General features: G+C 41.9%; 49 protein-coding genes and 1 pseudogene (1 of these 50 cut by a window edge). 19 read left to right on the forward strand and 31 right to left on the reverse strand.

Annotated elements, in window-relative coordinates:
* Together FTV41_RS00910 and lgt are read right to left on the reverse strand one after the other, a co-directional pair.
* On the reverse strand, positions 1-34 hold the start of the coding sequence (locus FTV41_RS00910) for a hypothetical protein (RefSeq protein ID WP_179995932.1). The gene continues 989 nt to the left of window position 1, outside the view; the window shows 34 of its 1,023 coding nt (coding positions 1-34); the start codon lies at positions 32-34; its stop codon lies beyond the left edge, outside the window.
* Positions 35-173: 139 nt separating this feature from the next.
* A complete protein-coding gene (gene lgt, locus FTV41_RS00915; RefSeq protein ID WP_179995933.1) occupies positions 174-983 on the reverse strand; it encodes a prolipoprotein diacylglyceryl transferase in 810 nt (269 codons plus the stop codon).
* Between the two features lie 93 nt (positions 984-1,076).
* On the opposite strand from lgt, the gene FTV41_RS00920 reads away from it, so the two are divergent.
* Positions 1,077-1,859, forward strand: a complete 783-nt coding sequence (locus tag FTV41_RS00920; RefSeq protein ID WP_179995934.1) for an NRDE family protein — start codon at positions 1,077-1,079, stop codon at positions 1,857-1,859.
* Between the two features lie 40 nt (positions 1,860-1,899).
* On the opposite strand, the gene FTV41_RS00925 is transcribed toward FTV41_RS00920, so the two are convergent.
* From FTV41_RS00925 to rdgB, 5 genes are all read right to left on the reverse strand, one after another.
* Positions 1,900-4,215: a PhoX family phosphatase gene (locus FTV41_RS00925; protein ID WP_179995935.1), complete on the reverse strand. Its 2,316-nt coding sequence runs from the start codon at positions 4,213-4,215 to the stop codon at positions 1,900-1,902.
* Between the two features lie 173 nt (positions 4,216-4,388).
* Positions 4,389-5,174, reverse strand: coding sequence for a twin-arginine translocase subunit TatC (gene tatC / locus FTV41_RS00930; protein ID WP_004974811.1), 786 nt, complete (start codon positions 5,172-5,174; stop codon positions 4,389-4,391).
* Positions 5,171-5,641 carry a Sec-independent protein translocase protein TatB gene (gene tatB / locus FTV41_RS00935; RefSeq protein WP_167846331.1) on the reverse strand — a complete coding sequence of 157 codons (471 nt, stop codon included), beginning with the start codon at positions 5,639-5,641 and terminating at the stop codon, positions 5,171-5,173. Before tatB ends, tatC begins: the two co-directional genes overlap by 4 nt.
* Before the next feature lie 18 nt (positions 5,642-5,659).
* Entirely contained in the window at positions 5,660-5,884 is a 225-nt protein-coding gene (tatA, locus tag FTV41_RS00940) for a Sec-independent protein translocase subunit TatA (protein ID WP_004974820.1), read from the reverse strand.
* Positions 5,885-6,053: 169 nt separating this feature from the next.
* Positions 6,054-6,680 carry an RdgB/HAM1 family non-canonical purine NTP pyrophosphatase gene (gene rdgB, locus FTV41_RS00945; protein ID WP_004974822.1) on the reverse strand — a complete coding sequence of 209 codons (627 nt, stop codon included), beginning with the start codon at positions 6,678-6,680 and terminating at the stop codon, positions 6,054-6,056.
* A gap of 131 nt (positions 6,681-6,811) precedes the next feature.
* On the opposite strand from rdgB, the gene FTV41_RS00950 reads away from it, so the two are divergent.
* Positions 6,812-7,057, forward strand: coding sequence for a cytoplasmic protein (locus FTV41_RS00950; RefSeq protein ID WP_257221887.1), 246 nt, complete (start codon positions 6,812-6,814; stop codon positions 7,055-7,057).
* Between the two features lie 50 nt (positions 7,058-7,107).
* Here FTV41_RS00950 and FTV41_RS00955 read toward each other — a convergent pair whose 3' ends face one another.
* The 8 genes from FTV41_RS00955 to FTV41_RS00990 form a co-directional block, all read right to left on the reverse strand.
* Complete coding sequence (locus tag FTV41_RS00955) at positions 7,108-7,695, reverse strand: tetratricopeptide repeat protein (protein ID WP_104852563.1); 588 nt, start codon at positions 7,693-7,695, stop codon at positions 7,108-7,110.
* Complete coding sequence (gene metW, locus FTV41_RS00960; RefSeq protein WP_004974832.1) at positions 7,692-8,285, reverse strand: methionine biosynthesis protein MetW; 594 nt, start codon at positions 8,283-8,285, stop codon at positions 7,692-7,694. Before metW ends, FTV41_RS00955 begins: the two co-directional genes overlap by 4 nt.
* The gene (locus tag FTV41_RS00965) at positions 8,285-9,445 is read right to left on the reverse strand and encodes a homoserine O-acetyltransferase (protein ID WP_019836832.1); all 1,161 of its coding nucleotides are present in this window, start codon (positions 9,443-9,445) and stop codon (positions 8,285-8,287) included. The genes metW and FTV41_RS00965 overlap by 1 nt, the downstream gene beginning before the upstream one ends.
* A gap of 93 nt (positions 9,446-9,538) precedes the next feature.
* Positions 9,539-11,236: a 2-isopropylmalate synthase gene (gene leuA / locus FTV41_RS00970; RefSeq protein ID WP_179995937.1), complete on the reverse strand. Its 1,698-nt coding sequence runs from the start codon at positions 11,234-11,236 to the stop codon at positions 9,539-9,541.
* A 235-nt stretch (positions 11,237-11,471) separates the two neighbouring features.
* Positions 11,472-12,572: an alpha-hydroxy acid oxidase gene (locus FTV41_RS00975; protein ID WP_179995938.1), complete on the reverse strand. Its 1,101-nt coding sequence runs from the start codon at positions 12,570-12,572 to the stop codon at positions 11,472-11,474.
* Complete coding sequence (locus tag FTV41_RS00980) at positions 12,569-13,252, reverse strand: Fe2+-dependent dioxygenase (protein WP_179995939.1); 684 nt, start codon at positions 13,250-13,252, stop codon at positions 12,569-12,571. Before FTV41_RS00980 ends, FTV41_RS00975 begins: the two co-directional genes overlap by 4 nt.
* Before the next feature lie 159 nt (positions 13,253-13,411).
* Positions 13,412-15,646, reverse strand: a complete 2,235-nt coding sequence (locus FTV41_RS00985) for a catecholate siderophore receptor Fiu (RefSeq protein ID WP_179995940.1) — start codon at positions 15,644-15,646, stop codon at positions 13,412-13,414.
* 293 nt (positions 15,647-15,939) lie between these two features.
* Positions 15,940-18,078, reverse strand: a complete 2,139-nt coding sequence (locus FTV41_RS00990) for a TonB-dependent receptor domain-containing protein (protein ID WP_179995941.1) — start codon at positions 18,076-18,078, stop codon at positions 15,940-15,942.
* Positions 18,079-18,343: 265 nt separating this feature from the next.
* Here FTV41_RS00990 and tig point away from each other — a divergent pair, with 265 nt between their 5' ends.
* From tig to FTV41_RS01010, 4 genes are all read left to right on the forward strand, one after another.
* Complete coding sequence (gene tig, locus FTV41_RS00995; RefSeq protein ID WP_179995942.1) at positions 18,344-19,675, forward strand: trigger factor; 1,332 nt, start codon at positions 18,344-18,346, stop codon at positions 19,673-19,675.
* A 190-nt stretch (positions 19,676-19,865) separates the two neighbouring features.
* Positions 19,866-20,471: an ATP-dependent Clp endopeptidase proteolytic subunit ClpP gene (gene clpP / locus FTV41_RS01000; protein WP_004974855.1), complete on the forward strand. Its 606-nt coding sequence runs from the start codon at positions 19,866-19,868 to the stop codon at positions 20,469-20,471.
* A gap of 29 nt (positions 20,472-20,500) precedes the next feature.
* Positions 20,501-21,811: an ATP-dependent protease ATP-binding subunit ClpX gene (clpX, locus tag FTV41_RS01005; RefSeq protein ID WP_004974856.1), complete on the forward strand. Its 1,311-nt coding sequence runs from the start codon at positions 20,501-20,503 to the stop codon at positions 21,809-21,811.
* A gap of 192 nt (positions 21,812-22,003) precedes the next feature.
* Entirely contained in the window at positions 22,004-22,720 is a 717-nt protein-coding gene (locus tag FTV41_RS01010; RefSeq protein WP_096901390.1) for a DUF2846 domain-containing protein, read from the forward strand.
* 101 nt (positions 22,721-22,821) lie between these two features.
* Here the strand turns inward: FTV41_RS01010 and FTV41_RS01015 are convergent, their stop codons facing one another.
* From FTV41_RS01015 to FTV41_RS01050, 8 genes are all read right to left on the reverse strand, one after another.
* On the reverse strand, positions 22,822-24,348 hold the full coding sequence (locus FTV41_RS01015) for a fumarate hydratase (RefSeq protein ID WP_168417897.1): 1,527 nt from the start codon (positions 24,346-24,348) through the stop codon (positions 22,822-22,824).
* A 489-nt stretch (positions 24,349-24,837) separates the two neighbouring features.
* Complete coding sequence (locus FTV41_RS01020) at positions 24,838-25,215, reverse strand: surface-adhesin E family protein (protein ID WP_067763650.1); 378 nt, start codon at positions 25,213-25,215, stop codon at positions 24,838-24,840.
* Between the two features lie 13 nt (positions 25,216-25,228).
* Positions 25,229-26,095 carry a hypothetical protein gene (locus FTV41_RS01025; protein WP_067763647.1) on the reverse strand — a complete coding sequence of 289 codons (867 nt, stop codon included), beginning with the start codon at positions 26,093-26,095 and terminating at the stop codon, positions 25,229-25,231.
* A gap of 5 nt (positions 26,096-26,100) precedes the next feature.
* On the reverse strand, positions 26,101-26,574 hold the full coding sequence (locus FTV41_RS01030) for a hypothetical protein (RefSeq protein ID WP_067763644.1): 474 nt from the start codon (positions 26,572-26,574) through the stop codon (positions 26,101-26,103).
* A gap of 197 nt (positions 26,575-26,771) precedes the next feature.
* On the reverse strand, positions 26,772-28,910 hold the full coding sequence (pta, locus tag FTV41_RS01035) for a phosphate acetyltransferase (RefSeq protein WP_179995943.1): 2,139 nt from the start codon (positions 28,908-28,910) through the stop codon (positions 26,772-26,774).
* Between the two features lie 55 nt (positions 28,911-28,965).
* Positions 28,966-30,183, reverse strand: coding sequence for an acetate/propionate family kinase (locus FTV41_RS01040; RefSeq protein WP_096901391.1), 1,218 nt, complete (start codon positions 30,181-30,183; stop codon positions 28,966-28,968).
* 340 nt (positions 30,184-30,523) lie between these two features.
* Positions 30,524-30,934 (reverse strand): hypothetical protein, encoded by a 411-nt coding sequence (locus FTV41_RS01045; protein WP_026438428.1) that lies wholly within the window; start codon positions 30,932-30,934, stop codon positions 30,524-30,526.
* Between the two features lie 186 nt (positions 30,935-31,120).
* Entirely contained in the window at positions 31,121-32,386 is a 1,266-nt protein-coding gene (locus FTV41_RS01050; RefSeq protein ID WP_179996009.1) for a glutamate-5-semialdehyde dehydrogenase, read from the reverse strand.
* Positions 32,387-32,727: 341 nt separating this feature from the next.
* Here FTV41_RS01050 and FTV41_RS01055 point away from each other — a divergent pair, with 341 nt between their 5' ends.
* Complete coding sequence (locus tag FTV41_RS01055; RefSeq protein WP_004974874.1) at positions 32,728-34,062, forward strand: alpha/beta fold hydrolase; 1,335 nt, start codon at positions 32,728-32,730, stop codon at positions 34,060-34,062.
* A gap of 59 nt (positions 34,063-34,121) precedes the next feature.
* On the opposite strand, the gene FTV41_RS01060 is transcribed toward FTV41_RS01055, so the two are convergent.
* Both FTV41_RS01060 and nagZ read right to left on the reverse strand, forming a co-directional pair.
* Positions 34,122-35,012, reverse strand: a complete 891-nt coding sequence (locus tag FTV41_RS01060) for a class I SAM-dependent methyltransferase (protein ID WP_004974878.1) — start codon at positions 35,010-35,012, stop codon at positions 34,122-34,124.
* Between the two features lie 543 nt (positions 35,013-35,555).
* Complete coding sequence (gene nagZ, locus FTV41_RS01065) at positions 35,556-36,659, reverse strand: beta-N-acetylhexosaminidase (protein WP_096901392.1); 1,104 nt, start codon at positions 36,657-36,659, stop codon at positions 35,556-35,558.
* 194 nt (positions 36,660-36,853) lie between these two features.
* Between nagZ and FTV41_RS01070 the strand changes: the two genes are divergently transcribed.
* From FTV41_RS01070 to FTV41_RS01105, 8 genes and pseudogenes are all read left to right on the forward strand, one after another.
* Positions 36,854-39,058: a carboxy terminal-processing peptidase gene (locus FTV41_RS01070; RefSeq protein ID WP_179995944.1), complete on the forward strand. Its 2,205-nt coding sequence runs from the start codon at positions 36,854-36,856 to the stop codon at positions 39,056-39,058.
* A 323-nt stretch (positions 39,059-39,381) separates the two neighbouring features.
* Complete coding sequence (locus tag FTV41_RS01075) at positions 39,382-41,448, forward strand: bifunctional diguanylate cyclase/phosphodiesterase (protein WP_096901394.1); 2,067 nt, start codon at positions 39,382-39,384, stop codon at positions 41,446-41,448.
* A 3-nt stretch (positions 41,449-41,451) separates the two neighbouring features.
* Positions 41,452-41,688, forward strand: a pseudogene (locus FTV41_RS01080) (Fic family protein); the annotation flags it as partial.
* Between the two features lie 136 nt (positions 41,689-41,824).
* Positions 41,825-43,417 carry a peptide chain release factor 3 gene (locus FTV41_RS01085; RefSeq protein ID WP_004974887.1) on the forward strand — a complete coding sequence of 531 codons (1,593 nt, stop codon included), beginning with the start codon at positions 41,825-41,827 and terminating at the stop codon, positions 43,415-43,417.
* Between the two features lie 167 nt (positions 43,418-43,584).
* A complete protein-coding gene (locus FTV41_RS01090; RefSeq protein WP_004974888.1) occupies positions 43,585-44,400 on the forward strand; it encodes a hypothetical protein in 816 nt (271 codons plus the stop codon).
* Positions 44,401-44,449: 49 nt separating this feature from the next.
* Positions 44,450-45,466, forward strand: coding sequence for an RsiV family protein (locus FTV41_RS01095; RefSeq protein ID WP_179995945.1), 1,017 nt, complete (start codon positions 44,450-44,452; stop codon positions 45,464-45,466).
* Position 45,467: 1 nt separating this feature from the next.
* Positions 45,468-46,292 (forward strand): TatD family hydrolase, encoded by an 825-nt coding sequence (locus FTV41_RS01100; protein ID WP_167846304.1) that lies wholly within the window; start codon positions 45,468-45,470, stop codon positions 46,290-46,292.
* Between the two features lie 68 nt (positions 46,293-46,360).
* On the forward strand, positions 46,361-47,134 hold the full coding sequence (locus FTV41_RS01105) for a ThiF family adenylyltransferase (protein ID WP_096901398.1): 774 nt from the start codon (positions 46,361-46,363) through the stop codon (positions 47,132-47,134).
* 63 nt (positions 47,135-47,197) lie between these two features.
* Here FTV41_RS01105 and dusA read toward each other — a convergent pair whose 3' ends face one another.
* Positions 47,198-48,220: a tRNA dihydrouridine(20/20a) synthase DusA gene (gene dusA / locus FTV41_RS01110; protein WP_004974902.1), complete on the reverse strand. Its 1,023-nt coding sequence runs from the start codon at positions 48,218-48,220 to the stop codon at positions 47,198-47,200.
* A 230-nt stretch (positions 48,221-48,450) separates the two neighbouring features.
* Here dusA and FTV41_RS01115 point away from each other — a divergent pair, with 230 nt between their 5' ends.
* Positions 48,451-49,095, forward strand: coding sequence for a hypothetical protein (locus FTV41_RS01115; RefSeq protein ID WP_004974903.1), 645 nt, complete (start codon positions 48,451-48,453; stop codon positions 49,093-49,095).
* A 28-nt stretch (positions 49,096-49,123) separates the two neighbouring features.
* On the opposite strand, the gene FTV41_RS01120 is transcribed toward FTV41_RS01115, so the two are convergent.
* Positions 49,124-50,314, reverse strand: coding sequence for an MFS transporter (locus FTV41_RS01120; protein ID WP_179995946.1), 1,191 nt, complete (start codon positions 50,312-50,314; stop codon positions 49,124-49,126).
* Positions 50,315-50,408: 94 nt separating this feature from the next.
* Complete coding sequence (locus FTV41_RS01125) at positions 50,409-51,332, reverse strand: DMT family transporter (RefSeq protein WP_179995947.1); 924 nt, start codon at positions 51,330-51,332, stop codon at positions 50,409-50,411.
* Between the two features lie 882 nt (positions 51,333-52,214).
* Here FTV41_RS01125 and FTV41_RS01130 point away from each other — a divergent pair.
* The 3 genes from FTV41_RS01130 to FTV41_RS01140 are packed head-to-tail and all read left to right on the forward strand — an operon-like array spanning position 52,215 to position 55,126.
* On the forward strand, positions 52,215-53,342 hold the full coding sequence (locus FTV41_RS01130) for a Re/Si-specific NAD(P)(+) transhydrogenase subunit alpha (RefSeq protein WP_004974923.1): 1,128 nt from the start codon (positions 52,215-52,217) through the stop codon (positions 53,340-53,342).
* An 11-nt stretch (positions 53,343-53,353) separates the two neighbouring features.
* A complete protein-coding gene (locus FTV41_RS01135) occupies positions 53,354-53,677 on the forward strand; it encodes a proton-translocating transhydrogenase family protein (RefSeq protein WP_004974924.1) in 324 nt (107 codons plus the stop codon).
* A 3-nt stretch (positions 53,678-53,680) separates the two neighbouring features.
* Positions 53,681-55,126, forward strand: coding sequence for an NAD(P)(+) transhydrogenase (Re/Si-specific) subunit beta (locus tag FTV41_RS01140; RefSeq protein ID WP_004974925.1), 1,446 nt, complete (start codon positions 53,681-53,683; stop codon positions 55,124-55,126).
* 281 nt (positions 55,127-55,407) lie between these two features.
* On the opposite strand, the gene rsfS is transcribed toward FTV41_RS01140, so the two are convergent.
* The 3 genes from rsfS to FTV41_RS01155 all read right to left on the reverse strand — a co-directional run bounded on the left by rsfS (position 55,408) and on the right by FTV41_RS01155 (position 57,591).
* A complete protein-coding gene (gene rsfS, locus FTV41_RS01145) occupies positions 55,408-55,809 on the reverse strand; it encodes a ribosome silencing factor (protein ID WP_004974926.1) in 402 nt (133 codons plus the stop codon).
* 75 nt (positions 55,810-55,884) lie between these two features.
* Complete coding sequence (locus FTV41_RS01150; RefSeq protein ID WP_096901402.1) at positions 55,885-56,679, reverse strand: hydroxypyruvate isomerase family protein; 795 nt, start codon at positions 56,677-56,679, stop codon at positions 55,885-55,887.
* 45 nt (positions 56,680-56,724) lie between these two features.
* Positions 56,725-57,591, reverse strand: coding sequence for an NAD(P)-dependent oxidoreductase (locus FTV41_RS01155; RefSeq protein WP_179995948.1), 867 nt, complete (start codon positions 57,589-57,591; stop codon positions 56,725-56,727).
* Positions 57,592-57,671: the final 80 nt, after the last annotated feature.

Here is a 57,671-nt window from a genome sequence, read left to right on the forward strand (position 1 = left end):
TTAAGCTTAAATGTTTAAAAGATTTTTTGTTCATGGATTCCATACCGTTTAGTAAAAAATAAAATATTTTATAAGACTGTGATCTTAGCAGTTTGTTTTATTGACTGGTATTTTTTTAGCCAATAGTACCCCAAATTTATTGGGGTACTATTTACTTAATGACTGTCTCCATCTCAATGAGTTTTCTTTGGTCCCCAATCATAAATTTTCTTTTGATAGGCATACCACATCATCCAGAAACCCACCAAAATCATTGGCAAGCTCAGGAATTGTCCCTTACTCATCCATGCAATAAAGAGCTGACCATGATCGGGTTCGCGGAAAAATTCGACAACAAAGCGCGCTAAACCATAACCAATCAGGAATAGGGCTGATACTGCCATGCGTGGACGTGGCTTTGAACTAAACCACCACAGCACAACAAACAGGATTAAACCTTCGCATAAGGCTTGATAAAGCTGCGATGGATGACGTACCAATTGCAAAGGATCGGTTGGGAAAATCATCCCCAATGCAAAGTTTGGATCGGTCACAGGGCGACCATATAATTCACCGCCAATAAAGTTACCAATACGACCAAACATCAGACCTGTAGGTACACACGGGGCAATAAAATCCAGAGTTTGAAACCACGTCATTTTGTATTTTTTACACCAGAACAGCATGGCTAAAATCACGCCCAGAAAGCCACCGTGGAAACTCATGCCGCCTGTCCAAACTTGGAATAACCACAGCGGATTTGCCAAAAATTGTTCAAAGCCATAAAAGAAGACATAACCGACACGCCCGCCGATCACCACGCCTAAAGCGCCGTAAAAGATCAGGTCGGACACCATGTCGGAAGTCCAGCCACGTTGTTTGGCACGATAAGTTGCCAAACCCCAAGCAAATAAAAATGCCAGTAAATACATCAAGCCATACCAATGGACTTGCAAAGGCCCGAGCGAAATAGCAACGGGGTCAATATTTGGATAGGTGAGCATTCCTGTTCCTTGTGATTCTGTTTTGCACAGATTTTAGCTGAATGTGATGAAAAATGTTGTACATTCAATGTGTAAAGATCAAGAGTTTAAATTATGTGTATTGTGGCATTGGCTTGGCAGGTCTTGGCAGACACACCACTGTGTTTGATTTCAAATCGGGATGAGTTTTATCGGCGTCCGACAGCAGCACTGGCAGCATGGCTTCATAGTCCAATTGTTGCAGGGCAGGATTTAGAATCGGGCGGTACGTGGATGGGCATTACTCAGTCGGGTCGTTGGGCAGTGATTACCAATTATCGTGATGCGAATGATGTTCGTGAATATCCAACCTCACGCGGGCATATTATTCAGGCTTTTTTAGAATCTGAGCAAACACCTATCCGTTTTGCGCAAGCCTTAGAAAAACAGCAATGTGAATATGCAGGTTTTAATTTATTTGTGGGCGATACCACTCAAGCGGTGTATATGAGTAACCGTGGAGAAGCGCCGCAGGTTTTAGCCAAAGGCGTTTATGTGGTGTCGAATGGATTGATGAGTGACCCTTGGGAGAAAACTGCACGCTTACGCAAACGCTTTACGCAGGAGTTTTTACCGATGCTGCAATTGCCTGATCTTGCAACGGCAGAGCTAAATGCTGCGGCGTGGGATATTTTGCAAGATGAACGCAAAGTTGCATCTGAATTGTTACCGCAAACAGGGATTTCATTGGAGATGGAAGCGTTGTTGTCATCGACTTTTATTCAAAGTCCACTTTACGGTACACGTTGTTCCAATTTTTTACGTATGCAGGCGCAGCAATTTACATGGCTGGAAAAAACACAATATGGTGAGCAAAAGGGAGATATTGTGCAGCAACAGTTGAACATTGAGGCATAAAAAATGCCGACGTGATGTCGGCATTTTTAATTTATGGATGTTATCCAGCAATTGCTTTGCCGTCTTTACGGGTGATGACAACCGTTGCTGAACGAGGACGTGCAGTTTTATTGTTCATGTCAGTTTGTGTTGCAGGCCAATGGCTGCTTGGCGCATCAAAACTCTTTGAATCTTCACCTGGGTGCTGAACGTTAATAAAGATTGCTTTGTAGTCAGGTGTCATGGTTACACCTGTAATTTCACATTCTTTTGGCCCAACAAGGAAGCGACGTAAGTTTTTATCGGTGACTTGAGCACCAGCAATTGTACTTTGATCACCAACAGTTTTTACAACACCGCCATCACCAACTTGACCAGGTAGTGCTGCTAACATCATACAGTTTGTAACATCTGTATATGCGCCATCATCTGTTTGAATCCAAAGAACACCACGTGGGTCAAACCACATACCATCTGGACTTGAGAAGTCGTTTGCATCGCTTAAATTAGAAAGGTTAATTGTCGGATCCATACTTGCTTCAGCACCAAATAGATAGATATCCCATTCAAATGATGTTGCTGCAGTATTCTCTTCTTTAAAGCGGATAATATGACCATTGACGTTACCTTTACCACCTTCAGGATCGGTGTAGTTACGTGGGTTTGCAGGATCTGTTGCATAGCTTGAACCACGGTTCGAGTTATTGGTTAAAGTCACGTACACTTCACCATTTTCAGGGTTTACAGCAACCCATTCTGGACGATCCATTTTTGTAGCTCCTACAGCATCTGCTGCAAGACGAGCAAAAGTAAGGACATCCGCTTGTGAGCTAAATGGGTAAATAGCGTTTGTTTCGGTTAAGCCATTTTTACCATAAGCCAGTTCAATCCACTCTCCTGTGCCTGATGCATTAAATTTAGCGACATAGAATTTCCCTGAATTCATATATTTGTCGCCAGCTCGATAGCCACCATTCACATCTTTAGGATCCCATGTTGCATCTGATACAAATTTGTAGATGTACTCACCGCGCGAGTCATCGCCCATATAGAATGCAAATTTTTGCCCTTCAATTGCGCGGCTGGCGCGACAGTCTTCGTGAGCAAAACGACCTAATGCAGTACGTTTTACTGGGTTTGAGCGGCTATCGAATGGATCAATTTCTACAATCCAGCCAAATGTATTTGGCGCATTACGATAGTCTTGAGTTGCAGACTCTTTGGTTACGTTAGCAGCCCAACGATCATACATGTCTTGAGATTCAAAACCAGCTTCTGCTGTTTCCCAACCATAGCGTGAAGATTTATTCAAATACACGATGCGATCTTGCTCATCGCGTTCTGGAATTTTTTTACCATCAGCATCTAAAATATAAATGATGTTGTTTTTCGCATCACGTTTAACACTACCGTCTGCATTTTTTTCAGTTTGATAAGAGATCTCTAAGCCTAAACCATAGCGTTTAAGTGCTATTTTTTCAGCTTCACTACGGGCTGAGTATTGGTCTGTACCTGAGCGTTGGAAATAACCAATAAAATTTTCTTCAGCAGTTAAATAAGTGCCCCATGGTGTATAACCATTACCACAGTTATTTTGTGTGCCTCGAGTTTGACGACCAGCGGGAGAGAATGCTGTGTGCAGTAATGGAGAACCAGCTACAGGCCCTGCAAAATCCATGACAGTCGAAGCTGTAATACGACGGTTAAATGGTGATGACTTCACAATCTCTACAGCTTGAGTTTCAGCATTTTTCTTAATATGAACGACTGAAACACCGTGTGCATTTACTTCACGAATCACTTCATCTTCTGGGCGACGTCCATCCTTTTTAGTTGCGCCTTTTGGATGTAAGAAGGTTTGGTTGATATATTCGTGGTTCAAAACCAATAAGCCATGATCTGATGCATTTTCATCATAACGACCAGTTTTAGTACTTAAGCCAAAATAGCTCATGCCATCGTGACAGTCACCAGAGCGGAATTGGAAACTTGGGCCAGATGGAACATCTGCATCTGCATTCCAATTGCTATAAGAAGGATTGATTGAGTCACCTAAAGCATATAATACAGTTGCTTGGTAACCTTCAGGAACAGTAACAATATCATTTAAATTTTTATCTACAGCTTTAAATGTTAATGTTTCAGGCTTGGTATTGGGTTCTTCTTTACTTGTTGGTGGTGTTGCATTTGTATCTTCATCATCATCACTACATGCAGATAAAGAAGAAGCTAAAGCTAAAGCTGCTGCACCGCTTGCAGTTTTTTTAATTAAACTGCGACGGCTCATGCGTTGTTCTAGAATGTCACGAAAGTGCGTATTGTCTGAAGTGTTATTATCTAACTCTTGATCTTCATTGTAAGGCATAAAATCAGTCATTTTTTTTCCTAGCAAATTGCTTAGTCGTTTGAAAGTTATATGTAAATTAGTGGCTAAACATGACATGCGGGTTAAGCTTATGTGTCAAACTGATTAAATCCGTTCAGTTGTGATCTACACGCACAAAAAAAAGAAGCAACTATGTGCTTCTTTTTAAAATTCAATATTTTAGATTAGCTGTGACTGACTCGGCGCTTCTCAATTAATTTGCCAAAAAACAAACCAATTTCAAACAGCATCCACATCGGAATGGCAAGCATGATCATCGATAAAGCGTCTGGCGGTGTGACAAACATGGCCACAAAAAAACAGCCAACAATAATAAAGCGACGTTTTTCAACCAAAGTTTGCGTAGACACGACACCAATCATAATCAGCAAAAGTGTGACAATTGGAATCTCAAAGGTAAAACCAAAAACCAAAAACAGCTTCAAACAAAACGTAAGATAGCTATTAATGTCGGTCATCGGGGCGACTGTTTCAGGGGAAACGCTAATGAAAAAGTGCAGAATGGATGGCAAGGCGACAAAGTAAGCAAAGCTAATTCCGATATAGAACAAGCAAATACTGCCGATCAGCAAAGGCAGCGCCAAACTTTTTTCTTTTTCATATAACGCTGGTTTTACGAATGCCCAAATCTGATACAAAATAAATGGCATCGCAATGAACAGCGCGACAAAAAAGTTTAGTTTAAACGGCGCCATAAAGGTTGCGGTAACATCAGTCGCAATCATGGTTGATGTATGTGGCAACTGTGCACGTAATGGTTCCGACAATACTTGATAAGTTTTATTGGCAAAGGGCAATAAACAGAAGAATAAGGCAAGAATAAGCCCTACAATTTTAAAAAGATGATTACGCAGCACCATCAAGTGCTTGGTAATTGGCATTTCTTCTAATGCGGCTTGCTCTGCCTTCACAGGCAAATGTGAAAGCTCAGAAGCGTTTGATTGGCTCATACTGCAACCTTCATTTCAGTATAGGGCGCTGTAGTATGTTGTAGCGCAGATAAATTTGAATGTGATGTCATTTTAGTTTTAGGGAGTAACACCGCAGAGGTTTTTTCAGTATTTAAAACCAAGGTGTAATGATGCTGTTGTAAGGTATTTTTTGATACGGCATGCGGGGAATGTGTGCTTTTTGCAGTTATATCTTCAAATATTTTTTCTTGCTGCATTTCATGCATTTGTGCTTGCATCTTTGCTTCAAGTTCCTGAATACGCGCCATTTCTTGCTGCATTTGCTCGCGTAATTCAGATAAACGCAATTCGCGGTCAATGTCATTTTGAACATTACTGACCATACGTTTAATTTTAGCGTACCACTTGCCGACAAAACGCGCTGCTTCAGGGAGTTTTTCAGGACCCAGCACCAATAATGCAATGATGCCGAAAATCAGCAGTTCCGTCATTCCAATATTGAGCATAATCTCAAACCCTCAGCCTTAATGCTTTACAGTCGAATTTACATCACTGCTATTGGCTTGATGTTCAATCGTACGAGGTTCTTTCAGTTGCGCCGCTTCTGCCTCATCATCTTTTATTGATTTTTTAAAATCTTTGACCGCGCCACCTACATCTTTACCTAAGTTTTTAAGCTTAGATGTACCAAATAATAAAATGACCACAATTGCAAAAATCAGCACGTGCCAAATAGATAATCCTGCCATGATTTAGACCTCTCAATAGTTGAGCCTATCTCAACAGGTCTGTATGACAATGCGGTGACGAATGTGTTGCGATTTGACGACAAGGGATGTTTGACCTGATTTGTAAAGCTTGAAAATAAAACAGCCCGTGTTTGAAAACGGGCTGTAAGATCAATCACATCTGTTAAATCTAAGCTTGTAAACTTGCTTTAAACAGTTGCATCGCCTGACCACGGTGACTGATTTTATTCTTTTCTGCTTTCGACATTTCTGCGCTCGACACTCCCAATTCAGGCAACCAAAAGAGCGGGTCATAGCCAAAACCATTTTCACCACGAGCTTCTGCTAAAATCTCGCCTTTCCAAATACCTTGGAAAATTTGTGGTAATGGATCATCGGCATGTTCAACCAAAGCCAAAACACAAACAAACATACCTTCAATTGCTGCGCCGTCTTGACGTAGTGGTTTGAGTTTATTCAAAAGTTTTTCATTGTTGGCTGCATCATTGCCATGTTCGCCTGCAAAACGTGCAGAATAAATCCCCGGTGCGCCGCCTAAAATAGGCACACATAAACCAGAGTCATCTGCAATGGCAGGCTTTCCTGAAATTTTTGCGGCATGGCGTGCTTTTAAAATGGCATTTTCAACAAAGCTCAAACCATCTTCAACAGCATCTTCAATATTTAGTTGACCTTGCGGAATCACTTGCACAGGCAAGTCTAATTGCGCAAACAGGGTTTCAAATTCTGCAATTTTTCCCTTGTTATTGCTTGCTAAAACCAAAGTACCTTGAGCACGCCAATCAGTTGCAGCCATAATTCAGATCTTAATTCAAAATAATCTTGGATATTTTAACGGATTTTGCAGACTTAAAAGTTTAATCTTAGATAGATTTGTTTTAATACATACCAATTATGCTGAGTTATAAAAAAAATAGGGGAATCATGATGAGCAAAATTTCAGAGATCTACCGTTATTCGAGTCAGCACCGTACATTATTGCAGCAAAGTGAGCGTTCTGGCTGTTTTTACTGTCTGGAAACTTTTGCTTATAGCGAAATTGAAGATTGGTGTGATGATGAGCAAACCGCAATTTGTCCGCATTGTGGTATAGATGCGGTATTAGGTTCTGCTGCAGTAGAAGAATTCAGCCCTGAACTGCTACAGGCCATGCATCAGGCTTATTTTGAATAAAATATAAAAGCACCCGAAGGTGCATGAAGTTAATTTAAGCGAGATTAAATTTATTGTGCTTGAATCCACTTGTCAGCACGGTCACGTGCTTGACGAATTTGTTCTTGAGTCAAGTTCGCTGCCAATGCAGTTTTCTTACCTTCAGACAGAGAAATCACTTTGTTATCGAGCATGCCATCACGGGTAGATAATTCATACCACTGATATGCACCCATATAGTTTTTCTTTTGCTCTTCCATCATGGCAAGGTTAAAGCTTGCGCGGTTGTCGCCACGACTGGCTGCTTTTTCAAAATATTGACGCGCCAAGACTTCGTCTTTTTTCGTGCCAATGCCATCTGCCAACATACGGCCTACATTCAATTGTGCTGCAGATAAACCTTGATCTGCCGCAGCTTTGTACCAAGCAAACGCTTGACGGCTGTCTTGCTGTACGTCTTTACCTTGTTGATATTTAGTCGCTAAGTAAAATTGTGCGCCTGCTTGACCTGCTTTGGCTGCTTTCGTTAAGCCGTTAATATCCATCACAGAATATTGTGCTGCTTGGCTTGCTACAGAAGATGGTGGAACATAATCTGCATGGGCTTGAATGCTCAACAGTCCAACCAATAGCGTGGTGCTTAATAATAGTTTTTTCATAGAGCGCTCACTCGATAAATTGCGACTTCACCAAACAAATTAGGCAGATGCTTACTGAGTAAGCTATCTTGTTGATTCCCATTCACGGCAAGTCGGTTAATGATGCGAATATTATTTTCGGCACAAAGTGCCTCAAAATCACGAAACGTACATAAATGAATATTTGGGGTGTTGTACCACATATAAGGTAATGCGTCTGAAACAGGCATTTTTCCTTTTAAGGCAAGAAAAGAGCGAGTCTTCCAATGCGCAAAGTTTGGAAAGGTAATAATTGCCTGTTTACCCACACGGACCATATCTCTTAATAATACGTCAGGTGCATCTACTGCTTGCAAGGCTTGTGCCATGACCACATAGTCAAAAGACTGGTCGGCAAAACGGCTAAGCCCCAAATTCAAGTCTTGTTGGATGATATTTAACCCGCGACTGATCGCAATTGCAATCTTTTCTTGATCAATTTCTAATCCGTATGCACGAATATTATGCTGTTTGCTCATGTGTGCCAACAGTTCACCATCGCCACAACCCAAATCGAGTACTTTAGAATTGGGTTTAATCCACTTTTCGGCAAGTTGCTGATCAAGACGCATTACACGGCCTCCTGTGGGGTTGCTTGAAGATGTTCTGTTCCACCCAAGAATGCACGCATGGCTTTCACGTATAGTGGAATTGGGAACAAGAACGAGTCGTGTCCTTGTTCGGCATCAATATCTAAATAGCTTACCGGCTTATGATTGCTAATTAAGGCATCCACAATTTCCTGCGAACGCTCAGGGCTAAAACGCCAGTCGGTGGTAAATGACACCACTAAAAACTTGCATTTTGTATTCGCCATAGCTTTTTGTAAGGATTGCTCGTATTCACGTGCAGGATCAAAATAATCCAGTGCCTTGGTCATAATTAAATAGGTATTGGCATCAAAATTACGGCTAAATTGTTCGCCCTGATAGCGTAAATAGCTTTCGACCTGAAACTCGACATCAAAACCATACATAAACTTGCCAGACTTTAAGTCACGACCAAATTTCTGTTTCATGGCTTCTTCAGACAAATAGGTGATGTGTCCAACCATGCGCGCCAAAATCAATCCACGTTTTGGATAGCTATCATGTTCCAAATAACGTCCATGATGAAAATCTGGGTCAGATAAAATTGACTGACGCGCGACTTCGTTAAAAGCAATATTTTGTGCGGAGAGTTTTGGTGCACTGGCAATAATGACGCATTTTTTAAGACGATCAGGATAATCTACCGACCATTGCAAAGCTTGCATGCCACCTAAAGAGCCGCCAATAATTGAATACCAAACCTCAATGCCTAAACGATCAGACAGCATGGCTTGGGTTTTGACCCAATCTCGCACCGTCACTAAAGGGAAGTCAGGACCATAAGGACGGTTGTCATTTTCAGGGTTAGGCGATGTTGGGCCAGTAGAGCCGTTGCAGCCACCAATATTGTTTAAGGCCACCACAAAAAAGTGGTTGGTATCAATGGCTTTTCCTGGGCCAATACAGGCATCCCACCAGCCTGCTTTTTTATCGTCGGCATGATGATAACCTGCAGCGTGATGATGCCCTGATAGTGCGTGACAGATTAGAATCGCATTGGATTTATCGGCATTGAGTGTGCCATAAGTTTCGACCATGAGTTCAAAGCGGGGCAGAACACGACCACATTCGAGTTCTAAAGGTTCTTCAAATTGGAATTTTTTTGGAACAACAATGCCTACTGAGTCAGCTGGAAAAGACACGGGAATAATTCGCCTTAAATCCTGAGGATGAATAAATAAAAGGATACCACTTGGGGTATCCTTTTCAAAATGCTTTTACATGTTAGCGCAAGATTATACTGCTGCTGCAACCACTTGATCTGTGCTTAACACACCTTGTTCAATCAAGCGGTTGGTGCAGGCAATAATTGCATCAATAGATGAGGTCACGATGTTGTCATGTACCCCTGCACCAAAGGCAGATTTACCTGTGCCTTTCACTTGCAATTCAATTAAAGCCAACGCTTTTGCATGTGCGCCCGAGCTAATGCTGCGCTCTTCATAGTTCAAGACATCAATTGGCAATTGCAATGCATTCAAAATTGCTGAAATTGGACCATTGCCTTCGCCGCGTAAGCGTTGCGTTTCGCCGTTTACCACAACATCTAGTTCAATGACTTGATTGCCATTTTCATCAGACAATTTGTAGTTTTGCGTTGCATATTGCGCATCTTTTACCGCAACGTAAGTTTCTTTAAACAAGTTCCAGATTTCGCTTGCGCTAATTTCTGTACCTTGTTCATCGGTACGTTGTTGCACAATTTGCGAGAATTCGATTTGTAAACGACGCGGCAAAGTCACGTTGTAGTTCGATTCTAACAAGTAAGCAATACCGCCTTTACCCGATTGTGAGTTGACACGAATCACTGCGTCATAGTCACGACCTAAATCTTTCGGGTCAATTGGTAAGTAAGGCATATCCCAAATTTCTTCGTTTTTCTGGAACTCAAAACCTTTCTTAATTGCGTCTTGGTGTGAACCAGAGAATGCAGTAAAGACTAAGTCACCTGCGTACGGATGACGAGGGTGTACTGGCAAGCCTGTGCATTCTTCAACTGTTGCAATAATTTCGTTGATGTTTGAGAAATCCAACTCAGGTGCAACACCTTGGGTGTACATGTTCAAGGCAATTGCCGCAACGTCTACGTTACCTGTGCGCTCACCGTTACCAAATACACAACCTTCTACACGGTCTGCACCCGCCATGATGGCCAATTCAGAAGCGGCAATACCACAACCACGGTCATTGTGACAGTGTACTGAAATGATCACGCCATCACGACGCTCAATATTACGGTGCATCCATTCAACTTGGTCTGCATACACGTTTGGTGTAGACACTTCCACTGTTGCAGGCAAGTTTAAAATCACTTTATTGGTTGGCGATGCTTCCCAAATTTCAGTTACCGCATCACATACATCTTTAGCCACTTCTAATTCAGTTGCAGTAAAACATTCTGGGCTGTACTGGAATACCCACTCAGTTTCAGGTTGCTTCGCTGCATATTCTTTTACTTTGGTTGCAGCGTTAATGGCCAATTGTTTGGCACCCGCAACATCTACATTTAAGACTTTTTGGCGGAAGGTAGGCGAGTTGGCATTATAAATATGCACAATTGCACGTTTTGCACCTTGTAAAGATTCAAAAGTACGTGCGATCAAATGGTCACGTGCTTGTACCAATACTTCAATATACACGTTATCTGGAATATGACCTTCTTCAATCAATTTACGTGTGAAATCGAAGTCAACTTGAGATGCCGATGGGAAACCAATTTCGATGTGTTTAAAACCAATTTTCACAAGCATTTGGAACATTTTGAATTTTTGTTCAATGTTCATTGGCTCAAAGATCGCTTGGTTGCCGTCACGTAGGTCGGTACTCATCCAGATTGGCGCTTTGGTAATTTCGTTATTTGGCCATTGGCGGTCTGGTAAGTCGACACGCTGGTACATACGACGGTATTTTTTACTTGGATCTGCCAACATCATGTGAAAACTCCTTGAATAGTAGCGGTTGCATCGGTCGTGGATAACGGCAACTTACTATAAATATAGATTGTGTCTATTCTATCAATTTACAAGCTATTTTCAGGAGACTATCGCTAAAAGTCGAATCATGGCACTTGTAAACCAATATCTGTATGTTAATCGATCTGCAAGGGTAATAATTCCCTGTTTTTTACAAATATAGCCATAGCTGTGAAAATTTTTTCTGTTATTTGTTTTATTTCTGATAAATATAACTGTCGTTAATCTGTTCGATGCAGCTTGTTCCCATGAGTGCCATGCTCACTTCAAATTCTTCTTTTAAGAGCTTGATGCTATGTGCTGCCCCTAGTGCACCTGCAACTGCCAAGCCATAAATATATGGCCGTCCAATTAATACTGCATTTGCCCCTAAGGCCAATGCCTTAAAAATATCTGTGCCACGACGGATACCACTGTCCAATAGAATAGGGAAATCGTACGGTAAAATTTTTCGCATCGTGCTTAAAACTTGAATTGGACTGACTGCGGTATCTAAAACTCGACCACCGTGATTAGACACAATAATCCCTTGTACGCCGCATTGATACGCCTGTTGTGCATCGGCAGGGTGTAAAATTCCTTTGAGTAAAATAGGAAGTGGGCTGTGTTGGACTAGCCAAGCAATATCTTCCCATGTGGCGGCTTGCTGCATTAAGCCATCAAATAAAGCATGCTGATTGTCCTTGAGCGTTGCTGTACTCACAGGATGATGATGCACTGCCTGAATATGTGCGGGTAACTGAAAATAAGCACGACGTTCCCGATCTCGAACGCCCATGTGGGGTGCATCTACAGTCAGAACAATGGCTTGATACGCATAGTGCTGGGCTTGTAACACCAAATCTAAAGCGGCTTCACGACTACCTTGCCAATACAGCTGAAACCATTTTGGCGCAGAAGAAACCTGATTCAGTGTGCTCATTGAGGTGGTACTTAAATGACTGAGAATCATAGGTGCTTGCAGGGCGGCAGCGGCTTGTGCTGTGGCAATTTCCCCCTGCGGATGAAACAGTTGTTGATAAGCCACGGGGGCTAAAAAAATCGGGTGGGGATACTGTTCGCCCAAGAGCTGAATTTGGGTATTTGCCCCTGCAAAAGAATTTAAATGACGTGGCAACAATTGAATATTGGCAAAAGCAGCTCGGTTATTGTTTAGACTGTATTCATCGCCCGCAGCGCCTTCTAAATTAGCCCATGTGGCTGCATTTAAATGTAGTTGCGCCTGTTTTTGATAGTCGGCAATGGTTTGTAAATGTGGGGGAATATGGTTTAAGGCTGCCAATGGTGCGGTATTCATAATTGACTCCATTGACGAATCAAATTGTGATAGTGCGCAGTCAGGGACAATACTTCTGTGGTATCACCAAGTTGTTGACGTAATTGCAGAATGGTCATGTCTAAATTGAACAACATACTGCGCTGCCAGTCATCTTTCACCATACTTTGACACCAAGTAAATGCCGCAATTCTTTGGCCTACTGTTACTGGTTCAACCCGATGTAAACTGGTCGCAGGATACACAATCGCATCGCCCGCACTGAGTTTAACTTCATGACTTCCATAGTTGTCTTCAATAATCAGTTCACCTCCCTGATATTCTTCAGGTTCACTTAAAAATAAAGTCATAGAAACATCAGTACGAATCGGACGTTGCGCCTGCGCACAATATTGCACCGCACTATCGACATGATTGCCATAAGTTCCTGTGTTTTGATAACAATTGAACATCGGCTGAAGCATATGCAGCGGCAAGGCAAATGACTGCAATAAAGCCTGTTGTTTGAGAGCGCTGAGTATTTCTTGCGCCAGTGCTGCATAACTCGGATGTTTGGGATCAAACTGCAAATTTTGTTTAATTTTTTGTGCTTGCGCGCCTGCGCTGAATTGGCCATTTTGCCAAGCCGATGCACTGTCTAACTCAGCCCGAATTTGCTGGACTTGCACTTTACTGAGTACGTTAGGAATGTGAAGCATCATATTGATTCTTCCTGTGAAAGTTATAATTCAAAAAATTGAATACTCGACATTATGGTTCAGCAGTAAAAGTTCGAGCGATCTGTGCTATGAAAGCGACTCATCGCCCGAACCAATCTATATAGTCTCTTTTGAGCTACGCTATAGATTTATTGCAATTACTTAGAACTTGTAATTCAAGCTAAGCGTTGCCGAGCGTGGCTGTCCAAGAACCACACGACCACCACCATTGTTAAGGGTGCTGATATATTCTTTATCGGCAAGGTTGTAGAGGTTCAGATTTAGTGAAGCGTGTTTGTTAAAGTTGTAGCCTACCAAAGCATCAAAGACGACATAGCCTGGAATATTCGGCATGTTGGCAGGTGCGGTGCTGTCAGTGACTACACGTTTTTGTTCATCAACATAACGAGCGCCTAAACCAAATTTAAAGCCTGCCCAGTCGTAGGTTGACCATAAGCTTGCAGTCCATTCAGGTGACCAGCGTTCAGATAATGTTGTGCTACTCGATGAACGTTGATTCAGTTGTTTAACTTTCATGTGGGCAACGCCTGCAGAAATATTCCAGGCATCGGTAATTTGACCCACAGCACTTAGCTCAACACCATCGACACGTTTTTTGCCTTCCTGCACGGCAAGCTGGGAAATCGGATCAATGGTCGATTGATTTTCATTTTCTGTACGATACGCAGCAGCAGCTACAGCAAGTTTGCCTTGCAATAACTCCCATTTGCTACCCAACTCATAATGATGGGTTTCTTGAGGCTGCGCATTAATCGCATCATTGCCTGATTCAGACAGCGTGAAGTTGGCACTGCCTGGCGGAGTCAGTGATTTTGCGTAAGATGCATAAACACTGCTATTTAAAGTAGGTTTATACACACCGCCAAGTTTCCAGCTTAACAATGTGTCGTGCGTACTGAGGTCTTTGGCGACCAAGGCATTACCACCTCGCGGCAAAGTTAAGCCCTGATAATCGGTTTCATAATAATCGACCCGAACACCGCCGTTCAGCTGGAAACGCTCCCCAAATTTTAGAGTATCAAATAAATATGCGGCTGCCGTTTGGGTTTCACCATCGGTATAACCGCCATTATAAATAAGCGCTGGCATGGCTTGATTGCGGTCTGGGTGATAAAGATTGGCCCACGGTGTATCGGCAGTGGCTTCGCCAGGCAGCTGAGTTGCCATGAGTTTGCTAGATTGCTGTTCTTTTAAAAACTCCATGCCTGCAACAACATCATACTGTACTGCCCCCGTTTTGACACTCCAGTTTAAAGTGCTTTGATTGGTCAGAATTTTATTTTCTTGATCGACGCCTTGGCGGGAGCGGTTCACTTCCCATTCGGCAGGGTTTGATGAACCATTGGTTCGAAGACCATTTGCACCTGTATTGATGCCTGTTAAAACCCGATTCATGTGGGTTTTCGCTACACGGGTGATATTGGTCAGTTTGAGTTGATCGGTTAAATCACTTTCAATTTTTGCGGTGAACATATCAGCATCGACATCTTCATAGTCATTGACATGGCCATAAAAATTCTCCCGATTGACTTTAGGCGCAGTGGCTAACAGTGAATCGGTATTGTAAAAGCCTTGCATGCCCACAGTTGGAATGCCACCATCTGGAATATTGCGTTGTCTGATGTGTTGAGAATATAAATACAGGCGTGTGGCAGTATTTAATCCAAAGGCAATAGAAGGGGCGATGGCATAACTATTGTTTTCAATATAGTCGCGTCCTTCTATGCCGCCTTCTTGACCCATCACATTCAGGCGAAAGGCGGTATTAGGATTGATGATTTGGTTAATATCTGCAGAAAGTCTTGTATGTTGTGCTGTGTTGTAAGTTGCAGAAATTTCCTGACTGCTTTCACTTTGCGGTAATTTGCTGACTAAATTGATATAACCCGATGCTGCACCACGACCCGCTTCTGAACCCGATGGGCCTTTGACAACTTCAATTTGATCAATGTTAAATACATCACGGCTGATTGCGCCTAAATCTCGGACACCATCAACATAGGTCGAGGTTTGGGTGGAAAAACCACGCATTTGAAAGGCATCGCCTGCGCTGGTATTACCATTTTCACCAAGTTGCAGGGTAATGCCTGGAGTGTTGCGTAAGGCTTCAACCAACGAGGTTGCACCTTGCTCCTGCAAAATTTCTTTTTTAATTACAGATATGGTTTGTGGAGTATCCAACAACGGCTGTGTGTATTTTGCAGAGCTTAAACTGTCTGCCTTGTATTTGCTTTCGGCTTCTGATTTAACCGTAATGGTGGGTAAGTGGGTGACGTCATCTTCAGGGCTTGCGGCATGTGCAAGTAGTGGAAGAGAGGCGGCTAAAGCCATCAGTTGCGCAGAGCGATTGTGTTTGCGGCTTTTGATCTGTGCCATTTATGGTATTTCCCTAAATGTAAACCAACAGGAGGCCACGCTTTATTCAGCGTTTTTAGTTCAAAATGAATAAAGTGTGAAGTTGTTGTTATGACGTCTATAACAATTGTTGCTAATTGTATTGAGAATCATTATCAACAACAATGTGCGGAACGGCACTTTTTTCTAATTCTTATTTGAAAATAATAATCATTATCAATATTTTTATTTAATAAAACGATGTGAACGTGAAAGTCTTGGGAGTAAAGACAGAAAACCCTGCCGAAGCAGGGTTTGAGATGAAGTTTTAAGACTTAGAAGTCATAAGAAACAGAGAGCCAGTAGTTACGACCTGCTAAATATGTACCTTCAGAACTGCGTCCGATAGATAGATATTTATATGCCTGTTGTGTATCACCATTGATATCGATGTAATCCATATTTTGGGTAAAGTCTTTATCTAGTAAGTTGTTTACCGCAGCATTAATACGAATGTGATCGTTAAATTGATAGCTTGTGCCTAAGTTAAAGAGGTTATACCCAGAGAACTCATTATTTGTTTGTACTTCAATGCTTTGTGAGCCGGCATCTGTTGGTTTGGCAGTAAAGCGAGGGCGACCAGATTGGTACTCATGTTGTAACCAAATATCAAATGCATCATTAATATGCCAAGTTGAAGTCAAGTTAAGTAAATGTTTAGCAGTTGATTCTAAAGCATACCCTTTATCATCACCTTTGGTGATTTCTGATTCTGTAAAGGTGTAGGAGGCTTTGATATCCCATTCTGGGATAATTTGGTACTGCAATGAAGTTTCTAATCCGTAAATTTCTGCTTCATCAGCATTAAAGCTTTTACTAAAAGAGGTAACTTTGTTGCTGAAGTTAGAACAGTTATTGGTTTGACAGCTAAATGTTTTAGAAATAATTTTATCTTCAACTTGGTTGAAGAATGCTGTTGCCGTTAAATTTAAAGCATCAGTCGGTTGATAATTAAAACCAAGTTCATAGTTGACTGAAGTTTCTGGATCTAGATCAGGATTTCCGAGACTTGGTGTTGCACCTTGTCCACTATAACCATTGATACCGTTATACAAATCTTTGGCTGATGGAGTTTTATAGCCTGTGCTGACGCCTCCTTTAATCGTTAAGTCATCAGTTGTATTCCATACTAAATATGCGCGCGGGCTAAACTGTCCACCAAAACCACTGTGATCTTCGTAGCGTCCACCAAAGGTAAAATAAAGGTTATCTCTTAATTGCCATTCATCTTCAGCATACAGTGACCAAGTATCTTGAGTAAATTCTTTACCAATGCCTGCGATATCATCTGCAATAGTAGTGTCTTTATATTCGGTGCCAATAGTGAGTTTGTGGTTCGCAATTGGAGTGACTAAATGTGAGTCAAAGACTAAATCAGTATTTTCTAATTTGCGGGGTTGTCCTGCAAGTGCTGGAAATGCATCCGTTGGAATGGTGCGTCCTTTAGTCTCAGTTGTATTCTGACTGATATAAGTTTTCCACAAACCGAAGTCATATTGTCCATCATGACCTGCAGCAATTTGAATACGATTAAACTCAAGTTCATCTTCATATCCTGCAATACCGCCACGAGAAATGAAGTTACCCAAACGTTGATCTGAATTGTCATATTTTTGAGTTGATGAAAAACCATCGATCCAAAAAGAGTTTTGATCATCAAGTTTAAAGTCTAATTTTGCACCGATATCATAATTATCAGCTTTGCTTGGGCGTGGGTCACGACCTGTTGAACCCTGAATACGCTCTGAACGTTGACGGTCTAAATAGCTGCCACGTAGTTGCAAACCTAAACGGTCATTGATCAGTGGTCCATTGACGACAAAACTGGTTTTCCATGAGTCTGCTTCGGCATTACTTTCCATGACATTACCGCTGACAGTGACATTCCCATTCCACTCATCAGACACTTTTTTGGTAATGATATTGATCACACCACCCATCGCTTCTGAGCCATAGCGAGTAGCCATAGGTCCACGAATCACTTCAATTCTTTCGATTGCAGCCAGTGGGGGTAAAAATCCGTTTGATGTTTCTCCAAAACCATTTGGGGTAACATCTGAAGAGGTAGTTTGACGACGACCATCAATTAAAATTAAGCTGTAATCATTTCCAAGACCACGCATTTTTATATTTAGACCAGAGGTTTTACCGACACCAGAACGTATATCGATACCAGGAACATCTGCCAGTAAGTCTGCAATGCTGGTCGCATTTTTTTTCTCAATATCTTCTTTACTGACTATACTTATAGATGCGGGTGCATTTTTTAGCTCTTGTTCAAAACCTGCCGCTGAAACCACAATTGTGGAAAGTTGGTGGGTTGAAGTCGCATCGGTAGAGGTATTTGCGAAAACAGCAGTAGAGGTTGCCCCAAGTAATGCAAGACACAGCGGGTGTAGGTTGAACTTAGCCATAAAATTATATCTCTAATATGAATCAATGATCCTAATTTAGACCTATATGGTAATTAGAATCATTCATGAAGGAGTTGGCTAATAATAATGATAAGGATTCTTATTTACAACAAGAAATATACACAAAGTTGAAAATTTACAGAAAATAGCGCTCCGATTAAAAAAATTCAGTCGAGATCAGAACGTATTTTGTATATCCTTTAATGTTGTCATATAATGTGGCACTTTTTTATAAACTGTTATTACTAACTATATCGAGGAAGCCATGCAAGTAACTTCTGAAGCGGTTTCGGGCGTTGCCCGTCGTTTAAATGTATCTGTACCGACGAGCCGTATTAACGAGCAGTTTGAAGCTCGCTTGAAACGCACTGCCAAAACTGTGAAGATTAACGGCTTCCGTCCAGGTAAAGTGCCTCTAAACGTTGTTCGTCGTGAATACGGTGCGGGTATTTATCAAGAAGTGGTCAACGACATTATTCGTGACACCGTGTTTGAAGCAATCCAACAAGAAAAAATCAATGCTGTGGGTATGCCAAACATCGAAAAAACTGAAATGAAAGACGACGCTTTAGTATATGAAGCGACTGTTGAAGTTTATCCAGAAGTTGAAGTGAAATTTGACGGTTTGGAAGTTGAACGCAAGTCTTCTGAAGTAAATGATAGCGATGTTGAACAAATGCTTGAAAACCTTCAAAAGCAACGTGCTTCTTGGGTTGAAACCAAAGGCATGGCGAAAAAAGACATGCAAGTGACTTTTGACTTTGAAGGCACTGTAGATGGCGAGAAGTTTGAAGGCGGTGAAGCTGAAGACTTTAAACTGGTACTTGGTTCTGGTCGCATGATTCCTGGTTTTGAAGATGGTATCGTGGGCATGAAAAAAGGCGAAGAGAAAGTGATTGATGTAACTTTCCCTGAAGACTACCAAGCAGCGAACCTTGCAGGTAAAGCAGCTCAATTCAAAATCACTGTGAAACTTGTTGAAAAGCAAAAACTTCCAGAAATTGATGCTGAATTCCTACAAATCTTCGGTATTTCTGAAGAAGATGGCGTAGACAAATTAAAAGCTGACGTTCGTAAAAACATGGAACGTGAAGTGAAAAATGGTTTACGTAACCAAGTGAAAGGCGCAACTTTTGATGCACTCGTTGCGGCAAACGAAGTTGAACTTCCAGCAGCGATGGTTGCTCAAGAAGTTGACCGTCAACGTCAGCAAATGATTCAGCAATTCACTCAGCAGTTTGGTGCGCAAGGTGCAAAAGCATTTGACTCAAGCATGCTTCCAGATGAATTGTTCAAAGAACAAGCTGAAAAATCTGTAAAACTAGGCGTATTGGTCAGCAAAGTATTGGCAGATGCTAAACTTGAAGTTGACCAAGCACGTGTAGATGCTTACATCGAAGATATGGCTTCTTCTTATGAAGATCCAAACGAAGTGATTGAATACTTCAAAAATGACAAACAACAGCGTTCACAAATCGAAGCAGTTGTTTTAGAAGATCAGGTTGTAGATCACATCTTGGCTTCTGCAAAAGTGACTGATACATCTGTAAGCTATGAAGACTTATTGAAAGAGCAACAAGCTCGTCAACAAGGCTAATAGGCTTTAGGTAAAAAAGGCGCTTTGTGCGCCTTTTTTATTGCATCGCAGTTTTTGGGTTTTTCACAGATCGACAACATTTAACTCAAAATATCTACGATTTAAGCTGTGAATATTTTGCAATTTAGACAATTATCCCTCATATTGTGAACATGAGTCGTGTCACAAGAATTTAGGAATAAATAACCATATGTATGTTCCAACAATTGAAAATGCTTTAGTGCCCATGGTGGTTGAACAATCCTCTCGTGGTGAGCGTTCTTTTGATATTTATTCACGTCTTTTACGTGAACGTGTCATTTTTTTGACGGGTGAAGTCGAAGATAATATGGCCAACTTAATTGTGGCGCAGATGTTGTTTTTAGAAGCAGAAAACCCGGATAAAGATATTCACCTATACATTAACTCACCAGGCGGTTCTGTGACTGCAGGTATGGCAATTTACGATACCATGCAATTTATTAAGCCTGACGTTGTGACTTACTGTATGGGACAAGCGGCATCTATGGGTGCTTTTCTGCTCAACGCAGGTGCAAAAGGTAAGCGTTATTGTCTTGAAAATGCACGTGTCATGATTCACCAGCCACTCGGTGGTTTCCGTGGTCAGGCATCTGATATTGAAATTCATGCACGTGAAATTCTATTCATTAAAGAGCGTTTAAACCGTTTAATGGCAGAACATAGTGGTCAGGACTATGAAACTGTCGCAAGAGATACCGACCGTGATAACTTTATGACTGCACAGGCAGCGAAGGAATACGGTCTTGTGGATGAAGTTTTAACAAAACGTCCATAAGTTTTAAAGATTGAGATATTGGAGTGACTATGTCCGAACATCCTCAGGGACAAAAACATTGTTCATTTTGCGGTAAAACGCAGTCTGAAGTCGGGAAGCTGATTGCAGGCGAGGACGCATACATCTGTAATGAATGTGTGGACGTATGCTTAGACTTGGTTCAGACCAGTCAACAAGTTGAGTCGGGTGATTGGGCAACACGTCCATTGCCAAAACCACATGAAATTCGTGCTGCGCTTGATCAGTATGTAATTGGTCAAGATACTGCGAAAAAAACCTTATCGGTTGCAGTATATAACCATTACAAACGCCTAAAAGTGAGCAATCAGGCGCATAAAGCAGGCGATGCTGTCGAAATCTCAAAAAGTAACATCATGTTGGTAGGTCCAACGGGTTCGGGTAAAACCTTACTTGCACAGACCTTAGCACGTCTATTAGATGTGCCTTTTGCAATGGCAGATGCCACGACTTTAACCGAAGCGGGTTATGTGGGTGAAGATGTCGAAAACATCGTGCAAAAGCTGTTGCAAAAAGCCGATTACGATGTAGAAAAAGCACAAAAAGGCATTATCTACATTGATGAAATTGACAAGATCACGCGTAAGTCTGAAAACCCATCAATTACTCGTGATGTGTCTGGTGAAGGTGTTCAGCAAGCCTTGCTCAAAATGATTGAAGGCACGGTGGCTTCTATTCCGCCTCAAGGTGGACGTAAGCATCCGCAGCAAGAATTCATTCAAATTGATACTTCAAATATCTTGTTTATTTGCGGTGGCGCATTCTCTGGTTTAGAGAAAATTGTGCAGCAACGCCAAGAAAAAGGCGGCATTGGTTTTACGGCAGACGTGAAGAAAAAAGATGAAGGCAAGAAATTGTCTGATTTATTTCGTCAGGTAGAAGCAACCGATTTGGTGAAATTTGGCTTAATTCCAGAGTTCATTGGTCGTTTGCCTGTAATTGCAACGCTAGACGAGCTAGATGAAGATGCATTGATGCAAATTCTGACCGAGCCGAAAAATGCCTTAACCCGTCAATATCAATACTTATTCGAGATGGAAAATGTCGATTTAGTCTTTGAAGATGCGGCATTACGTGCAGTGGCGAAAAAAGCCCTTGAACGTAATACAGGTGCGCGTGGTTTGCGTTCAATTCTGGAAAATGCCTTGCTCGAAACCATGTACGACTTGCCAAGCCGTACCGATGTTGGCACAGTGGTAGTGACTGAAGCGGTGATTGAAGAAGGTGCTAAACCTGAATTTCAGACCGAACGTCAGCCTCAAACAGAAGAACCTGCAGCAGAAAAAATTGACTTAAAAGTATTAGACAGCAAAACTGCTTAATACGCTATTCGTCTGAAACGTGCCGAAACGCTAGGTTTCGGCACGTTTTTTATTGTCAAAAAAATCAAGGCAGTGTTAATCTTAGACCTAGGCGTGGATGCCCATTATTCAAAACAACAATTGCAAAATGAATTTGCAGCGTGATTTCAAAAACGTGATTTACAAAAATAAGAAACGCAGTGAGGGATAGACATGCGTGGTGTCGCAATCTTGGTCGTGACCAGTTTAATGTTGCTGGGATGTCATGGCAAAAAAAACGTGGTGCAACAAACGCAACCACCTAGTACCTTAAAAGTTTTAGATTTAGAACAAAAACCTGGTTTTGTAGAACAACACCGTTTGGGCATGATGACCATTGGTGGTTGGGTCAATCAAAAACTAGGGCAAAATTTTAAACCTGTTCAGGCACAACATGCCGATGCTGCCATCGTGTATTTATATCGTCCAGATTCCAAATGGAACAGACAGGAAATTGTCGCGACCAGTATGTTTATCAACAAACATCGGATTCCAAGTTTACTACACAATCATTATTACTGGGTTGAACTGGCACCAGGTGCGTATCGTCTGAGTGTGAGCCGTCCTTTGGGGGCATTACATTTCCAAAAACCGAAGTATTTGGATTTTCAGGTGCAGGCAGGGCAGTCGTATTTTATTAAGTATGATGAAGAAAACCTAAGTACTCGCAAAGAAGTTTCTGGGCCTTTAATGCTCATGCCTGCAAGTACGGCACAACAGGAAATTGCATTTACTCAACTCAAAACAGAAAGCTATAACTTTGTCGCGGAAGATCAAACCACAGGCAAGTTGCGTAAAAAGCCACAAAAAATTAAGCATGAGAAATATGACCCTGCAGAAGATGTGCATTTAACCCAGCCATTTAAGTTGTGGGATCCTAGAACCTGGTAAGGTTTTTCATCTGTATCTTGTGCATTGCTTTTATTCATTTCTAGCACGCATAAAAAAGCACCCAAAGTTGGGTGCTTTTTCTTTATTACTGCGTTGGAAAATTATTCTGCTGCAGCATCTACAACAGGAATTTTACCAATTTTAGCTTGCCAGATTTTTGGTGCAATGGCGTGGATTGATGTACCGTTTACATCCACCGCAACAGAAACAGGCATATCTTCAACTTTGAACTTGTAGATTGCTTCCATACCTAAGTCTTCAAAAGCAACCACTTCTGCTTCACGTACAGCTTTAGATACAAGATAAGCCGCACCACCTACTGCCATAAGGTAAGTTGCTTTATGGTCTTTGATGGCTTCAATTGCTGCAGGACCACGATCCGCCTTACCAATCATACCGAACAAACCAGTGTGCTCTAATACTTGGCGTGTGAACTTGTCCATACGTGTTGCTGTTGTCGGACCTGCAGGGCCAACCACTTCATCACCAACAGGATCAACTGGGCCAACGTAGTAAATGAACTTGCCTTTTAAGTCGACTGGTAATTCTTCACCATTGTTGATCATGTCTACCATGCGTTTGTGCGCAGCATCACGACCTGTGTAAATCGTACCGTTTAATAATAAAGTATCGCCCGGCTGCCAAGTGTTCATTTCTTCTTGAGTAATGTTGTCTAAATCTACACGTTTAGATTTAGAAGAGTCCCAAGTTACTTCTGGGTAGTCATCCAGTTTAGGTGCTTGAATGTGTGCAACACCTGAACCATCTAACTGGAAGTGTGCGTGACGTGTTGCCGCACAGTTTGGAATCATACCCACTGGTTTGCCCGCAGCGTGGCAAGGATAGTCTTTGATTTTAATATCAAGAACGGTAGTTAAGCCGCCTAAACCTTGTGCGCCAATACCCAATGCGTTTACTTTCTCGAAGATCTCGATACGGAGTTCTTCCATTTTGTTTTGTGGGCCACGACGCAATAATTCGTCCATGTTGATTTCTTCCATGAGTGCTTCTTTTGCAAGCATCATGGCTTTTTCAGCAGTACCACCAATACCAATACCCAACATACCTGGTGGACACCAGCCTGCACCCATGGTCGGAACAGTTTTAAGTACCCAGTCTACAATTGAGTCAGATGGATTTAGCATGGCCAATTTAGATTTGTTTTCTGAACCGCCACCTTTAGCAGCAACCGTAATATCAACTTTGTTACCCGGAACGAGTTTGTAGTGAATGACTGCTGGGGTGTTGTCTTTGGTGTTTTTACGACCAAATGCAGGATCAGCCAATACAGATGCACGAAGCACGTTTGAGTTTTCTAGGTAACCCTGACGTACACCTTCGTTAATTGCATCATCTAAGCTCATGGTTAAATCAAATTTAACGTCTAAGCCCACTTCAAGGAATACGTTTACGATACCAGTATCTTGACAGATTGGACGATGGCCTTCTGCACACATACGTGAGTTAATTAAGATCTGTGCAATCGCATCTTTCGCAGCTTTGTTTTCTTCACGATCATAAGCACGGCTCATCGCTTGGATGAAGTCTTGTGGATGATAGTAGGAAATAAACTGAAGCGCGTCTTTGATCGAAGTGATCAAGTCATCTTGCTTGATAATAGTTGTCATATCAAAAATCTCTTGAGCGGGCGGATAGCTAGCGGACTAAATTATAAGATAAAAACAGAAAGTTGTGGGCGTTTATACAGCGTTTTGGGTCTAAAGTTTAATAGGCCATCTATGTGTCATATTTATGTTAAAAACTGTCATATATGACAAGAAAAGCGTCATCTTCGCTGTCATATTTCATTTATTACAGGTTGATTTTTCATTTAAATTATCATTAAGTTATTGAAAATTATATTTATATTAAATATTACAATGAATTTTATATTGTCATATAACTGTCATAAAACTTTCGCATAATGCACTCATCGAAACTTGAGTATGTTTTTATGATTACAGTCGTTGCATCAGTTATTGGTTTTTCTATGTTTATCGCAGCTACTTGGTTCTACGGTCAACAAGAAGATCAAGCCTAAGCTTCATCTTCTTTTTTATGTCTTTAGTATTGATCATAAAAATAATCGAATATTTAAAATCACAAAAAATTAATTTTTAAGATTTAATTTCATTTTCACAAATATATTCAATCATTCCTGAGTCATTTTTCTCCAATTTAAAGCTTTCTGGATTGGCCATTTCCCAGACCATGGTGCCATTTTGGTAACGGCTTAAGCGTGAAATGTATTCACGGTTTGAAGCGCAGTCCAAAATGAAATCTGAGCGTAATTCATTATATTTGAGAGCGCCTTCTGTTTTGGTGTTATTAAATTTTTGCGCCACAACGACATGGTGATATTGCCCTTGTTTCTTAATGCTATCTAAATCAATCTGGAAAGTAATTCCATTATTTCTCAGCATGGTTTTAAAGTTTTCAGCATATACACTTTGGATCGCGATGATACTCATTAGTATAAGAAGTAGTTTTTTCATTTTTATTTTCATCCTAATTTAAAAAGACTTTTTTGATAAAATTTTCTGTTTGTATTTTATTTTGACGGTAGTCTGAAATCCCTTTGGCAGAAAAAATTGCATAATCACATCTGATTATCGGTGCAACATTTGGCTTTGTAGGGTTGGTTTTGCAGTTAATCGGTGAGACAGCTTGATCGACTCTATATTCATGGTCAAAATTGACTTGAAGATATATTTCACCATTATCTTTATAGATTTGGACTGAACCAAATTGATGCCCAAGTTTTTGTGCTAATTGTTCAGTTTTGAGTTTCGACTTAAATTCAATACGATCATAATATCCGAAGGTGGATTTCAAAAGGTTTTGATCTAGCACGCCAACGGAGCTATAGACATTGGGAACCTCAATTTTTGAGAGTGCAAAACTTTGCTGATGCTGGTCGACGTTAATACCCTCAAAATTAATCTGATAGGCTGAACCAATGTCTTTGACATGGGTTTTTAAAGTGACTTCACTGCATGAGTTAGAGACAGAAGAAGGCTGTCTTCGATCTTCAGCAAAAGTACTGTTACAAATACGAAGCTTTGTCGTGGTATCAGAGAGTGATCTTAAAGTTGAATAATAACGTTTCCAAATATGATCAAAATATTGACTACGCGCTAAACTAGAGAAGTAGTTTTGGTTTGACACCAATCCCTTAAAACGTGTGGTTTCATTGACACTACTTTTTGGCACAATAATACTAAAACGATTTTGTGCGCCATTTAAGGGTTCGCTTTTGGTAGATTGACCTGAATAGCTTAAAACTTTTTGATAAAGATTATTTTGTTCGCCTGTCACTTGGCAGCCTGTGAGTAACAACAGACTTGATGTGAAGATTAAAATTTTCTTATTCATGATAATTACTCAAATACATAACTGACATCGACAGACAAGATTGGCGTTAGGCTTTGAATAATGCGTTGATTTTGATGATCAAAATAGACTTTCCAAGGGTTGGCAATATTTTGACATTCAAATAAACCATAATATTTTTGTAAGTTTGGTGTATCTAAAATTTCTGCCCCACGATATGGATATAAAGATTTAGGATGTTGTTCAATTTGAACCAGTTGTCCTAAGTCTTTTTCACAATATTGTTGAGCGCGTTCATACATCACCACACCAGCCTTGTATGAAACATTATTCAATGCAATTTGACGTGGACTTTTAAATTTATCGTGAAAATACTCTTGAACTGTTGGATATTGAACGAAAATATTTTCATTTAGGTCGCTTGACGAGTTCCATTTGTCTATGGCTTTGGTGAGCCAGCCAGCTTGAGTAAAGGTGCTAGTCAAGGTGAAACAGCCAAGTAGCATGAGTTGACGAATCATGTTTTATTCCCTCTAAAAAATAAGTTAGAAATTATTTTATTTTTAAAGTTTTAGTTAAAAATTACTTTATATATCAATGAGTCGTATACATAAAATAACGAATCTAAAAGATACAGTAAACATAGTTCAGATACAAATAGACCATTCAATTTTTACATCATTGAATGGTCTGATTTGAATATCAGGCAGATATTTGATTAGCTCGACTGTTGCTCTGCTTGAATTGCAGTCAATGCAATGGTAAACACAATGTCATCTACCAATGCACCACGAGACAAGTCGTTTACTGGTTTGTTCAAACCTTGTAGCATTGGACCAACACTTACCACATTCGCAGAACGTTGTACGGCTTTATAAGTCGTGTTACCAGTGTTCAGGTCAGGGAAAATGAACACATTGGCACGGCCTGCAACTTCAGAGTTAGGTGCTTTAGAGCGACCAACACTTTCAACAGATGCTGCATCGTACTGTAATGGGCCATCAATCAGTAAATCAGGACGACGCTGTTTCGCAATTTCAGTCGCTTTCGCTACTTTTTCTACATCAGCACCTGCACCTGAAGTACCGGTTGAATAAGAAATCATCGCAATGCGTGGGTCAATACCAAACGCTTTTGCAGAGTCTGCAGACTGGATTGCAATTTCAGCCAATTGTTCCGCATCTGGGTCTGGGTTAATCGCACAGTCACCGTACACATATACTTCATCTGGTAACAGCATAAAGAATACTGAAGATACCAATGAATAATCAGGTGCAGTTTTAATGAGCTGGAATGCGGGACGAACTGTATTGGCTGTAGTATGCACAGCACCAGACACCAAACCATCAACCTGATCAAGTGCTAACATCATCGTACCTAATACGACAGTGTCTTGCAGCTGTTCACGTGCTTGATCGTCAGTAAGTTTGCCTTTACGCATCGCAACCATTTTTTCGACATAGTTTTCACGAATCAAGTCAGGATCAATGATTTCTAAGTCGTGTGGAAGCTCAATACCGCGTGCTTTGGCAACATCGACTACCGCTTCTGGTTTTGCCAATAATACGCAGTGGGCAATACCACGTGATTGACAAATCGCTGCAGCTTGAACGGTACGTGGCTCATCACCCTCTGGAAGCACGATACGTTTTTTCGCTGCAATAGATTTTTGCACCAATTCATGGCGGAACGCAGAAGGCGATAAACGTGGTTTATGCGTATCGCTGATTAATTGGGTTAACCATTCTGCATTGATGTGACTGGCCACAAAGCGGGTAACTTGTTCTGCACGCTCAGTATCATCTACAGGAATTTCGTTGCTCAGGTTTAATAACTGTTGTGCAGTTTCAAAGGTGCTCAATTTAGTATGTAAAATTGGCAAGCCATTTTTGATCGCCGTTTGACAGAATTCTAAAGCTTGTGTACTTGGTGCTTGATGTTCAGTCAACACCAAACCTGCAAGTGGAATACCATTGCTGCTAGCTAAGCTACTGGCAAGCAATACATCTACACGGTCAGAACCACTAATGATCAGTTCGCCTGCAACAAATTTGTGCATTTCATGTTCGATGTTTGATGCAATCAGGCTGCTGTGTAGAACACGGCGCTGCGCAGCTTCACCTTGGCTAATCCATTCTGCAGAAATGTGTGCAGCCAAGTCCGACATGCGTGGCACACTTAAAGTATTGCTGAATGGCACCAAGCCAATCACTGGCATGCAATCTTTACCAATCATTGGATGTGTAGTTTGAATTTTGCTGACAAACTGGTTGGTGTCGCTAATTAAACGTAAGTTTGGATCAAGCGTAACAGGAATTTGTGCAGAATCTTCTGGTAAACCTTTGGTACGCATAAACAATACGCCCGCAGTACGCTCACAAGTTGCACCACCAAAGAAACGTAATTGATTGTCTACTTTTGACGCTGTTTTAACAGCATTGTTGATGTCGGCATTGCTGACAATAATGACTTTTGCATCAAGTGCTTTAGCCAAATTTGCATTCAATTCAGTTGCAAATGGATCACGTCCGTTTGGCAACACGCCTTCTACAATAATGATATCGTGATGTTTAGAAATTTCACGATGTAAACGAACTGCATCTTCAAGCAATTCGTCATTTTCATCATTTTTTAAACGCTCAGTCAGCGCAGTATAAGAAATCGGCTCAACTGTTTCATGCTTGAACAGGTGACGATACAACGCAGTTGTGCGGTCTGCTTCAGGTTGTAATTCTTGTGAAAAAGGCTTTAAGAAACCTGCTTTTACGCCTTGGCATTCCAAAGCGTAAATTAAACCTAAACATGCTGATGTTAAACCAACACCAATTTCTGTAGGAACCAAAAGTATTGTTTTCATAATTTTTTCTAAATCGTAAAGGGACTGATTGAAAGTGGCTGAGCACTACGATTGCTTAAGCAATCGCAGCGTCACATTCAGACTTTTTTGCAGCTGACTTTAGCTCCTCTGCAACTTGCGCAGTTTCTTTCGCAATACGGCCTTCTTCGTCAGTTGGTACAACCCAAATTTGTGGACCGCCTGTACCTGCATCAATACGACCTTCAGTACCGCGTTTTAAGCTGTCATTGCGTTCTTTGCTGAAGTTAAAGCCAAAGTGTGGCAAGTAAGATACAGTTTTTTCACGGATGTACGCAGAGTTTTCGCCAATACCACCTGTGAAGAATAAGCCATCTAAGCGTGGTAAACCACAGCTAAGTGCAGCTAAAGATTTAGCTAAACGGTAGCAGAATACTTCAATTGCAAGCGTTGCATCTTCGTTGCCTTGTTCAGATGCTTCAATCAGGGTACGCATGTCGTTCGATAAGCCTGACAAACCAAGTAAACCACTTTGGCTGTTTAGCATTTTGTCAATTTTGTAGATATCCCAACCTAAGTTGCTTGCAAGGAAGCTGTGTAAGCTTGGGTCTACATCACCACTACGAGTACCCATCACCAAACCTTCAAGTGGGGTTAGGCCCATCGATGTGTCTACACTTTGACCATTCCAGATTGCACAAGTCGAGCTACCGTTACCCAAGTGAGCAGTTAACCAGCCACCTTGTTTGAAGCTGCCAGCCAACTCTGAACCGCGCTCTGAAACGTATGCGTGACTTGTACCGTGGAAGCCATAACGACGTACGTTGTGGTCGGTATATAAGAATTTAGGCACTGCATAACGGTAAGCGTGAGCAGGCATCGTTTGGTGGAATGCAGTATCAAATACAGCCACTTGCGGAAGTTCTGGGAACAAACGCATTGTTGCTTCAATACCCACCAAGTGTGCAGGGTTGTGTAAAGGTGCAAGCGGAGTTGCTTCACGAATACGTTGCACGATTTCTTCAGTTAATAATTCTGCTTTGGTTAAAGTACCGCCGTGTACAACGCGGTGACCAATGGCTTGTGGCTTATATTGAGATAAGCGACCAAGAATAGTTTCCAATGCTTTTTCATGGTCAGCATGTGGAATAGAAAGTTCGAGCGGCTCACCACCTGCGGTAATGCCTTTAATGCGCGCATCAGCAGAACCTAGATTTTCTGCCAAACCAAAGATACGATCTCCAACGCTTTCAGATACAAGCGCATATTTGATAGAAGAAGATCCGCAGTTAATCACTAATACTGATGTAGTCACTTTTATGTACCCGAATTCTAATTGAAGTTATCCCTAGTCAATCAAGCTGCATTGCAAGATATGGCAAACGGCAATCTATTGTGTTGCAATCTTGATCATTACGTATGTTTTATCATGGGTTTTTTATTGCTCCTAGATAGACTTTAGGAGATTAGACTTAAGCATTATCGACCATGAAATCAGAAATAATTAAAATTTATCAGCCCGAAACTTTCATTTTTTCATGAAATGATGGTCTAAAATTTCTGCTTAATTCCTGTTGTATTCTCTTAACATAGCACACTTCATTCTGCAGGCGAGTGGCAAACTGTTTTAAATTATTTCCTCAATCTTTGTCGGTTTATTTTGATTTGGCAGCGTATTTAATTTCCGACCAACGGACAATCACATAAGCAATCAGTGCCACCATAAAAAACACCAACATCATCCACGCCAAGCCTTGTAAGGTTTCAATAATGGTGCGGTAAATTTCCAATACCCAGCGTTCTTGCGTCAGTTCAATCACAATTCTTTTGTCATTTTCGGCATAGGTGAGTGGGGTAATGTATTTTTCCATATCGTAAATACGAATGCCTGAAGATGTGCCGACCACCATGCCTGCAAATTTGGTGTACTTTGCCCATGCTTCATGAATTGGGTCGTGGATGATACGCGCCAAAATTGCATTGATGGAGCTGGAAAACAGACGCATGACAATGAACGACACCAACAGTGCTAAAGCAAAGGTACTAATAATCAAATAATAAAACATAAGCATCGCCACTCTTTTTGATGATTTTTCTAATCTTGATGGTGTTTTTATTTTAAGTGAGCGTGAGGCAGAAATGTGTAGTGGAACTGTGTCTTAAAACAATGTCTAAAAAATAGAAGGGAATAATGTTCAGCTTCCTGTGAAACTGAACATTATATTTGGATATTGCAAAATTACAGATGGATTTTATTGGCGGATTTGACCATCGCCAAACACGATCCATTTTTGTGAGGTTAAACCTTCCAAACCGACAGGGCCACGGGTATGAATTTTATCGGTAGAGATTCCAATTTCAGCACCTAAACCATATTCAAAACCATCAGCAAAGCGTGTAGAAGCGTTAATCATGACTGAACTAGAATCTACCGCAGCCAAGAATTGACGCGCCAAACTAAAGTTTTCAGTAATAATGGCATCAGTATGATGTGAACCATATTTATTGATATGTTCAATTGCCTCATCAATTCCTGAAACCACTTTAACCGCCAAAATTGGACCTAGATATTCGGTGTACCAGTCTTCTTCTGTGGCAGTTTTGACAGTCGTGCCTAAAATCTTTTGGGTTGCAGGGCAACCGCGTAATTCAACTTGTTTCTCTGCATACAGTTCTGCAATGCGAGGTAGAAATTGCTCAGCAACTCGCTCATCGACTAACAAGGTTTCCATAGCATTACACACGCCATAACGGTGAGTTTTTGCATTCAGGGCAATAGGCAGGGCTTTTTGTAAATCGGCCTGTGCTTCTACAAATACGTGACAGTTACCATCCAAATGTTTAATCACTGGAATACGCGCTTCATTGCTGATGCGTTCAATCAGACTTTTACCGCCACGTGGCACAATTACATCTACATATTCAGACATGGTAATTAATTGCCCAACGGCAGCACGGTCTGAGGTGTTAATCACTTGCACCGATGTTTCTGGCAAGCCTGATGCTTTTAAGCCGTGTTGAATCGCGGCAGCAATCGCTTGGTTAGATTCCAGTGCTTCAGAACCACCACGTAAAATAATCGCATTGCCTGATTTTAATGCCAAAGACGCAGCTTCAAGGGTTACGTTTGGACGTGATTCGTAAATCATGCCCACCACACCTAGCGGTACACGCATTTTGCCCAATTGAATACCAGATGGACGGTAAGCCATATCAGTAATTTCACCAATTGGATCCATGAGACCAATCACATCTTTCAGACCTTGTAACATGCCTTTAAAGCGTGCGGGGTTAAGTTCTAAGCGATCAAGCAGTGCGCTATCCAAGTTGTTGTTACGACCTTTGGTCATATCAATTTGGTTGGCAGCTAAAATAGCGGACTCGCTATTTTCCAATGCCGTATAAATAGCCGATAACGCATTGTTTTTAGATTGGGTAGAAGCGCTTGCTAAGACACGAGAGGCTTGGCGTGCTTGTTGTCCTACCGTTTGCATATATTGTTCAATAGACTCTTGCATAGCGGTTTGATCACTTAGAAATTTCAACTCGATATTAACAGTCTGTGCCTGCACAATGAAGCGTCTCAGCGGAAAATCGACTAAATTGTTCAATCTTTTCATATTTTTCAATGCTTTCATCACAAAAATTAATATTTTGAAATGCTTTATGATTTAAAAGTAGATGAGCGGTCATAGAAAATGTTGCGTATAAAATCAGCACCTGTATAGAATGATGCGATAACGACATTGATGTCATTCACAACAATAAGCAGGATGCCACTTTAATTCAGATAAGTGGGTAATCGTTCAATGACGAACACTTGCACAATAAAAATAAAATGCGCATGGAGGTAAGGAATATGAATTCCATGATCCAGATGGACACGGATGTACAGGACGCAAGTTCGCATGTCTGTTTTTTTGATATTTACGATAAACACAGCTTTAAACAACCCGCTCGTACCACTTGGATCAACGGCTGGAAAGTGGAATACATGGCAATTGCTCAGCCAGAAACCGCACATTTAACTCCAATTGTGATTATTGGTGGTGCATTCCAAAACTTTAATTCATATAAATATTGTGTCGAGCAGCTTTTTCGTGCAGGGCCAATCATTTTAATTGATATGCCATCTATGGGCGCCAATCAGCAAATGACCAATGTGGAAACAGGTGAGTCGGCAGGAACGCTAGAACTGCATGATTTAGGTCAGATGTTGGGTGATTGGCTGGATATTGTCGGCTTAGATAAAGTATCCGTCATGGGCATGTCATTGGGTTCGGTGGTGGCATCGTGTCTAGCAGATCAGCGTCCTGAATTGATTGATCGCATGATTTTAATGGGGGTTATGCAAAAGACCCGTAAAAGTTGGCGCATGTTGCTTGAAGAATCACTGCATTTAATGAAAGAGCAGCGCATGGATGAATTTGGTCAGGCGGTGATTTTATACTTGGTCAATCATGCCAAAATGGAACAAACTCGCATGTCACCGACTGCAAAGCGTTTGTTTTACCGACAAATGGCCGACTTTACCGCTACAGAGCAAGATCGCTACGATGTGAACTGCAACCGTTTATTGCGGTTAACCAATGTGCCTATTCCGCAATGTAAGGTTTTGGTGGCGTGTGGGCAATATGACAGTTTTACCTTGCCGCATGAAAATGCCAATTTTGCCTTACAGTGCCCGAACATGGAATTTGCCATGATTGCCAATGCAGATCATGTGCCGCAATTACAGCGCCGTAAAGAAACCATGAATTTATTTGCGACCTTTTTAAGCGATGAATCTATTCAGGACTTAGATGGCATTATTCCAATGACACGTGCGCAACTATTGACGATGGAACGCCGTGGAGAAGCGCGTATTCGGGTGCAAAATCCGCAAAGTCATTTGCAGTATCGTCATTCTGATTTGAAAATTGCCACGCACATTGTCGATTTAAACTTCTTTGGTGTATTGCTTGATTTTGAAAATGCTGCGTTGGCGGCACAAGCAGCACAGTTTGAACGAGATATGGCCTTAGAATTACAGGATGAGGAAGGCAGTTTTAGCATTGAATGTTTAATTTTTGAAAGCCAAGGGCAGCAACTACGCGCATTATTTAAGCATGGTAGTTTTGAGGTGGCAGAACGTTTGTTGCGTTATGTGGAACGTCAAAAAGCGGCTGCACAAAATTTGGAATATGCCCGTTAGTAGATAAAATCAGTGCTTGGTTTAAAATTATCCAAAGAAAATAGAATCAAAATAGCGTGTTAAACCACGCTATTTTTTTTGTAGGCATGAACCATCCAGACTAAATCGCCTAAATGTTCTGCGGTTGTTTTTTCTAAAGAGCTGTTGGAAAAATACAGTTGTGGTTGTTGTAGCTGCACTTGCTCAAAACCTGCATTTTGAAAAAACTGAGTTAATTCCTGCGGAGATTGAAAGTGAAAGGTGAAAGCACTGCGTGACATAAATTTCAATAATCGGCTGCAGTTCCAAATAAAATTGGCGAGCTTGTTTTTGACGGGTTCAGGGTAAATATCGGTTAAATAATGCAGTTCTGGAAAGTCTTGGGTGTAGTTACACATGCCATTTAACAGCTGTTGTAGCATGTCTTTGCTGAAGTAGTTAATTAAACCTTCACTAATAATTACTAAGGGCTGCGAGTGATCAAAATATTCAAAGGCCTGTTGAAAGGATTCACTAAAAATATCGGCGGTGAGAACTTCAGGTGCGTCGTGGTCAATTTGTCGTAACGCTTGAGTTTTAATTTGCGCCATATCAGGCAAATCCAGTTCACGGTAATTCAGTTCAGGATATTTTTGTCGAAAGTTCCAGCTGCGTGGTGACAGCCCAGATGCAATTTCGAGCACTTGTAATTGCGGATGTTGCTGAATCAGTGCGGTTAAGTGTGCATCAATCATTTGGTGACGTTGTTTGAGGGTGCTGCGCATACTGCCGCCCACATGACGTTCTGCCCAGTTTTCTAAAGGATGTACCAATTTGGCTAAAAACTTGCCTTTTCGGGTCGCAAATACAGGATGTGAAATCCCCCTTTGATACCAGATATATCCCGTATAATGTGCGGTAAAAGAAATATGCCGATGTTTGGACAATGCAGTCGTGTCTGAGCGAGTTGGCTTGGCATCCGAGTTGTGCATTTCAGTCCTTTTTTCTGTCGTGATTTTGCTGTTCAGCAATGTTTTTGTCATTTTCGTATAGACCTTAATTGTTTGTATGGTGGTCGTTGTCTTTTTAGGCATGCTTTGACACTCAAGCTGCGGTGTCAGGCATATACTCAAAATAGAATAAGTTTATCATAATCAAAAAGGAATAAGCTGTCGTGTTCCTTTGTCGTATAAATGCTGTGAAAAAGTGAAGGCGTATAGGGTCTGTTGACATTTCATAAATGGCTTGCGCTGTAGGCTAAAACTGAGCAGATCAGGCATAAAACGCAGGGAATAGTGGACCTATTTTCAAGTTCCATAACGCAATCTGAGAAAGTTTTAGCCACATGAGCAAGAACAAAGCGTTGCTTTGTTTGCTGCGCAAGGGGGCGAGCATATTTTTTGCTGCTATTGCGTTATGTGCCAGTCATTTAGAATGACTAAATTTCCTGTCCCATGCCTTATATCAGCTAAAAAATATGTGTCGTCGCAAACATAGACGAATTGTCAACAGACCCTAGTTAGTTTGTGGTGATCTCAAGTCGCAGCGTTTTTAGTGGTACTTGAATAATTGGTCGGGTCGTGACTAGTTTGTGCTGCCAGTAGCGTGGCACTTTGTTCTTTAAATACCAAGATACGATCACGGACGCTTCGCCATTCATCACCCAAGTCTAAAACTTCAGCAATGCTAAACTCTGCACTAAGCTCAGGGATTTTACCGCGCATGCGTTCTAAACGTGCCTGATTCGGCAAGGGTAAATCGGCAATCGCATTTAAAGCCAATCGTTGTGCAGCACGGTTGTTGCAGACCAATCCCATGTCACAGCCTGCAAGCAAAGCGGCATGAATACGTGCATCGGCATCGCCTGCTACACAAGCCGCCTGCATGCTTAAATCATCCGAAAAGAGTACACCATCATAGTCCAAGTCTTTGCGAAGCACTTGCTGTAACCAAAACTCAGAAAAACCTGCAGGGTTCGGATCGACCTGATCATAAATGACATGCGCAGGCATGAGCGCATCCAGTTGATTTTGCAGTTGGATAAAGGTTTGCATATCCTGTTGTTGAATTTCGGCAAAAGAACGTGAATCTATCGCGGCAGCAACGTGAGAGTCTGCTTTAACCGATCCATGTCCAGGAAAGTGTTTGCCTGTGGTTGCCATTCCTGCACGATGCATTCCACGTAAAAAAGCATCTGCCAAAGCAATAATATCGACAGGACGCGCAGCAAAAGCACGATCTCCAATGACATCACTGATGTCATTTAAATCTAAAACGGGTGCAAAACTAAAATCAATGCCTACGGCTAATACTTCGGTGGCCATCAACCAGCCACATTCTTCGGCTAAATCTAAGGCACGTTCAGGTTCGTTTTGGTATAACTCGCCAAATCTACCCATAGCAGGCAATAGGGTAAAACCTTGTTTTAAGCGTTGTACGCGTCCGCCTTCCTGATCGACTGCAATTAAAATATCAGGGCGTACCTGACGCATGTGGTCGGTCAAGGCGCGTACTTGCGCAGGAGATTGGATATTTCGGGCAAATAAAATGACTCCACCGACTTGCGGAGCGCTTAATAGTTCAATATCTTCTTGAGTAAGTTCTGTGCCAGCGATGTCGAGCATCAATGCGCCAATCATATTGGGTGTCCGTATTCGATTTTTATCAATAAAAAAACAATACCTGAATTCTGCAATGATTTGCTACATTTTGACAGCACAGATTATGATAAAACTACACGACAGATCCAAATTAAGTTGTATAAGATTTTGAATCTGCTCAATTCATTGTGAAAAGCAGAGATTGGTCAAAAACCAAGGACGTAAATATTTTTATGAAACTTCAAACCATCGCTTGTGCGGTTGCAATAGCAACTGGCGGTTTTTTCTTTTCTCACGCCATTAACGAGGCAATTGCAGCCAATAATACCGCTGTCGTTGCTAACAGTATTGTGCCGACGCAGGAACAAGCTTTGGTTTCGCGTCAATTGGCGACCTTGGTCGATCGTCAGCATTATTTAAATCAGCGTTTAGATGCCGCAACGTCGCAGCGCATTTTTGATTTTTATATCGACAGTTTAGACCCAGACCATACTTTGTTTTTGGCTAAAGAAGTTGAGCAATACCGCAAACAATATGCAGCAACATTTGGCGCTTCATTAAAAGCAGGCAATTTGGCGGGGCCGTATCAAATTCATGCACAGTATCGTGAACGCTTAAAACAGTTTTATCATTTCATGTTGGCAGAGCTGAAAAAACCACAAAATTTAAAACAGCCAAATGTCACGATTGAAACAGATCGGGAAAAAGCACCGTTCTTTAATACTGAAGCAGAAATGCGTAAGCATTGGCAAAAAATGTTGGTGTCACAGCTCATTAACCTGACCATTAGCAAAGAAGAAGAATTGGCAAAACAAAAAGCCATTAAAGATAACCCTGAATTGACCAATGGTCAGGATTTGGCAAGTCCAGAAGATTTGACTCCAGTGCAGACTTTAACTAAGCGTTATACTCGTCAGTTAGAGCGCATGGATCGTTTAAAGAGCGATGATGTGCTGGATAAAACTTTGAATGCGATGATGCTGACTTATGATCCGCACAGCAATTATTTCCCACCTGTTGATGCGATGGAGCTGAATCGTCAAACGACTTTGCAGCTTGAAGGGATTGGGGTGTCGATTCGTCCTGAACGAGGCAATGAAGACTACACTAAAATTGAAACCATTGTTGAAGGTGGCCCTGCCAGTAAAACAGGGCAGGTGAAATCGGGTGACCGCATTATTGGTGTGGCGCAAGATGGCGAAAAAATGGTGGATGTTGTGGGTTGGCCGAGCAATGAAATTGTGGGGCTGATTCGCGGTAAACGTGGCACCAAAGTCACTGTGCGTTTGTTGGGTGCGGGTGCGGCGATGAATCAGGCGCGTAATGTGACCATTGTGCGTGATGTGATTCAGGAAGAAGATGCGGGAGTTCGCTCACGAACGATTGACATCAAACGTGATGGTCAAACTTATACCTATGGTGTGATTGAAATTCCATCGTTTTATTTGAATTACCGTGCGCGTCGTGCAAGTAATGAATATCGCTCGGTGTCGGAAGATACCAACAATGCCCTGAAAAGTTTGGCGGCCAAAAATGTCGCAGGGATTATTGTCGATTTACGTAACAACCCTGGCGGTTCACTAGAAGAAGTGGCACGTATGCTTGGGCAAGTAATCAAATCAGGCCCTGTAGTGCAAATTCGTGATGGCAATGGCAACGTGAGCGTATTTGAAGATGACGATGGCGGTGCACAGACTTATGCAGGCCCATTGGCAGTGATGATTAACCTTGCTTCTGCTTCGGCCAGTGAAATTTACTCTGCTGCAATTCAGGACTATCAGCGCGGGATTGTGATTGGTAGCACCACCACAGGTAAAGGTACAGCGCAGGTACAACTCGACACCTTAGCCTATGGGCAGGCGACCTTAACTCAACGTAAGTTCTACCGTATTACAGGTGGAAGTACCCAAAACAAAGGTGTGATTCCTGACATTAAACTGGTGGATATTTACAATGAGGAGTTTGGTGAGCGTAAAGCTAAAAATGCCTTGAAGTGGGATACCATTCCAACTGCGCCATTTAAGCGTGAAGGTTCAGTACAGCCGTACATCACCAAGTTGGGTCAATTGTCACAGCAACGTGTCACGCTTGATCCACAATTTCAATATTTGGAACAACGTAAGCAAATTGCCAAACAAACTGAAGATCGCAAAAGCATTGTGTTAGATATTGAACAACGCAGAGCAGAGTTGTTAGCTTTGGAGCAACAAACGCTGACTGCGGAAAACAAACGCCGTCAGGAAACAGGTTTGAAACCATTTGCTAATTGGGAAAGCTATCAGGCATCTATTGATGCTTTGGCAGAAGCGCGTGCCAAAATGAAAGCGGCACAACGCCCTGCTTTACCTGAGGAAGAAGCTTTTGTGATTGAAGCAGCGCAGGTGTTGCAAGACTATGCCATGTTACAAAAAGGTGTTTCTGAGCCGAATCAACCTTAAAACAATGTTAGAATCTTAATCAAATAGAACCAGCAGCGAAAAGTTGCTGGTTTTTTTCATCCTAAAGCGAAAAGTAAAGTGACAAGATGCATATAGCTTTGAGTCAGACAGCTATTTTTAGCAGTTTTGAATTGCCATTATTTCATGATGACATATTATATATTTGACTATTGACCAAAGCGGAATAGTATTAGACTCTTAAGTCAATGCAGTCTTTGCTAGATCAATCCGTCGTTCAGGTTGCTTTTTAGTTATTATTTATAAGAGAGTGTGAGATTGAGTAGCCGAAAAACAATAAAATATGACAGAGATGGATACATCTAATGATGCATGTACATTATGATCTGAGCTTGGTAATTGGCTCGGTAGCAATCTCAGTATTGGCCTGCTATTTTGCAGTGTCTGTTGGGCAAATGCTTTTTCAAAATGTACAACAACAACTAAAAAAAATTGCATTAATCATGAGTGGTTTGCTGCTGGGTGCGGCAGTGTGGAGTATGCATTTTGTGGGCATGTTGGCCTGCCAGTTACCTGCACCGTATCAATTTGATCTTAGCTTTACGACCCTATCTTTTGTTATTGCATTTATCGCCTCTACGTTTGCGGTTTGGCTGACCACGCAATCGACCTTGCCTGTGGCGCGTTTGATCCTGAGCGGCATTTTAATGGGGTTGGGTATTTCAGGCATGCACTATACGGGCATGATGGGAATTCAGGTAGAAGGCTACCGTAGTTATTATGATCCTACCATTGTTTTGCTGTCTGTATTAGTGGCCATTGGCGGAGCAATACTTACCTTTTGGTTTATGTTTCATTCCAAGTGCAGAATGGGGCGTCAGGCACAATATAAAATTTTCATTGCGGTGCTCATGAGTCTGAGCATTGTTGCCATGCACTATATAGGCATGGAAGCACTGCATTTTTACTCTACAGCAGATTTGCCTCAATCAGGGCACTTCCAGATCGGGCAAGGGCCAGCTCTGTTGGTGGTTATTTTAGTGACCAGTCTGATTTTTGCTGCTGCGGTGGGCGTATCTCTGCTGGAGCTGCGCTTAGAAGAAAAAAGCAGACAATTGTCTTTAGCCAACCGTGAATTGGCCAATCAGGCAGTCAAAGATAACCTGACCAAATTGCCCAACCGTTTATATTTAGCTGAATATGCACAATTGCTTTTTTCTGAGCATCGGCAAAAAAACACTAAAATTGCATTTTTGTATATCGACTTAGACCGCTTTAAAGCGGTGAATGACGTATTTGGGCATCATGTTGGCGATCAATTGCTGATTCAGTTGTCTAAACGTGTGCAATCCCACTTGGGCGAAAATACCCAGTTATTAAGAATTGGTGGCGATGAATTTCTTTTGGTGATTGAACATACCGACATTGCAGAAGCCACTGTCATTTCTGAAAAAATATTAGAACTGATTCAGCAAAGTTTCTTAATTGCAGGCAAGGTCATTAATATTTCAGGCAGTATTGGCATTGCGATGTATCCAGAGCATGGCACCAATTTGCAAGATATTTTAATGAATGCTGATGCGGCGATGCTGACCTCTAAATATCAGGGGCGTAACACCAGTTCGGTATTTAATTATGATCTGGAGTTACTTGAGGCCAAAAGCCAAAGTAAGTTGATTAATGATTTATATAAAGCGGTTGAACAACAACAATTTGCGTTGTTCTATCAGCCAAAGTTTAAAGCCGCTGACCATAAAATTTGTGGCGTAGAAGCTTTAATTCGTTGGTATCACCCCGTACATGGTTTACTTACCCCAAATATGTTTATTAAAGGGGCTGAAAAGACGGGGTTGATTATTCAAATTGGCTATTGGACGCTAGAAGAAGCCTTTAAACAAATTCAAATTTGGGAAAGATCGGGTGCACCGTTATTTCCTGTGGCTGTGAATTTATCGGCAGTGCAGTTTGAACATAAACACTTATTTTCGACGTTAGAAAACTTGTTTAAACGCTATGAGATTCAACCCCATCACCTGATGATTGAAGTGACTGAAAGTACAGCAATGCATCATATTGAATCGAGTATTCGTAGTTTTGAGCGTTTGCGTCAAATGGGGATTCAATTGGCGATTGATGATTTTGGTACAGGACATTCGAGTTTCTTGTATTTGAAAAAATTGCCAGTCGATGAGTTGAAAATTGACCGTGCTTTTATTTTAGATTTGTGTTTGGACAGCAAAGAAGAATTAATTTTAGAAAGTATTATTCAGTTAGCCATTAAACTGGGTTTAACTGTGACCGCTGAAGGGGTGGAAACGCCATTGCAAGCTGAGATTTTAACCCGTTTAGGCTGTCAGCAATTACAGGGCTACTTATTAGGCTTACCAATGGATGTTGAGCGTTTAGAAGAGCTGTTTAAACATTCGGCTTAAGCTAGCGATCATGCTACCGCTCAAGATAGCGTACAAGTGAGCGACCAAGTCCAGCGTTTAATTTCAGTGATGAAACAAGATGAATATAGTTTGGCTGAGTTGATGCAGTTGTTAGGTTTAACTCATAGCGCAACATTCCAAAAGAACGATATGAATCCTGCCATAGAAGTAGGTTTGATTGAACGTACGATTCCAGAAAAACCGAAAAGCCAAAAGCAAAAGTATAGATTGAAAAAATAACTATATTCTCAGTTGTGGATAAATTAGAACATATCAACAATCAATAAAATTTGATTCAAATCTGCTACAATTACGCCAATTTTTCATATTGATCATTTTGATCTTATACACTGCGGTTCTGCAGTAGGTGTCTTGCATGAGTTTTAAAGATGAGTTAGCGGCGCAGGTCGCACAGCGACGTACTTTCGCGATTATTTCCCACCCCGATGCTGGTAAAACCACCATGACAGAAAAACTGCTGTTATGGGGACAAGCCATTCAAGTTGCAGGGATGGTAAAAAGCCGTAAGTCAGATCGTGGCGCAACATCTGACTGGATGGAAATGGAAAAAGAACGTGGTATTTCCATTACAACTTCGGTGATGCAATTCCCGTATAAAGACAAAATGATTAACCTGCTCGATACCCCAGGGCACGAAGATTTCTCTGAAGATACTTACCGCACTCTAACTGCGGTGGACTCTGCACTGATGGTGATTGATGGTGCGAAAGGTGTCGAAGACCGTACCATTAAATTAATGGATGTGTGTCGTATGCGTGACACACCCATCATTTCATTCGTCAACAAAATGGACCGCGAAATTCGTGAACCATTAGAGTTGTTGGATGAAATTGAAAATGTCCTCAAAATTAAGTGTGTGCCAATCACTTGGCCAATGGGTACAGGGCGTGATTTCGCAGGGGTGTTTAACCTCATCGAAGAAAAGTTTTATGTGTACAAATCAGGTTTTGGTTCAACCATTCCTGAAATTGAAGTACGTGATGGCTATAACCATGCAGACCTACGTGAAAAAGTAGGTGAATTGGCATGGGCGGCATTTGAAGAATCACTTGAATTGGTACAAATGGCGAATGAGCCTTTAGACCGTGAAGAGTTTTTAGCGGGTCGTCAAACACCAGTGCTGTTTGGTACGGCTTTGGGTAACTTCGGTGTAGATCATGTATTGAATGCATTCAGTGAATATGCGCCGCCGCCAAAAGCACATCCAACGCAAGACCGTATTGTAGAAGCCAATGAAGAAGGCTTTAGTGGTTTTGTTTTTAAAATTCAGGCCAATATGGATCCGAAGCACCGTGACCGTATTGCTTTCATGCGAATCTGTTCAGGCAAGTATGAAAAAGGCTTAAAAATGAAGCATGTGCGTATTGATAAAGATGTACGTATCAGCGATGCCTTGACCTTCTTGGCAGGTGACCGTCAGCACCTCGAAGAAGCTTGGCCGGGCGACATTATTGGTCTACATAACCACGGGACGATTCAAATTGGCGATACCTTCACTTCGGGTGAAAAGTTGCAATTTACAGGGATTCCGCACTTCGCACCTGAAATGTTCCGTCGTGTACGCTTGAAAGACCCATTGAAGTCCAAACAGCTGCAAAAAGGCCTTAAAGAGCTTTCAGAAGAAGGTGCAACGCAAGTCTTTATGCCACAAAACAGCAATGATTTAATCGTAGGTGCTGTTGGTGTGCTACAGTTTGAAGTCGTCGCCTATCGCCTGAAAGAAGAATACAAAGTCGATTGTATTTACGAGCCTGTCAGCATCAACACGGTACGCTGGGTGTCTTGTGCCGATGAGAAAAAGTTTAACGAATTTAAGAAAAAAGCCCACGATCAGTTGTCTGTCGATGGTGGTGGTCACTTAACTTATCTCGCGCCAAGTCGTGTGAATTTACAGTTAATGCAAGAGCGTTACCCTGACATTGAGTTTAGAAATACACGCGAGCACTAAGCCTCAGGTTGATGATGCTTAATCTGGCAGATGCAATCAGCGTAGCGCAGATGAATGTTCGGCATGCCTAAAAGTTTCAAAATTAAAACAGCTTCTTTAGGAAGCTGTTTTATTATGGGGGCGGTAAAAGATTAAAGATTATTTTTGATAAATGAATTGGGGAAATCATGCAGCAAAAATCGGTTTATCTGGGTGCAATTTTGAGCGGGATGGTTTTGCTTAGCGCCTGTGACTCATCTAAACAAGATCAAAACTCAGATGAGCAAACGTCTATTTTTCAGAAAGATCAAGCGGATGTTTTACCGTATTTGAATATCAAGCAACAGGCGGCAGAAATTGCCTTGCCATTTTGTGAAAATAAAAACTGCATTGAATTAGAAGTACAAACTTTAAATACCCAAGATACATGGCTCAACAGTTGGATTGCAAAAAATCAGGCCATGGTGATTCAAGACCAAATTGGCTTAAAACAAAACATGAATTTGCAGCAAGCCGTAGATGCCTATGTGAAAAAATCCGATGCTTGGCAGGCACAATTAGATCAAAATAAAGCTTATGAATTGGCGATGTACACCCGTATGGCATATCAACGCAATCAATATGTTTTGTTGCAAGTCGGGGTAGATAGCAAACAGGAAGGCACGCAAGTCAAGGAACGCTATTATTTCTTTGTGGCAGATCGGAAGCAGCAAAAAGCCTTGTCTGTTTTAGATGTGATTGATGCCAAACAACAAACCCGTATGAATACTTTTGTACAGCAGGCCTATCAGGATTGGCTCAAAACACAAAGCAGTGACGTGCAAAAAGCAGCACCTGCCAAATTATACTGGGGGCAGGCAGATTGGTTTTTTGATGATCAGGGCTTAGGATTGCATTATCGCACCCATGAAATTGTCAAAGATGGCACGCAGTTAGATATTTACCTAAGCAAAGCACAAACACAACAAGTTTTAAAAGCAGACATCTATCCATCTATGTTTTAGTAGGTGAGTACGGTGACAAGCAAAAATAGATGAAATCAAGGTTGGATCCATGTTGAAAAATAAAAGTATTTTGGCGATCAGTATTTTAATTACAACGCTAGGGATTACTGCATGTCAGCCAAAGAAAACCGAACCGGAAACAGTCGAGCCAGAGCAGACGCAGGCGGAACAACAAAGCTTAAAACTGGTCGGGGATACTGAAAAACTGAATTTGTCGTTGCCTAAATGTGAAGGGAATAACTGCCCTGAAATTTCAATTGAGCGTTTGAATAGTAATCAGGCCTTTATCGACCATTTTATTGATCAGAAAATTATTCAAGAATTGGCACAAATTTTAGAAATTGCACCACAGCAGGCGGCTTCTGAGGCTATAGCAGTTGAGAATGCAGCCAGTGAAAATACAGCAGCCAGTGCTGCAGATGCACCTGCCAGCAACCCCACTGCAGCAGCCATTGCACAAGTGGAAACTTTGGCGCAAAAATTAGAAAAACAAACTGTGCCTTATGTGCAAAGCTTTTTGGTACTTGATCAGGAACTGAAAGCTTTAAGCTCAAATCATAAAATCAGTTTGATGATTAAGCCTAAAATTTTGAATGCAGATCAGCCTTTGGCAACCGTGGTAGTGAATAGCAGTAGTTATTTGGGCGGAGCGCATGGTGCATCGGCACAGCAATACTATAATTTTGATTTAGAACAGAAAAAATTAGTATTGTTAAATGACATTCTGTTAGAGAAGCAGCGTCCACAATTGGAGCGCAAAGCCTACGAAGCGTTTAAACAATGGGTCATCGCATCTGAACTTTCCACCAATGTGCAAGAATATGAACAAGCGTGGAAATTTAAGCTGTCGGAAAATTACTATTTAGGTCAACAGGGTTTAATTCTGCAATACGCAGAATATGAAATAGGCCCTTATGTCGTTGGTTTACCGCGTTTAACCATTCCGTATGCAGAACTGCAGGGGATTTTAAAAGCTGCGTATTTGCCTGTAACAGAAGCAGCCTCTGAAGCAACCGCAAAATCTGCCGAAGCCAGTGCAGTAAACACAACCAAAGCGAAATCTTAATATGAGCATTGCGCTGTTTGATACGCATACCCATTTTGATGTTCCTGATTTTGACTCAGATCGGGAGCAATTGGCGTATGCGGCCAAGGCAGCAGGCGTAGAACATTTGGTACTGATTGGCTTTGTACAATCACGTTTTCAAGATTTAATCTCTACACAACAGTTTTTAAACCAACTTGAGCATGTGCCACAAAGTCATCTTGCACCAGGCTTGCATCCTTTTTATATCGAACAACATCAAGACCAACATTTACAAGATTTAGAACATTTTTTGCAACAACAGCATTGTGTCGCGGTGGGTGAAATTGGCTTAGACACTTTTTTGGTTGAACATAAACAGCCTGAAGCGTTTCAAAAGCAGCAAGATTTTTTTGCCGCGCAATTGGAAATCGCTCGTCAGCAACATAAACCTGTACTGCTACATATTCGTAAGGCTCATGCCGAAACCTTAAAAATACTCAAACAGCAACAATTTCAGTTTGGTGGCATTGCACATGCTTTTAGCGGTGGGGTAGAAGAAGCCAAAGCACTGATCAAATTGGGCTTTAAAATTGGTGTGACAGGGCAGATTACCAATCCCAATGCAAAAAAACTGCGCCGTGTTGTGCAAGAAATTGGTGCTGAACATTTGGTTTTGGAAACCGACTGCCCCGATATGACGCCTTTATGTTGTCAGACAGATACTCAATCACGAACCCGAAATACCCCTGCGAACCTGATTTATGTGCTTGAAGGTTTAGCGGATTGTTTAGATATTGCACCGCAAACTTTAGCCGCACAGCTTTGGCAGAATAGTGTTCAAGTATTAGACCTGCCTAAACTTTAGATGAAACAACACGAAGTCTGCGAAACGCAGTAAAATGCCCACACTTTGAAATTAAATTTGATTGCAGCATGACAGATCTTCTTCAAGATGATGAATATGAACGCCGTTTTGCAGGTGTGGCCAAAATTTATGGCGACAGTGCTTTTCAGCATTATGCCCAAAGTCATGTCATGGTGATAGGAATTGGCGGTGTCGGCTCTTGGGCGGTTGAGGCGTTGGCACGTACGGGTATCGGCGAGCTGACATTGGTGGATATGGATGTGGTCGCAGCATCTAACATTAACCGTCAATTGCCTGCCATGAGCTCAACCTTGGGGCATGAAAAAATTAATGTCATGGCAGAGCGTTGCCGTTCTATTAATCCACGTATCAAAATTAATTTGGTCGATGATTACCTCAGTCCAGATAACGTCAAAGCGTTATTGGCGACTGCACCTGATTTGATTTTAGATTGCATTGATGACGTAAAAGCTAAACTAGCGTTGATGCTGCATTGTCGTTTTAACAAGATTCCACTGATTGTTTCGGGTGGTGCAGGTGGCAAACTTGATCCGTTGAAAATTCGAGTGGCAGATTTATCTAAAACCGAACAAGACCCAATGTTGGCCAAATTGCGCGCCCAATTACGCAGCAAAGGTATTTGTAAAAAGCCAAAAGAAAAGTTTGGGATTACCTGTGTGTATTCCATCGACAATCCATTTTCTAGTGCCGATGTATGCCCAAGCGCAGGCTTGCGCTGTGGCGGCTATGGTTCGGCGGTGGTGGTCACGTCCAGTTTTGCGATGGTAGCTGTGGCAGAAGTGTTGAAAAAGTTAGATGCCTTACAGGCTAAAAATACATAAATCAAAGCCATGCGAGGCATGGCTTATAAAAAAGTTCTTTGATTTTGCACATCGCCAATGACTTTATTCAGTAGGTCGTTGTAGCTGCTGCTCTTTTAAATAGTCTTCCGTACGCTGCATTGCTGCTTGAATATTGACCAATGCTTGCTCTACATCTGCAAATGTTTTGGCATTGCCGCCACTTAGTGCCTGACGCCATTTACGTGCACCTGGCAGGTTTTGGAATAAACCTAAAATATGGCGGGTAATGACAGAAAGTGGTGCACCTTGTTGTAGACGTTGTTCAATATACGGCAACATGCGCTGCATAATTTCAAAACGGTCAGGTAATTCTAGCCCCCATAATTGCCCAAGCTCTGCCAGTAAATAAGGGTTGTGATAGGCTTCACGACCAATCATCACCCCATCGACATGCTTGAGGTGTTGTTGGGTTTCGGCAAACGTTTTAATTCCACCATTAATTTCAATTAACAATTCGGGGCGGTCTTGTTTTAGGCGATACACATCCTCATAACGCAGAGGCGGAACTTCGCGGTTTTCTTTAGGCGATAAACCTTGTAATAAGGCAATTCGGGCATGCACGATAAAGTTATTGCAACCTGTTTGAGCCACAGTATCCACAAAATGCAGCATCTCTGCATAAGAGTGCATGTCATCAATCCCGATGCGATGTTTTACGGTCACAGGAATATCAACCGATTGACGCATGGCGGCAATACACTCTGCAACCAAGTCTGGTTCTGCCATTAAACACGCACCAATTTTATTGTTTTGTACTCGATCACTTGGGCAGCCAACATTCAGGTTGATTTCATCATAACCCCAGTCTTGTGCCATTTTACTGCAGGTCGCAAGGTCTTTCGGATTTGAACCGCCCAACTGCAAGACAATAGGATGTTCTTCTTTGCTGTAATCTAAATGGCGCTTGGCATCACCAAATAAAATTGCGCCAGTGGTTACCATTTCAGTATACAGAATGATATTGGGGTTAAATAAACGTGCAAAAAAACGGTAATCGCGGGTAGTCCAATCCATCATAGGGGCAACCGAAATGCGAGGTTGTAAAGTTTGGATGGCACGTGTCATAACCCACCTGAATTGAAAAACAAAAGCACAAGACCGCGCATTATACGGGGTTTAAGTGAAAATCGACAGTATCCCCAACCCACATCCATTGGCATTAACTTTGCTTTGTTCGCTATGAACAAAGCAGCGCAACCGTAGATGCTAAAGCGGAACTGCTCAGTATTTGTATGCGTAGCCGTTTTTTAGTATGTTGAAAAGATAGGATAACGCAGCATAAGAGGGAAAATAAAATGTTGGTATTAGAAGAAATTTATCGTACTAAGAAAAATGAATTTTCAACGGCATTTAATTTACGCATGCAGCGCAGTTTAAGTTGGTGGAAAAAAGCCATTGAGTTTCATGATGATGTCGATATGCAATTTATGACAGCATGGGTGGCGTTGAGTGCCTTGTATGCGCAAGGTCAAACGGCAGAGCATACACAACAGACCTTGCAGCAATTTGTGCAGCGTATGTATCAAAAAGATGTCGATCAGCGCATGGCGAGAATTATTTGGGAAAAATATCCACAAAGTTTAGAGGTGTTGCTGACCAACCCTTATTTGTATCAAAGTTTTTGGGATTGGCGTAATCAAAAAATGACTGAAGCTGAATGGCGTGCAGATTATGAAGCAGAGAAACAGCAGATTATGCAGGCATTGCACATCCATGATTCAGCTACAATTTTGGCATGTTTGTTTAAGCGCTTATTGACGTTACAGCAGCAACTTTTACAAGGTGGTGCAACTTATAACAGTGCAATCAACCGCAAACAACTCAGCCATGCCAATACTTTACTGTGTGCGTTGATGCCGTGTTTTATCCAAATCTTATTGGAAAATTTAGAAAATGTGGAATTGAGTCAGCCATTTTACCCTGTGATGCAAATGTCTTAAGCGACTTGCTTGATTGTAATCGCAGCGTTTAAGGCATGGCGGTGTGTTGACGTTGATGCTGCCAGTCGAGTAGGGCAAAGCTCATTGCGGCGGTAACAAAACACAAACCAACTAGGCAACTCCATAACCATCCACCGTGTTGCCATGCATAGATTCCCAAGGCAGAACCACAAGCACCGCCAGTAAAATAACTGGTCATATAAATTGAGTTAATCCGCGATTTGGCATCGGGGCGTAAGCGAAAAATTACATTTTGGTTGCTGCTGTGTACGGTGGCAAGCCCAAGGTTAATTAAGCCAAAACCAAGAATATAGCTCCATAAGCTAAATTGTCCGTTGTATAGAAAGACCCAACTGATTGCCAATAGCGCCAAACCACCCCACGTCAGCGCTGTAACATAGCCACGATCTGCAATTTTCCCCACGTGTTTGGTCGAAAGAGCACCGAATACACCCACCATTGCCACAATGCCCACCATAAAGTCAGCTAAGCCAAAACTGGATTTGAGTAATACTGCAATGGTGGAAAACAACACGCTCATCGCTGCAAAAGCAAACGCACCGAGCAAGGCACGATAGACCAAACGACGTTCTTCTAAAATGAGTTTGCCCATAGACTGAAACACGGCCAAATAGCTGAGTTTGCTGGTTGAGACAAACGGCAAGCGCGCTTTGAGTACTGCAGCAATGCATAGCATCAGCACGCCACTAATCAGGTAAATCACTTTCCAATGGAATAAGTTGGACAGCAAACCTGCCAAACTGGTCGAAAGTAAAATACCGACCAATAAACCACTCATCAATAAACCGACCACTTCACCCATTTTTTCAGGTTTTACAGTCATGGTGGCAAAAGGAATTAAGACTTGTGCTGCCACAGAAAATAGCCCTGTGATAATCGTGCCAATCCATAACATGCTTAAATTGCTGGAAAAGGCACATAAAAATAAGCCAATCGAGGCCAAAAACATTAATAGGGGAATGAATTTGGTTTTATTGACAATATCGCCCATAGGCACAATGAACAATAAACCCAGTGCATAAGACACTTGTGCAAAAGTCACCGTCAATGCCACTTGGGATTGCGGAATTTGGAAAGATTGATGAATCGAGTAAATCAGCGGTTGGCAATAATAATTCGCACCCGCGCATAGACCACAGGCAATCGCCATCAACCAGAGCAGGGTTTTATCTTGGCTGATGTCGGGTGCAGTGTTCATAATTATCCTAAGGTCAATGGTAAAACGGGGTTGCAGTAGCTCAAAGATTGAATCCAATATTCAACTTCATTAGTGGCAGGATGTCGCCTTTAGCTTAATGAGAAAACTTGTTTTTGGACAAGGTGATCATCATCACGCCTACAATATTGAGCATGCAGCCGAACCATTGTATGCCATTTAGATGTTCACCTAAAAATGCTGTGGCCAATAGAATCGTCAAGATGGGGCCAATTGAAGCAATCATGGCCGATTGTGCCGCACCTAAACGGGCGATACTGTGCGCCATGAGTAAGGTGGGCAAGACTGTGACAAATATCCCTAAAGCTATGCCATAGCCCAGCACTTCTACAGGCAGTTGTTGCACCAGTCCCAGTGGATTCGGTGTGACCAAACTGTAATGCGTAAGCGTACCGATGCAGGCAATACTTAAAGCCAGACCTGTAAAATTCCATGAACCAAAATGCTGAATCAGGCTTTTGGTCAGCAATAAATAGCCTGCAAAACACACTGCACTGGCGAACACCAAACTACTGCCTAACCAAAAATACGTGTCATGTGGGGTATTGCTCTGTTCCTGTAACATCACAATCACTGTTCCGCCATAACTCAGAGCAATTGCAAACAGACTCAGCCAGCTAAGTTTCTGCCGATACATTACGCTCGAAGCCAGAACGGTGAGCGTTGGATATAAAAACAGAATAATGCGTTCTAATGAAGCGCTAATGAACATCAGCCCTAAAAAATCCAGCCAGCTAGAAAAATAATAGCCCATCAGACCTGCAAATATTATTAGCAGCCAATTGCGTGTAGAGATGTTGCGACTGTGATGGCGATTGAGCCAACAAATCAGCAAGAAGAAAGGCAGGGCACTTGCCATGCGCAAAGCCATGAGTACGGTTGCGTCGACCAACGGTGAAAGCGTATAAGCCTGTTTAATAAAAATAGCTTTGGTGCTAAACAAAAAAGCAGCAAATAAAGCGAAGATTGAGCCCCATTGTGTGGCGTTAAGTCTGATCATGAAAAATGCTGTCGAGCAAGGTGGATGCAAGAGAAGTGACACATGCCGCGCACACAAATGCAAGTTGCATGATAGATAAAGGCAGATGCGACTGCATGGATCAAGCTGTGTGTGCTGTATTTGAGCAAGCATAGCCGATTTTATGCAGATGGTCTGCTTGAGATGGCATAAATTTTGTGAAAAGTAGAGTAAATGAACTTTGCACGATAATGGTGCAAATTAGTTGAAAATATTGCAAAACAGAGAAAATCCATCATCAGACTAAATGACGCACAAAAAAAATGAAAAAAATAGCAGCACTTAACTTAGACCTGAGTTGAATAAATTCAAGCTTCTTTTAAAAGTTTTACTGTTTCAAATATTCGATTTTACTCATAAGGCAAAGGTAGGTTTTTCTAAGGTTTTCAGATGCGCAAAACACTTCTAAATTGAACCTTGTTGTGCGGTGTAAAAATTGTCAAAAAAGTCAATTTGGTGTTTAAGTTTTTGCTTTTAGCGCTTAAATGTATAGATATGCAATCTTTTAGCGCTAAGTCGGATTTTCCCAATTAAGTGAAATGCGTGTCAGAATGATCAATGCTTAATTCATTTAAATGTGGTCAACTGCAAGCTCAAAGCATCGCTTTTTTTCTTTTAGACACTTCAAATCGAAGTTTTGCTGAATAATTAGACTTATATTCAAGAAGCAAACCTTATCAATTATATCTCGCAACAATATTTTTATGAATCATCAGTTCAAAATATGGGTATTTATTAAATAAATATTGGGTGGTAATTTAAAAATGTTGCATTAGAATCCAAAAATTCAACAAAACTTATCCTGAGGGGAAAGCATCGTTATCCACGATGTTGACTTAAGAAAAACTAGCTTGAGGAACGCTCATGCAGATCGGAATTCCAACCGAAACTGTTGTCGGTGAAAATCGTGTCGCTGCGACGCCAGAAACAGTAAAGAAGTTGATTAGCGCGGGTCATAGCGTAGTCATTGAACGTGGTGCAGGCGTAAAAGCCGCTTATATCGACAGCGCTTATGAACAAGTAGGCGCGACCATGACAGATGATGCTTATCGCGGTAGCCAAATGATTTTGAAAGTTCGTGCCCCAAAGGGTGAAGAAATTCAAAAACTTGCACCGAACAGCACTGTGGTGGCGATGTTTGATCCTTACCGCAATACTGAATTAGACCAATTTGCTGCGGCTCAGGTGTCTGCATTTGCTTTAGAGCTTTTGCCACGTACCTTGTCGCGTGCGCAAAATATGGACGTGTTGTCATCACAAGCCAACTTGGCAGGTTATAAATCTGTGTTGTTGGCTGCAGCAGAATATCAACGCATGTTCCCAATGTTAATGACGGCAGCGGGTACTGTAAAACCTGCGCGTGTTGTGATCATGGGTGTGGGTGTTGCTGGTTTGCAAGCCATTGCAACAGCGAAGCGTTTAGGTGCTGTAGTCGAAGCAACTGACTTGCGTCCAACGGCAAAAGATCAGGTGGAATCTTTGGGTGGTAAGTGGTTAGACGTACCAATGTCTGAAGAAGAACAACAAAAAGCTGCCGATGCTGCCAAAAATGGTTATGGCTGGATGCCTGGTGAACAATACATTAAAGACCAAGCAGTGATTGTCGATAAAGCCGTTTCTAATGCGGATATCGTGATTACCACTGCGTTATTGCCGGGTCGTGATGCACCGCGTTTAATCAAAGCGGAAACTGTGGCAAAAATGAAGCCGGGTTCTGTGATTTTAGATATGGCAGTCGAAACGGGCGGTAACGTCGAAGGTTCACAATGCGGTGAAACTGTAGTGACTGCCAATGGTGTGAAAATTTTGGGTATTCCAAACATTCCATCGACTGTATCGACAGAAGCATCTGCACTATATGCGCGTAATGTGTTGAATTTTGTTGAAACATTATTTGATAACGACAAGAACTTCGCATTGAATCCTGAAGAAGAAATTCAGAAAGCGTTGCTGGTCACTCATAACGGTCAAGTGCTGTTAAAGCGTGGTTAAGGAGAATTCTCATGGTTGAAACAATTACGATTTTTGTCCTTGCCATCTTCGTAGGTTACTACGTGGTGTGGGGGGTAACACCTGCGTTACATACGCCATTAATGGCAGTAACCAATGCACTTTCTTCAATCATTATTGTCGGTGCGATGATTCAAACTGTTGGTCTACCAATCATGGGTGTAGAAGGCAGTGTCGATTTCCAAACCATTAATGTGGTGAGTGTACTGGGTGCGATTGCTGTGTTCTTGGCAAGCATCAATATTTTCGGTGGTTTTGCAGTGACTGCACGTATGCTGGAAATGTTCAAACCAAAAGCAAAGAAAAAAGAGGGCTAATGCATGGAATTTATTCGTGAATATGCAGACTGGTTCTATTTAATCGGGGCTGTGCTCTTTATCTTAACTTTACGTGGTTTGTCTGGGCCTAAAACTGCGATTGCGGGCAACCGTTACGGCATGATCGCAATGGCGATTGCAGTCTTGACTACATTCTTTGTGGCAGACAATCCAGTTGTGTGGATGATTCTGGCAGCTATGGCAGCAGGTGCGGTGGTGGGTATTGCCCGCGCACGTACGGTGCCAATGACTCAAATGCCTGAAACTGTAGCGTTAATGCACTCTTTAGTCGGTTTGGCTGCAGTTTTAATTGCGATTGCTGCGATTATTCATAACAACAAGTTAATCGAACTTGGTCCAGACTTGTTGGCTGCAAATGGCATTACTTTCCATGAAATGAGCAAAGTTCATTTATTTGAATTGTTTGTGGGCTGTTTCGTGGGGGCGATTACCTTTACTGCATCTGTTTTTGCATACGGTAAATTGGCGGCGAAGAAATGGGCAAAAACTATTTCGGGTGCATGGGTAAAACCTGTTCAGGCGTTAATTTTCCTTGCTATGCTCGGTTTTGGGATTCACTTCTTCCTGAGCGGCAACATGACTTCATTCTGGGCAATGACAGGTTTAGCATTGGCATTCGGTTGGGTATGGATTGCACCAGTGGGTGGTGGTGACATGCCAGTTGTGGTGTCATTGTTGAACTCGTTCTCAGGTTGGGCGGCAGCAGGTATTGGTTTCACACTTGAAAACAACATGCTGATTGTTGCAGGCTCATTGGTCGGTTCTTCAGGTGCGATTCTGTCTTACATCATGTGTAAAGCCATGAACCGTTCAATCATCAACGTATTGTTTGGTGGTGCGATGGGCGGTGCAGCAGCACCAACGGCAGCAGCGGGTGCGCAAGTGCAACGTAACTACCGTTCAGGTTCTGCTGATGATGCTGGCTTCTTGATGTCAAATGCAGACAGCGTAGTAATTGTACCGGGCTATGGTATGGCGCAAGGTCGTGCACAGAATGCGGTCAAAGAATTGGCCAACTTGTTAAAAGAGCAAGGTGTAACTGTTCGTTTTGCGATTCACCCAGTGGCAGGTCGTATGCCGGGTCACATGAACGTATTACTTGCAGAAGCAGACGTACCGTATGAAGACATCTTAGAAATGGACGAAATCAACTCAGATTTCCCTGCAACAGATGTGGTGTTGGTGATTGGTGCAAATGACGTAGTTAACCCTGCGGCAAAAGACGATCCAAACTCGCCAATTTACGGCATGCCAATTCTTGAAGCGCATAAAGCACGTACTATTATGGTCATCAAGCGCTCAATGGCAACAGGTTATGCGGGTCTAGACAACGACTTGTTCTATAACGACAAGACCATGATGATCTTTGGTGATGCCAAGAAAGTTGTGGAAGATATGACTAAATCAATCAACGGTACAGGTCACTAAGACACTGTTTCCAGATATGAAACCGCCTTCGGGCGGTTTTTTTTATGGCTGATGTAAAGTGGTTAATTGAGATCAGGCAGATTGAGTTTGGGCGAGTTTTATAGGATTGGTTTGAAGCAATGTATTGGGTAGGGGATGATATAAACCAATATTTGGTGGGTAGATTAATGCGATATAAAAATGATTAGGGATATGAGCTTCAAAAGATCTGCATTAAAAAAGCGACTTATTTGAAAGTCGCTTATTGTGTATCTTTAAGGCTGCTCAAGTGAGCTGTTGTATTAAGCAACAGACTCAGGCGTAGTGCGCCATAAGCTTTCTAGGTCGTAGAATTTACGTGCTGTTGGTAGCATGATGTGAACCACTACCATACCAAGATCGACCAAGATCCATTCTGCATCACGTTCACCTTCAATACCAATTGGGCGGAAGCCTGCTTTGCGCGCTTCTTCGGCAACATTGTCGGCAAGAGATTTTACGTGGCGAGTTGATGTACCGCTAGCAATCACAATGGCATCTGAAACATTGCTGATGCTGCTGACATCAAGTTCAACAATTTCTTTGGCTTTTACATCAAGGAGAGCTTCATGTACAACTTTAAGACAAGTTTGTACGTCATGCTTTTGGGTATTCATTGCAAGATCGTGAGAATTAGAAGCGCCGGGCGATGGTTCTAAATTCATGGGGTGTATAATTTCCTAAAATTATTCATCGTCTAATATAGCTGTTTTAGCCTGAAATTTCAAATCGGTTTAATTTTAACCACTTTGATTTGAGGGAAAGTATTTGTCTTTCCATGCAAATGATTGATTTGACGCCAGACTTGGGCGGTATTCTGCAGCGATATAGCCTGAATAAGCACTGTGCTGTAACCATTTGAAAATAGTAGTATAGTCTAGCTCGCCTGAATCGGGTTCATGGCGTCCTGGATTGTCGGCAAACTGGATATGACCAATATCCTGAATGTTTTCTTGCAATGCGCTCAGCACATCTTCACCCATCATCGCCATGTGATAACAGTCGTATTGCATTTTAAGAGCAGGATGTTTGACTGCTTCTAGCATCTCTTGAGCTTGCGCAATATTTTGTACTAAAAAGCGTGGCATGTCGGTGCCATTAATCATTTCAAAGACAGGCTGAATATGATGTTGAGTGAGCATCGAGCAGGCCAGTTTTAGGTTTTCTGCCAGTGTGTTTAAGCAAGGCAGTAAATCGGCATCGACAGGTTGTTTGCCTGCCAAAATATTGACGCTAGGGACATTTAATGCCGTGGCATAGCGGATGGCTAACTCTAAGGCATGATGAAATTCAATCTCTTTTCCGGGTACGCCCGCCAAACCATTGCCGCCTTGCATGAGGTCACCCGCAGGGACATTGATTAAACACAGGCTGAGTTGGTGGAGTGTGAGTTGGGTTTGAATCTGCTCAATACTCAGCTCATAGGGAAATTGAATTTCAACATGCTGAAAACCATGTTCGCGTGCAAGGGCAAAGCGTTCAATTAAAGGCACTTCGGTAAAAATCATCGACAGATTAACCGCCAGTTTAGACATGCAGGTGCTCCTTGCAGGCAAAGGTTGGATCAGGAATCAAGCCGATTAAGCTTCGACCTGATGAATAATGGTGGCTAAATCTGCTTCTGCAAAACCCTTGGCTTGATGGGCTTGCAGTTGTGAAAGGGCTTTTTCTGCCACAGGAATCTGTAACTGAAATTGCGCTGCCAGTTGTAAGGCATTGTTTAAATCTTTAGACAGGGTTTGGACTTTCCATTGCACAGGCTCAAAACTGTGAGTTGCCATACGTGGAGTTAAAATCTGAAACGGTTTCGAGTCGGCAAAACCACCCGCCAAAGCAGGTGCAAGTAAACGGGTGTCTACGCCTGCCTGTCCTGCTAAGGCAACAGCTTCGGCAATTAGGGTGCTGTTGGCAGCAACAATCAGTTGGTTGCAGATTTTAGTGGCTTGTCCTGTGCCTGTTTCGCCCATACGGGTCACACGTTGTGACAGCACATCATAAATCGGGCTTAATTTTTCGATGGTGTTTGCATCACCCCCTGCAAAAATCACCAAACTACCTTGTTCGGCTCCCGCAGTGCCTCCCGATACAGGTGAGTCAATCCATGTGACCTGTTTGAGGTTGGCTTGCTGCGCTAGCTTTTGGGTTTGATCTACAGACAAACTGGAAAAATCGACAATGACTTGTTGAGCAGTCAAAAATGGCTCAATTTGATCTAATACAGCTTGGACGGCATGATCATCGGCAAGGCAACTCAAGATCACTGGATATTGTCCGATCTCGCTCAATTGCAGCGACTTTGCCCCCAGACTGAGCACAGATTCGCAAGCCGCAGGGCTACGATTCCACACCGCGACCTCAAAACCTGCCTGAACTAAGCGGGTTGCCATGCGCGTACCCATGAGTCCCATACCTAAAAAAGCGATTTTTGTGTCACGATCAAAATGCATAGCGCTGATTCTCCGTTTTTGCCTACAGTACAAGTCTGGCTTGAAATGTCAATTTAGCCTTTGGTCAAAGTCTGTTGTGT

This window comes from Acinetobacter sp. YH16051 (assembly GCF_013417135.1).
GTDB lineage: Bacteria > Pseudomonadota > Gammaproteobacteria > Pseudomonadales > Moraxellaceae > Acinetobacter > Acinetobacter towneri.

Coding starts and splice junctions, on each gene's coding strand:
- FTV41_RS01130 (WP_004974923.1), top strand. CDS start 52,215: ATGCAGATCGGAATTCCAACCGAAACTGTTGTCGGTGAAAATCGTGTC.
- FTV41_RS01045 (WP_026438428.1), bottom strand. CDS start 30,934: ATGTTTTATTATTTGATTATTAGTACCTTTGCTTTAGCACTGTTGGTG.
- FTV41_RS01125 (WP_179995947.1), bottom strand. CDS start 51,332: ATGATCAGACTTAACGCCACACAATGGGGCTCAATCTTCGCTTTATTT.
- clpP (WP_004974855.1), top strand. CDS start 19,866: ATGTATGTTCCAACAATTGAAAATGCTTTAGTGCCCATGGTGGTTGAA.
- FTV41_RS01150 (WP_096901402.1), bottom strand. CDS start 56,679: ATGTCTAAACTGGCGGTTAATCTGTCGATGATTTTTACCGAAGTGCCT.
- FTV41_RS00980 (WP_179995939.1), bottom strand. CDS start 13,252: ATGATGCTTCACATTCCTAACGTACTCAGTAAAGTGCAAGTCCAGCAA.
- FTV41_RS01085 (WP_004974887.1), top strand. CDS start 41,825: ATGAGTTTTAAAGATGAGTTAGCGGCGCAGGTCGCACAGCGACGTACT.
- FTV41_RS01070 (WP_179995944.1), top strand. CDS start 36,854: ATGAAACTTCAAACCATCGCTTGTGCGGTTGCAATAGCAACTGGCGGT.
- FTV41_RS00955 (WP_104852563.1), bottom strand. CDS start 7,695: ATGAAAAAACTATTATTAAGCACCACGCTATTGGTTGGACTGTTGAGC.
- FTV41_RS00925 (WP_179995935.1), bottom strand. CDS start 4,215: ATGACTGATTTTATGCCTTACAATGAAGATCAAGAGTTAGATAATAAC.
- FTV41_RS01140 (WP_004974925.1), top strand. CDS start 53,681: ATGGAATTTATTCGTGAATATGCAGACTGGTTCTATTTAATCGGGGCT.
- metW (WP_004974832.1), bottom strand. CDS start 8,285: ATGCGTCTTGATCAGCAACTTGCCGAAAAGTGGATTAAACCCAATTCT.
- FTV41_RS01075 (WP_096901394.1), top strand. CDS start 39,382: ATGATGCATGTACATTATGATCTGAGCTTGGTAATTGGCTCGGTAGCA.
- rsfS (WP_004974926.1), bottom strand. CDS start 55,809: ATGAATTTAGAACCATCGCCCGGCGCTTCTAATTCTCACGATCTTGCA.
- dusA (WP_004974902.1), bottom strand. CDS start 48,220: ATGACACGTGCCATCCAAACTTTACAACCTCGCATTTCGGTTGCCCCT.
- pta (WP_179995943.1), bottom strand. CDS start 28,910: ATGAAAACAATACTTTTGGTTCCTACAGAAATTGGTGTTGGTTTAACA.
- FTV41_RS01025 (WP_067763647.1), bottom strand. CDS start 26,095: ATGAATAAGAAAATTTTAATCTTCACATCAAGTCTGTTGTTACTCACA.
- clpX (WP_004974856.1), top strand. CDS start 20,501: ATGTCCGAACATCCTCAGGGACAAAAACATTGTTCATTTTGCGGTAAA.
- FTV41_RS01100 (WP_167846304.1), top strand. CDS start 45,468: ATGAGCATTGCGCTGTTTGATACGCATACCCATTTTGATGTTCCTGAT.
- FTV41_RS01010 (WP_096901390.1), top strand. CDS start 22,004: ATGCGTGGTGTCGCAATCTTGGTCGTGACCAGTTTAATGTTGCTGGGA.
- tatA (WP_004974820.1), bottom strand. CDS start 5,884: ATGGCAGGATTATCTATTTGGCACGTGCTGATTTTTGCAATTGTGGTC.
- FTV41_RS01015 (WP_168417897.1), bottom strand. CDS start 24,348: ATGACAACTATTATCAAGCAAGATGACTTGATCACTTCGATCAAAGAC.
- tig (WP_179995942.1), top strand. CDS start 18,344: ATGCAAGTAACTTCTGAAGCGGTTTCGGGCGTTGCCCGTCGTTTAAAT.
- FTV41_RS01020 (WP_067763650.1), bottom strand. CDS start 25,215: ATGAAAAAACTACTTCTTATACTAATGAGTATCATCGCGATCCAAAGT.
- tatB (WP_167846331.1), bottom strand. CDS start 5,641: ATGCTCAATATTGGAATGACGGAACTGCTGATTTTCGGCATCATTGCA.
- FTV41_RS01095 (WP_179995945.1), top strand. CDS start 44,450: ATGTTGAAAAATAAAAGTATTTTGGCGATCAGTATTTTAATTACAACG.
- tatC (WP_004974811.1), bottom strand. CDS start 5,174: ATGAGCCAATCAAACGCTTCTGAGCTTTCACATTTGCCTGTGAAGGCA.
- FTV41_RS00990 (WP_179995941.1), bottom strand. CDS start 18,078: ATGGCTAAGTTCAACCTACACCCGCTGTGTCTTGCATTACTTGGGGCA.
- FTV41_RS00950 (WP_257221887.1), top strand. CDS start 6,812: ATGAGCAAAATTTCAGAGATCTACCGTTATTCGAGTCAGCACCGTACA.
- FTV41_RS01090 (WP_004974888.1), top strand. CDS start 43,585: ATGCAGCAAAAATCGGTTTATCTGGGTGCAATTTTGAGCGGGATGGTT.
- FTV41_RS01120 (WP_179995946.1), bottom strand. CDS start 50,314: ATGAACACTGCACCCGACATCAGCCAAGATAAAACCCTGCTCTGGTTG.
- FTV41_RS01155 (WP_179995948.1), bottom strand. CDS start 57,591: ATGCATTTTGATCGTGACACAAAAATCGCTTTTTTAGGTATGGGACTC.
- FTV41_RS01115 (WP_004974903.1), top strand. CDS start 48,451: ATGTTGGTATTAGAAGAAATTTATCGTACTAAGAAAAATGAATTTTCA.
- FTV41_RS01060 (WP_004974878.1), bottom strand. CDS start 35,012: ATGCACAACTCGGATGCCAAGCCAACTCGCTCAGACACGACTGCATTG.
- lgt (WP_179995933.1), bottom strand. CDS start 983: ATGCTCACCTATCCAAATATTGACCCCGTTGCTATTTCGCTCGGGCCT.
- FTV41_RS01055 (WP_004974874.1), top strand. CDS start 32,728: ATGAATTCCATGATCCAGATGGACACGGATGTACAGGACGCAAGTTCG.
- nagZ (WP_096901392.1), bottom strand. CDS start 36,659: ATGATTGGCGCATTGATGCTCGACATCGCTGGCACAGAACTTACTCAA.
- FTV41_RS00985 (WP_179995940.1), bottom strand. CDS start 15,646: ATGGCACAGATCAAAAGCCGCAAACACAATCGCTCTGCGCAACTGATG.
- rdgB (WP_004974822.1), bottom strand. CDS start 6,680: ATGGCTGCAACTGATTGGCGTGCTCAAGGTACTTTGGTTTTAGCAAGC.
- FTV41_RS00975 (WP_179995938.1), bottom strand. CDS start 12,572: ATGAATACCGCACCATTGGCAGCCTTAAACCATATTCCCCCACATTTA.
- FTV41_RS01135 (WP_004974924.1), top strand. CDS start 53,354: ATGGTTGAAACAATTACGATTTTTGTCCTTGCCATCTTCGTAGGTTAC.
- FTV41_RS01105 (WP_096901398.1), top strand. CDS start 46,361: ATGACAGATCTTCTTCAAGATGATGAATATGAACGCCGTTTTGCAGGT.
- FTV41_RS00920 (WP_179995934.1), top strand. CDS start 1,077: ATGTGTATTGTGGCATTGGCTTGGCAGGTCTTGGCAGACACACCACTG.
- FTV41_RS01030 (WP_067763644.1), bottom strand. CDS start 26,574: ATGATTCGTCAACTCATGCTACTTGGCTGTTTCACCTTGACTAGCACC.
- FTV41_RS01050 (WP_179996009.1), bottom strand. CDS start 32,386: ATGCAAGAGTCTATTGAACAATATATGCAAACGGTAGGACAACAAGCA.
- leuA (WP_179995937.1), bottom strand. CDS start 11,236: ATGATGTTGGCAGATCCAAGTAAAAAATACCGTCGTATGTACCAGCGT.